This is a genomic window from Vibrio splendidus, assembly GCF_002873455.1.
Taxonomy (GTDB): domain Bacteria; phylum Pseudomonadota; class Gammaproteobacteria; order Enterobacterales; family Vibrionaceae; genus Vibrio; species Vibrio splendidus_J.
Genome location: NZ_MCUN01000035.1, coordinates 124,112 through 181,782, shown reverse-complemented (window position 1 = coordinate 181,782; position 57,671 = coordinate 124,112). Strand labels below are relative to the sequence as shown.

The 57,671-nt window shown below is 41.7% G+C and carries 55 protein-coding genes, 5 pseudogenes and 1 riboswitch; of the genes and pseudogenes, 21 read left to right on the top strand and 39 right to left on the bottom strand.

The features are described from left to right. Positions 1 to 157: 157 nt before the first annotated feature. Positions 158 to 292, top strand: a riboswitch (glycine riboswitch). Positions 293 to 420: 128 nt separating this feature from the next. From BCU75_RS19450 to BCU75_RS19435, 4 genes are all read left to right on the top strand, one after another. Continuing rightward, on the top strand, positions 421 to 1,791 hold the full coding sequence (locus BCU75_RS19450) for an alanine/glycine:cation symporter family protein (RefSeq protein WP_076678295.1): 1,371 nt from the start codon (positions 421 to 423) through the stop codon (positions 1,789 to 1,791). A 380-nt stretch (positions 1,792 to 2,171) separates the two neighbouring features. Continuing rightward, entirely contained in the window at positions 2,172 to 2,957 is a 786-nt protein-coding gene (locus tag BCU75_RS19445) for a winged helix-turn-helix domain-containing protein (RefSeq protein ID WP_076678294.1), read from the top strand. After that, positions 2,954 to 3,415 (top strand): hypothetical protein, encoded by a 462-nt coding sequence (locus BCU75_RS19440; RefSeq protein WP_076678293.1) that lies wholly within the window; start codon positions 2,954 to 2,956, stop codon positions 3,413 to 3,415. The genes BCU75_RS19445 and BCU75_RS19440 overlap by 4 nt, the downstream gene beginning before the upstream one ends. Before the next feature lie 554 nt (positions 3,416 to 3,969). Then, on the top strand, positions 3,970 to 5,445 hold the full coding sequence (locus BCU75_RS19435; RefSeq protein ID WP_102474793.1) for an aerolysin family beta-barrel pore-forming toxin: 1,476 nt from the start codon (positions 3,970 to 3,972) through the stop codon (positions 5,443 to 5,445). A 154-nt stretch (positions 5,446 to 5,599) separates the two neighbouring features. Here the strand turns inward: BCU75_RS19435 and BCU75_RS19430 are convergent, their stop codons facing one another. Beyond that, positions 5,600 to 6,235 carry a LysE family translocator gene (locus tag BCU75_RS19430; RefSeq protein ID WP_076678291.1) on the bottom strand — a complete coding sequence of 212 codons (636 nt, stop codon included), beginning with the start codon at positions 6,233 to 6,235 and terminating at the stop codon, positions 5,600 to 5,602. A 297-nt stretch (positions 6,236 to 6,532) separates the two neighbouring features. On the opposite strand from BCU75_RS19430, the gene BCU75_RS19425 reads away from it, so the two are divergent. Then, positions 6,533 to 8,005 carry a carboxypeptidase M32 gene (locus BCU75_RS19425; protein ID WP_102474792.1) on the top strand — a complete coding sequence of 491 codons (1,473 nt, stop codon included), beginning with the start codon at positions 6,533 to 6,535 and terminating at the stop codon, positions 8,003 to 8,005. A gap of 266 nt (positions 8,006 to 8,271) precedes the next feature. Here BCU75_RS19425 and BCU75_RS19420 read toward each other — a convergent pair whose 3' ends face one another. Then, a complete protein-coding gene (locus tag BCU75_RS19420) occupies positions 8,272 to 8,664 on the bottom strand; it encodes a hypothetical protein (protein ID WP_133148305.1) in 393 nt (130 codons plus the stop codon). Positions 8,665 to 8,804: 140 nt separating this feature from the next. On the opposite strand from BCU75_RS19420, the gene BCU75_RS19415 reads away from it, so the two are divergent. After that, entirely contained in the window at positions 8,805 to 9,395 is a 591-nt protein-coding gene (locus BCU75_RS19415; protein WP_102474790.1) for a TetR/AcrR family transcriptional regulator, read from the top strand. 358 nt (positions 9,396 to 9,753) lie between these two features. Then, positions 9,754 to 9,893, top strand: a pseudogene (locus BCU75_RS19405) (pyrophosphatase); the annotation flags it as partial. Between the two features lie 235 nt (positions 9,894 to 10,128). On the opposite strand, the gene BCU75_RS19400 reads toward BCU75_RS19405, so the two are convergent. The 3 genes from BCU75_RS19400 to BCU75_RS19390 all read right to left on the bottom strand — a co-directional run bounded on the left by BCU75_RS19400 (position 10,129) and on the right by BCU75_RS19390 (position 12,684). Beyond that, positions 10,129 to 11,001, bottom strand: coding sequence for an NAD-dependent epimerase/dehydratase family protein (locus tag BCU75_RS19400; protein ID WP_102474822.1), 873 nt, complete (start codon positions 10,999 to 11,001; stop codon positions 10,129 to 10,131). A gap of 503 nt (positions 11,002 to 11,504) precedes the next feature. Next, complete coding sequence (locus tag BCU75_RS19395) at positions 11,505 to 11,990, bottom strand: nucleoside deaminase (protein WP_102474788.1); 486 nt, start codon at positions 11,988 to 11,990, stop codon at positions 11,505 to 11,507. Positions 11,991 to 12,021: 31 nt separating this feature from the next. Beyond that, positions 12,022 to 12,684, bottom strand: a complete 663-nt coding sequence (locus tag BCU75_RS19390; RefSeq protein WP_076646238.1) for an FMN-dependent NADH-azoreductase — start codon at positions 12,682 to 12,684, stop codon at positions 12,022 to 12,024. 119 nt (positions 12,685 to 12,803) lie between these two features. Here BCU75_RS19390 and BCU75_RS19385 point away from each other — a divergent pair, with 119 nt between their 5' ends. Both BCU75_RS19385 and BCU75_RS19380 read left to right on the top strand, forming a co-directional pair. Then, positions 12,804 to 13,697 carry a LysR substrate-binding domain-containing protein gene (locus tag BCU75_RS19385; RefSeq protein WP_076646239.1) on the top strand — a complete coding sequence of 298 codons (894 nt, stop codon included), beginning with the start codon at positions 12,804 to 12,806 and terminating at the stop codon, positions 13,695 to 13,697. Between the two features lie 156 nt (positions 13,698 to 13,853). Then, positions 13,854 to 14,418 (top strand): annotated as a pseudogene (locus BCU75_RS19380) (helix-turn-helix domain-containing protein); the annotation flags it as partial. 90 nt (positions 14,419 to 14,508) lie between these two features. Here the strand turns inward: BCU75_RS19380 and BCU75_RS19375 are convergent. Continuing rightward, complete coding sequence (locus BCU75_RS19375; protein ID WP_048664394.1) at positions 14,509 to 14,979, bottom strand: GNAT family N-acetyltransferase; 471 nt, start codon at positions 14,977 to 14,979, stop codon at positions 14,509 to 14,511. A gap of 572 nt (positions 14,980 to 15,551) precedes the next feature. Between BCU75_RS19375 and BCU75_RS19370 the strand changes: the two genes are divergently transcribed. Together BCU75_RS19370 and BCU75_RS19365 are read left to right on the top strand one after the other, a co-directional pair. Next, positions 15,552 to 16,415 carry an AraC family transcriptional regulator gene (locus tag BCU75_RS19370; RefSeq protein ID WP_102474787.1) on the top strand — a complete coding sequence of 288 codons (864 nt, stop codon included), beginning with the start codon at positions 15,552 to 15,554 and terminating at the stop codon, positions 16,413 to 16,415. 223 nt (positions 16,416 to 16,638) lie between these two features. Continuing rightward, positions 16,639 to 17,349, top strand: coding sequence for an alpha/beta hydrolase family protein (locus BCU75_RS19365; RefSeq protein WP_102474786.1), 711 nt, complete (start codon positions 16,639 to 16,641; stop codon positions 17,347 to 17,349). A 416-nt stretch (positions 17,350 to 17,765) separates the two neighbouring features. Here the strand turns inward: BCU75_RS19365 and BCU75_RS19360 are convergent, their stop codons facing one another. The 5 genes from BCU75_RS19360 to BCU75_RS19340 form a co-directional block, all read right to left on the bottom strand. Next, positions 17,766 to 18,137, bottom strand: a complete 372-nt coding sequence (locus BCU75_RS19360) for a DUF4440 domain-containing protein (protein ID WP_017097735.1) — start codon at positions 18,135 to 18,137, stop codon at positions 17,766 to 17,768. A 46-nt stretch (positions 18,138 to 18,183) separates the two neighbouring features. Beyond that, positions 18,184 to 18,549 carry a VOC family protein gene (locus BCU75_RS19355; RefSeq protein WP_017097734.1) on the bottom strand — a complete coding sequence of 122 codons (366 nt, stop codon included), beginning with the start codon at positions 18,547 to 18,549 and terminating at the stop codon, positions 18,184 to 18,186. Between the two features lie 27 nt (positions 18,550 to 18,576). Next, the gene (locus BCU75_RS19350; RefSeq protein ID WP_057623077.1) at positions 18,577 to 19,041 is read right to left on the bottom strand and encodes a cupin domain-containing protein; all 465 of its coding nucleotides are present in this window, start codon (positions 19,039 to 19,041) and stop codon (positions 18,577 to 18,579) included. Positions 19,042 to 19,456: 415 nt separating this feature from the next. After that, positions 19,457 to 20,461 (bottom strand): metal-dependent hydrolase, encoded by a 1,005-nt coding sequence (locus tag BCU75_RS19345; protein ID WP_102474785.1) that lies wholly within the window; start codon positions 20,459 to 20,461, stop codon positions 19,457 to 19,459. 221 nt (positions 20,462 to 20,682) lie between these two features. Continuing rightward, on the bottom strand, positions 20,683 to 21,492 hold the full coding sequence (locus BCU75_RS19340; RefSeq protein WP_102474821.1) for a sulfite exporter TauE/SafE family protein: 810 nt from the start codon (positions 21,490 to 21,492) through the stop codon (positions 20,683 to 20,685). Between the two features lie 343 nt (positions 21,493 to 21,835). Here BCU75_RS19340 and BCU75_RS19335 point away from each other — a divergent pair, with 343 nt between their 5' ends. After that, on the top strand, positions 21,836 to 22,813 hold the full coding sequence (locus BCU75_RS19335) for a DUF1852 domain-containing protein (RefSeq protein ID WP_102474784.1): 978 nt from the start codon (positions 21,836 to 21,838) through the stop codon (positions 22,811 to 22,813). A gap of 45 nt (positions 22,814 to 22,858) precedes the next feature. After that, positions 22,859 to 23,887 (top strand): methionine synthase, encoded by a 1,029-nt coding sequence (locus tag BCU75_RS19330; protein WP_102474783.1) that lies wholly within the window; start codon positions 22,859 to 22,861, stop codon positions 23,885 to 23,887. Positions 23,888 to 24,003: 116 nt separating this feature from the next. Here BCU75_RS19330 and BCU75_RS19325 read toward each other — a convergent pair whose 3' ends face one another. Continuing rightward, entirely contained in the window at positions 24,004 to 24,441 is a 438-nt protein-coding gene (locus BCU75_RS19325) for a MarR family winged helix-turn-helix transcriptional regulator (RefSeq protein ID WP_102474782.1), read from the bottom strand. An 84-nt stretch (positions 24,442 to 24,525) separates the two neighbouring features. Between BCU75_RS19325 and BCU75_RS19320 the strand changes: the two genes are divergently transcribed. Then, complete coding sequence (locus BCU75_RS19320; RefSeq protein WP_102464614.1) at positions 24,526 to 24,972, top strand: hypothetical protein; 447 nt, start codon at positions 24,526 to 24,528, stop codon at positions 24,970 to 24,972. A 44-nt stretch (positions 24,973 to 25,016) separates the two neighbouring features. Here BCU75_RS19320 and BCU75_RS19315 read toward each other — a convergent pair whose 3' ends face one another. From BCU75_RS19315 to BCU75_RS19260, 12 genes and pseudogenes are all read right to left on the bottom strand, one after another. After that, positions 25,017 to 25,499 carry a tetratricopeptide repeat protein gene (locus BCU75_RS19315; protein ID WP_102474781.1) on the bottom strand — a complete coding sequence of 161 codons (483 nt, stop codon included), beginning with the start codon at positions 25,497 to 25,499 and terminating at the stop codon, positions 25,017 to 25,019. A gap of 14 nt (positions 25,500 to 25,513) precedes the next feature. Further along, the gene (gene cyaB / locus BCU75_RS19310) at positions 25,514 to 26,077 is read right to left on the bottom strand and encodes a class IV adenylate cyclase (RefSeq protein ID WP_102474780.1); all 564 of its coding nucleotides are present in this window, start codon (positions 26,075 to 26,077) and stop codon (positions 25,514 to 25,516) included. A gap of 89 nt (positions 26,078 to 26,166) precedes the next feature. Continuing rightward, a complete protein-coding gene (locus tag BCU75_RS19305; protein WP_102474779.1) occupies positions 26,167 to 26,559 on the bottom strand; it encodes a hypothetical protein in 393 nt (130 codons plus the stop codon). Further along, positions 26,552 to 27,001, bottom strand: a complete 450-nt coding sequence (locus BCU75_RS19300; protein ID WP_102474778.1) for a GNAT family N-acetyltransferase — start codon at positions 26,999 to 27,001, stop codon at positions 26,552 to 26,554. Before BCU75_RS19300 ends, BCU75_RS19305 begins: the two co-directional genes overlap by 8 nt. Positions 27,002 to 27,086: 85 nt before the next feature. Further along, positions 27,087 to 27,593, bottom strand: coding sequence for a GNAT family N-acetyltransferase (locus tag BCU75_RS19295; protein ID WP_102474777.1), 507 nt, complete (start codon positions 27,591 to 27,593; stop codon positions 27,087 to 27,089). Between the two features lie 99 nt (positions 27,594 to 27,692). Next, positions 27,693 to 28,260: pseudogene (locus BCU75_RS19290) on the bottom strand (DJ-1/PfpI family protein). A 106-nt stretch (positions 28,261 to 28,366) separates the two neighbouring features. After that, on the bottom strand, positions 28,367 to 28,792 hold the full coding sequence (locus BCU75_RS19285) for a hypothetical protein (protein ID WP_102474776.1): 426 nt from the start codon (positions 28,790 to 28,792) through the stop codon (positions 28,367 to 28,369). A 185-nt stretch (positions 28,793 to 28,977) separates the two neighbouring features. Next, positions 28,978 to 29,385 carry a GFA family protein gene (locus BCU75_RS19280; protein ID WP_102474775.1) on the bottom strand — a complete coding sequence of 136 codons (408 nt, stop codon included), beginning with the start codon at positions 29,383 to 29,385 and terminating at the stop codon, positions 28,978 to 28,980. 161 nt (positions 29,386 to 29,546) lie between these two features. Further along, complete coding sequence (locus BCU75_RS19275) at positions 29,547 to 29,900, bottom strand: YkgJ family cysteine cluster protein (RefSeq protein WP_076679176.1); 354 nt, start codon at positions 29,898 to 29,900, stop codon at positions 29,547 to 29,549. A 234-nt stretch (positions 29,901 to 30,134) separates the two neighbouring features. Further along, on the bottom strand, positions 30,135 to 30,596 hold the full coding sequence (locus BCU75_RS19270) for an RDD family protein (protein ID WP_102474774.1): 462 nt from the start codon (positions 30,594 to 30,596) through the stop codon (positions 30,135 to 30,137). A gap of 146 nt (positions 30,597 to 30,742) precedes the next feature. Then, positions 30,743 to 31,369 carry a LysE family translocator gene (locus BCU75_RS19265; protein WP_102474773.1) on the bottom strand — a complete coding sequence of 209 codons (627 nt, stop codon included), beginning with the start codon at positions 31,367 to 31,369 and terminating at the stop codon, positions 30,743 to 30,745. A 339-nt stretch (positions 31,370 to 31,708) separates the two neighbouring features. Continuing rightward, positions 31,709 to 32,029 carry an NUDIX hydrolase gene (locus tag BCU75_RS19260; protein ID WP_102576966.1) on the bottom strand — a complete coding sequence of 107 codons (321 nt, stop codon included), beginning with the start codon at positions 32,027 to 32,029 and terminating at the stop codon, positions 31,709 to 31,711. Between the two features lie 9 nt (positions 32,030 to 32,038). On the opposite strand from BCU75_RS19260, the pseudogene BCU75_RS19255 reads away from it, so the two are divergent. After that, positions 32,039 to 32,344 (top strand): annotated as a pseudogene (locus BCU75_RS19255) (transposase); the annotation flags it as partial. A gap of 164 nt (positions 32,345 to 32,508) precedes the next feature. On the opposite strand, the gene BCU75_RS19250 reads toward BCU75_RS19255, so the two are convergent. The 9 genes from BCU75_RS19250 to BCU75_RS19210 all read right to left on the bottom strand — a co-directional run bounded on the left by BCU75_RS19250 (position 32,509) and on the right by BCU75_RS19210 (position 41,577). Beyond that, complete coding sequence (locus BCU75_RS19250; protein ID WP_010438444.1) at positions 32,509 to 32,982, bottom strand: response regulator; 474 nt, start codon at positions 32,980 to 32,982, stop codon at positions 32,509 to 32,511. Further along, entirely contained in the window at positions 32,969 to 34,324 is a 1,356-nt protein-coding gene (locus tag BCU75_RS19245) for an ATP-binding protein (protein WP_102474771.1), read from the bottom strand. The genes BCU75_RS19250 and BCU75_RS19245 overlap by 14 nt, the downstream gene beginning before the upstream one ends. A 6-nt stretch (positions 34,325 to 34,330) precedes the next feature. Beyond that, positions 34,331 to 35,749 (bottom strand): SLC13 family permease, encoded by a 1,419-nt coding sequence (locus BCU75_RS19240; RefSeq protein ID WP_004733551.1) that lies wholly within the window; start codon positions 35,747 to 35,749, stop codon positions 34,331 to 34,333. A gap of 414 nt (positions 35,750 to 36,163) precedes the next feature. Further along, a complete protein-coding gene (locus tag BCU75_RS19235) occupies positions 36,164 to 37,054 on the bottom strand; it encodes a hypothetical protein (protein ID WP_102474770.1) in 891 nt (296 codons plus the stop codon). 129 nt (positions 37,055 to 37,183) lie between these two features. Further along, positions 37,184 to 37,831 (bottom strand): HAD family hydrolase, encoded by a 648-nt coding sequence (locus BCU75_RS19230; RefSeq protein WP_102464627.1) that lies wholly within the window; start codon positions 37,829 to 37,831, stop codon positions 37,184 to 37,186. A 124-nt stretch (positions 37,832 to 37,955) separates the two neighbouring features. Then, positions 37,956 to 38,342: an NUDIX hydrolase gene (locus tag BCU75_RS19225; protein WP_102464628.1), complete on the bottom strand. Its 387-nt coding sequence runs from the start codon at positions 38,340 to 38,342 to the stop codon at positions 37,956 to 37,958. A gap of 98 nt (positions 38,343 to 38,440) precedes the next feature. Then, positions 38,441 to 39,757, bottom strand: a complete 1,317-nt coding sequence (locus BCU75_RS19220; protein WP_102464629.1) for an MATE family Na+-driven efflux transporter — start codon at positions 39,755 to 39,757, stop codon at positions 38,441 to 38,443. 159 nt (positions 39,758 to 39,916) lie between these two features. Beyond that, the gene (locus tag BCU75_RS19215; protein ID WP_102464630.1) at positions 39,917 to 40,453 is read right to left on the bottom strand and encodes a hypothetical protein; all 537 of its coding nucleotides are present in this window, start codon (positions 40,451 to 40,453) and stop codon (positions 39,917 to 39,919) included. A gap of 167 nt (positions 40,454 to 40,620) precedes the next feature. After that, the gene (locus BCU75_RS19210; RefSeq protein WP_102474769.1) at positions 40,621 to 41,577 is read right to left on the bottom strand and encodes a hypothetical protein; all 957 of its coding nucleotides are present in this window, start codon (positions 41,575 to 41,577) and stop codon (positions 40,621 to 40,623) included. A 616-nt stretch (positions 41,578 to 42,193) separates the two neighbouring features. On the opposite strand from BCU75_RS19210, the gene BCU75_RS19205 reads away from it, so the two are divergent. Both BCU75_RS19205 and BCU75_RS19200 read left to right on the top strand, forming a co-directional pair. Further along, positions 42,194 to 44,017 carry a M4 family metallopeptidase gene (locus BCU75_RS19205; RefSeq protein WP_102474768.1) on the top strand — a complete coding sequence of 608 codons (1,824 nt, stop codon included), beginning with the start codon at positions 42,194 to 42,196 and terminating at the stop codon, positions 44,015 to 44,017. A gap of 323 nt (positions 44,018 to 44,340) precedes the next feature. Next, on the top strand, positions 44,341 to 45,564 hold the full coding sequence (locus BCU75_RS19200) for a DUF3103 domain-containing protein (protein WP_102474767.1): 1,224 nt from the start codon (positions 44,341 to 44,343) through the stop codon (positions 45,562 to 45,564). Between the two features lie 178 nt (positions 45,565 to 45,742). Here BCU75_RS19200 and BCU75_RS19195 read toward each other — a convergent pair whose 3' ends face one another. Together BCU75_RS19195 and BCU75_RS19190 are read right to left on the bottom strand one after the other, a co-directional pair. Continuing rightward, positions 45,743 to 46,039 (bottom strand): Dabb family protein, encoded by a 297-nt coding sequence (locus BCU75_RS19195; RefSeq protein ID WP_076679164.1) that lies wholly within the window; start codon positions 46,037 to 46,039, stop codon positions 45,743 to 45,745. Between the two features lie 215 nt (positions 46,040 to 46,254). Beyond that, positions 46,255 to 46,494, bottom strand: a complete 240-nt coding sequence (locus BCU75_RS19190; RefSeq protein WP_102474766.1) for a hypothetical protein — start codon at positions 46,492 to 46,494, stop codon at positions 46,255 to 46,257. Positions 46,495 to 46,765: 271 nt separating this feature from the next. Here BCU75_RS19190 and BCU75_RS19185 point away from each other — a divergent pair, with 271 nt between their 5' ends. Continuing rightward, entirely contained in the window at positions 46,766 to 47,641 is an 876-nt protein-coding gene (locus BCU75_RS19185) for a LysR family transcriptional regulator (protein WP_102466210.1), read from the top strand. Between the two features lie 132 nt (positions 47,642 to 47,773). Here the strand turns inward: BCU75_RS19185 and tnaA are convergent, their stop codons facing one another. The 3 genes from tnaA to BCU75_RS19170 form a co-directional block, all read right to left on the bottom strand. Further along, on the bottom strand, positions 47,774 to 49,243 hold the full coding sequence (gene tnaA / locus BCU75_RS19180) for a tryptophanase (RefSeq protein WP_102474765.1): 1,470 nt from the start codon (positions 49,241 to 49,243) through the stop codon (positions 47,774 to 47,776). A 709-nt stretch (positions 49,244 to 49,952) separates the two neighbouring features. Then, on the bottom strand, positions 49,953 to 51,659 hold the full coding sequence (locus BCU75_RS19175; RefSeq protein WP_102474764.1) for a GTPase family protein: 1,707 nt from the start codon (positions 51,657 to 51,659) through the stop codon (positions 49,953 to 49,955). Then, positions 51,646 to 52,761, bottom strand: coding sequence for a YcjF family protein (locus BCU75_RS19170; protein ID WP_102474763.1), 1,116 nt, complete (start codon positions 52,759 to 52,761; stop codon positions 51,646 to 51,648). Before BCU75_RS19170 ends, BCU75_RS19175 begins: the two co-directional genes overlap by 14 nt. 256 nt (positions 52,762 to 53,017) lie before the next feature. On the opposite strand from BCU75_RS19170, the gene BCU75_RS19165 reads away from it, so the two are divergent. Further along, complete coding sequence (locus BCU75_RS19165; protein WP_102474762.1) at positions 53,018 to 53,545, top strand: peptide-methionine (S)-S-oxide reductase; 528 nt, start codon at positions 53,018 to 53,020, stop codon at positions 53,543 to 53,545. A gap of 213 nt (positions 53,546 to 53,758) precedes the next feature. Here BCU75_RS19165 and BCU75_RS19160 read toward each other — a convergent pair whose 3' ends face one another. Beyond that, on the bottom strand, positions 53,759 to 55,531 hold the full coding sequence (locus tag BCU75_RS19160) for a sodium:solute symporter family transporter (RefSeq protein WP_076679157.1): 1,773 nt from the start codon (positions 55,529 to 55,531) through the stop codon (positions 53,759 to 53,761). 511 nt (positions 55,532 to 56,042) lie between these two features. Here BCU75_RS19160 and BCU75_RS19155 point away from each other — a divergent pair. Continuing rightward, positions 56,043 to 56,651 carry a toxin-antitoxin system YwqK family antitoxin gene (locus tag BCU75_RS19155; RefSeq protein WP_076679156.1) on the top strand — a complete coding sequence of 203 codons (609 nt, stop codon included), beginning with the start codon at positions 56,043 to 56,045 and terminating at the stop codon, positions 56,649 to 56,651. 839 nt (positions 56,652 to 57,490) lie between these two features. After that, positions 57,491 to 57,671: pseudogene (locus BCU75_RS24645) on the top strand (oligogalacturonate-specific porin KdgM family protein); the annotation flags it as partial.

Here is a 57,671-nt window from a genome sequence, read left to right as displayed (position 1 = left end):
GTACAGATTACCTAATTCTTTAGGTAATTGTTCCGATGAAGACTGCAGGAGAGTGGTTTTAACTAAATATTAACATTTAGTTAGATTGACCCGCCGAAGAAGTAAATCTTTCAGGTGCTTTATGCTGGAGAAATCCAGAAAAGTGAGGACTGTCGTTGGAGGAACCTCTGGAGAGAACCGTACTACTTTATTTGTAGCAAGCGGTCGCCGAAGGAGCAAGCTTAGTGCCCGTTACTTATCTATAAGTGATTCGCTAAGTGAAACTCTCAGGCAAAAGGACAGAGGAGTGGAAAGCAACAGCCTTAATTAACAAAAGAATTCTATCTAGAAATCCGTCTGTATTAAGTAGTGCTATCGATCCCTGTGATCTGCACTGCCTTCCCTCTTCTCCTTAAATTTTATATTTATTAAGGGGAACCTATGAACCACCTACAAGCTACACTACAAACCATCAACCAATTCGTTTGGGGACCACCACTGCTTATTCTGCTAGTGGGAACGGGTATCTACTTTACTTTTCGCTTAGGCTTACTCCAGTTTAGACACCTTCCAACTGCGCTAAAAATGGTGTTCACCAAAGATAAATCCGGCACAGGTGACGTATCAAGCTTCGCCGCTTTGTGTACAGCGCTTTCTGCAACGATTGGTACCGGTAATATCGTAGGTGTAGCGACCGCAATCAAGATTGGTGGCCCTGGTGCCCTATTCTGGATGTGGCTTGCCGCTGTCTTTGGTATGGCGACCAAATATGCAGAATGTCTACTTGCCGTTAAATACCGCAGAACCGATAGCAATGGCGAAATGGTTGGCGGTCCAATGTACTACCTGCAATACGGTGTCGGTTCACGAATCTTAGCGGTAATGTTCGCTATCTTCGCGTTAGGTGTTGCCTGCTTCGGTATTGGTACCTTCCCACAAGTCAACGCTATCTTAGACGCAACTCAAATTTCATTCGGTGCTTCTCGTGAGATGTCTGCTGTCGTTCTTACGATATTGGTGGCAGTGGTAACCCTGGGTGGTATTCAATCTATCGCGAAGGTTGCAGGAAAAGTAGTGCCTACCATGGCCATTATGTACATCGTCGCGTGTTTAAGCGTTCTGGTTTCAAATGCAGACCAACTACTCAATGCCATCACCCTTGTTGTGACCTCTGCGTTTACCAACACAGCAGCAACAGGTGGTTTCTTTGGTGCGAGCATCATGCTTGCTATCCAATCAGGTATCGCTCGTGGTGTATTCTCGAACGAATCAGGCCTAGGTAGCGCTCCAATGGCGGCGGCGGCGGCAAAAACGGACTCATGTGTGAAACAAGGACTTGTCTCTATGACTGGTACTTTCTTTGACACCATCATCATCTGTACGATGACGGGCTTGGCACTTATCTTAACGGGTGCTTGGCAAACCGACCTCTCTGGTGCTGCGATGACCACTCATGCATTCGCTGTGGGTTTAAACGCCGATACTTTAGGTCCAATGTTGGTTTCGATTGGTTTAATCTTCTTTGCGTTTACAACGATTTTAGGCTGGAATTACTACGGTGAGCGCTGTGTTGTTTTCTTGTTAGGTACTAAAGCAGTACTGCCTTACAAAATTATCTTTATTGCCTTGGTTGCTTCTGGTGCATTCCTAAAACTCGACATGATCTGGTTGATGGCTGATATCGTGAACGGCCTAATGGCAATTCCTAACCTAATCGGCCTTATCTTGCTACGCCACGTTGTAATCGAAGAAACAAAGCTATTCTTCAAACCGTTAACGTCTTCCAATGATTGCGAAGCCGTTAAAGCATAACTTGAATTGATTGAATACCAAGCCCGCAATAAAATGCGGGCTTTTTTATATTAATTCAATCGTTAAACTGAACAAATCATTACTAACACTTATACCCCTACATATAGCAGGACATTAATTAGACCGTTGTGCGAATTAATATCCCAGATAGAAAGCTAATAAAAGAGCCACTAATAAAACCAACACTTAATTAGATATTACTTATATTTAGCTGGTCATGTATAATGGCAATTTTTTAGTCATAAACGAATAAATAACATTTTGTTTCAACCACACAAAAAAACACCAGATTGAAAAATGTGACTTTAATTCATATATTAGTAAGCTTATAGTCATCTACATTGTTGAGAGAATTATAATAAAAATAAAACGTTGGTTATATGATCAGATTCGACCCAATTAAAAACCGTATTTATAACGATGAACGTTCTATTAAAATAGGATATCGTGAGACTCGCGTTTTAGAGTTATTACTTAAAAATTCGCCCGAAATTGTTAGCAAACAAGATATTATTAATTTTGCATGGGGAAGCGAATTCATAGGGGATACTTCACTTGCGAAAAGCATAAGTTTAGTTCGCCAAGGGTTTGTTAGACTAGGTATCAAAGAGACGCCAATTGTAACTGTGCCAAAGATCGGTTACCGCCTTATCGATGAATGCGTATTTATCGACTCGCAAGTAACTAGCGTAACCTATATACCTCTCGTCACCGTAAGCGACCATGTACCAATCGATACTCACGAGATTGACGCTCTTAGTGTTGAGCAGACTTTATCTGACCACCAGCAATCCGTATCCAACCGAAATAGACTGTGCTACTTCACAACGGGTTGTTTACTGCTAGCATCGGCACTGCTGGCTTTTGCTAAAATTAACGATAGAAGCCTCGGTGATATCTATCCCGTCAACCGACTCAATGAACAGTGGATTGGTCAGATGCAGGTTTTCCAAGAACACGATATGGTGCTAAGCCCTGAACTAGAAGCCATTCTCTATAAGTATCAATGCGATTGTGTGGCTTATATTAGCGAAGAACCGGGGCATTCTGAACTTTCCTTACTCGATAAAGCTACACGTCAATCCGTCAATATTTTTTACACACCTGCGCAATCGGACAGAGTCAGTGCTGAAATAGCATTATTCCTAAAGAGAGGCCAATTATGAAACCATTCGTTGCGCTATCTTCAGCGTTACTTTTATTCGTTGGCATATGGCTTATCCCTTCAGCTCAACCACAGAAAGAGCACCGCTATCAGCATAGTGTGGTAGACCTTATGCTAGAGGGAAACGTATTACGTACCGATGGATTAACAAAGATAAGCAATAATACTGTCTTACATCTTGTATCAGTTCAAGACGACCACATGCCCGATCCCATCGTTTTTCGATTCAAAGGTAGAGCAAGGCCTTCTCAATCATTATATTTTTCTATTTTAGGCACCATCGACTTAGTCTCTGTACAAAAAATAGAGAAAGTGATGAATGACACTCAATTCTCGCCTTACCTCCTGCTTAATGATGATCCATTAACGTTGAATATTGATGTTTTAAGTTCAAATGATTTATTTGCCATAATAAAAACGTGTAATACAGGCCGAACACAACTTCTAGCTAAGCGATAATTAGGCATAGTTTAGCCTCCAGTAACAGCTATTTCATTACCAAAATGACGAACCTCGTCGATATTGTACATAGAAAAAGAATGGTTATTTTATGATTCTATCAGTAATACAATTACACTTTATCCTTACTTAATGTGTTCCATGTTGAAAAACTGGTAGCACATCAAAATATCCAATCTATATTTAGACTCCTTGTGGCTAAATACCTACCTTAAAGCTACGAACATTGTGAATGGTTATATCTCTCTTTCTAATTAACCATTCATGTCAATCGTCACAAAATAACGTCAAAGATTTTGATATCTAATCCAAATAATAACGCTCCATTTTCTAAAAACGGTTTGAACCCCATCAAATATTTTCCTTTCCGTTTCATGAAATTTCATCACATTGACAATTCTAGTAACGCAACCAATTGAATTTAAAAGGTAAATTAATTCAACCCTTTTCAGTATCTATCTATTTATCAACATGAAAAAGTGAACTTGTCTTGTTCACTACACGGCACACAAAACATTATCAAAATAGAAAAATTACAATAGAGGGAATTGTTAATGATTAGTATAAACAGAAGTCTCTTAGCAACCGCAGTGTTGTCTGTTCTATCAACCGGTGTAAACGCAAAGGTTTACCCAGACCAAATAGTGTTTGACCAACTTGGTGAAGATGTATGTCGCTCTGGTTATCGCCCTTTAGACCGTTATGAGGCTGAAGAACAAAAGAGTGCTTTGGTCGCTCGTATGGGCACTTGGCAGATCACAGGGCTGAAAGGAAACTGGGTGATCATGGGGCCTGGCTATCATGGTGAAATTAAACAATCAAACAGCAGTTCAACGTTCTGCTATCCGAACAATGACCAATCTGAAATTCCAAACTACTCTGCTAAAGCCGTCACAGAAGGCAGCGAGATAGATGTTGAATATGACTTAGTAAACAACCGCAATGATTTTGTACGCCCTCTTAGCTACCTGGCTCACAACCTAGGTTATGCGTGGGTTGGCGGGAATAACAGTAAGTATGTTGGTGAGGACATGACGATCAACCGCTCAGGCGACTCTTGGGTAATACAAGGCAACAACAGTGGTTCTTGTGATGGTTATCGCTGCAACGAAAAGACTAAGATCACCGTCGACAACTTCACCTACACCGTTAACGACAATAACTTTTGGCACGGCGATATAGTAGAGTCCGATCGTGAACTGGTTAAGACCGTTTATGCAACGGCCAGAAACAGAAGTAACATCGCGCAACAAGTCGTTGTCGACCTTAAAGTTGATGAGTCAACAAACTGGTCTAAAACCAACAGCTATGGGTTCTCCGAAAGTGTTCAAACAGAGAATACATTCAAATGGCCTTTAGTTGGCGAGACTAAGCTAACGATTAAGTTAGAAGCGAACCAAAGCTTCGCTGAAACCAATGGCAACTCCACTAGCGAGCAAGTAACACTTCAAGCTCGTCCTATGGTTCCTGCGAATTCAGAGCTTCCGATTCGAGTTGAGCTGTATCGCTCAACCATCTCTTATCCTTACCGATTCAACGCCGACATCAGTTACGATGTTGAATTTAACGGCTTCCTTCGTTGGGGTGGTAACGCATGGCACACTCACCCAGACAACCGCCCGTACAAAGCTCACACCTTCACGATGGGCCGTAGTAGCAATGAATCAGCCGATATTCGCTACCAATGGGATCACCGATACATCCCAGGCGAAACGAAATGGTGGGACTGGGGCTGGGCGATCAAAGAAGCCGGTTTATCAAGCATGCAGTACGCGACTGGAGGAAGCTTACGCCCATTCCACTCTTACGTATCCGGCGATTTTAACGCTGAATCTCAATTTGCAGGCACCATTGAAATTGGCCAAGCAACACCAATTACCAACAGTGTTCGTAGCAAAAGAAGTCTTGATTCAGTCAACGAGACCACTGAGCGCATTGGTGATATCGAAGTTACCACCAACTTTGATGCAGATGAGTTGAGTGACTTAGGTTTCGAAGGCGCTGAGATGAACATTAGCGTTGTTGAATAACGCAGTGGCTCACATCTAACACTCGGTTTACCAGTAACAAAAAAGCCCACGGCAGTGTTTATATACAAACCTAACGTGGGCTTTCTTCTTTTTAATTCAATTGTGTAGAGCCTTTAGGACGACTCTCAATAACCTATACCCAAAACGGTTCAGGTTATACTGGCTCTTCCAGCAGAAGCTTCACGCCCAGCCCCACTAATACCATGCCAGTCACACCTTCCATCCATTTCATGAAACTCGCATTCTTGAGCAAATTTTTAGCGGAGTTCAATGCACCTGCTAGGCTACATTGCCACACCATCGCTATCATAAAGTGCACCGAAGCCATCACCATGGATTGCAATAAAGGTGAGCCTTCTGGGTTTACAAATTGAGGCAAAAAAGCCAAATAGAAAACCGCCGTTTTAGGGTTCAGCACATTAGATAAGAAACCTTCACGCAAAGACCGTTTGGCACTGTATGCTTGCTTGGCCTGCTCCCCGACCTTCATCCCGCCGCCATTTTTCATCAAAGCGCGTAAACTGCTTAAGCCAAGCCAAATCAGATAAACCGCACCCACCATTTTCACGGCTTGAAAGAGCTCAGCTGATTGAGCAAGAATCGCGGAGATTCCGACAGCAGAGAAAAAAGCATGCACATAAAGGCCGCCACAAATACCAAAGCTGGTCATAACACCGTCAGCTAAGCCAGAGCGGCTAGTATTGCGAATCACCAACGCAGTATCTAAACCCGGCGTTAGCGTTAAAATAGTGATGGCAATTAGAAATGCCTCAAAGTTCAAAATATCCATATCATTGTCATTCCTGTTCAGCGATCTGTCATCAATACCGTGTATCTGAACAATTCGCAAGCAACAATTGCCATCGGCTATACAAGTCACTGATTTTGTGCACAATAGAACAGTTTAATTTGTTAAGAAATAGTAAATTCAAGGCATCGTACCGCCTTCGGCTTTTATCGCTATATCTTCGACTACGAAGGTCAGCATCATTAAAAGCAGAGCCGTAATCAAAGTACACGAGAGATGAACCTTAAAGCTGACGCTGTCCTAAGGATCATTTAAAGAAACCAAATTAAGAGTAGTCAAATGAGCGCATTCAAAAAACTAGTCGAGCACTCTCAAAAATGTTCACGCTTTCAACACCTAGCCTCTATTTGCGGTTGGGACCAGGCTTCAATGATGCCTGCCGGTGGTAACCAAGCTCGTAGTGAAGCGATGGCCGAGCTTTCGGTTCATATTCACGGGTTGATGACGCAACCACAGCTTGGCGATTGGATTTCAGACGCTGAAAACGAAGCGCTAAATGGCGAGCAACAATCGTCTCTGCTTGAAATTAAACGCCAATGGCAACAAGCTAACCTACTTCCAGAAAAACTGGTTGAAGCGAAATCTCTAGCGGGTTCAAAATGTGAACATGCGTGGCGCAGCCAACGTGGTAACAACGACTGGATTGGATTCGAAAAGAACTGGCGTGAAGTGGTTGAGTTATCTCGTGAAGAAGCGCAGATCCGTGCCGACGCGGCTAACCTAACACCTTATGATGCCATGCTTGATATCTATGAGCCTGGTACAAGTTCGGCTTCACTTGATATCTTGTTTGCGGACGTTAAGACATGGCTACCAAACCTGATAGATGAAGTCATTGAAAAACAGTCAAGTGAGCACTTTAACGCGCCCTCTGGTATCTACACGGCAGAGAAACAGAAAGCACTGGGTTTAGAAGTCATGAAGCTGCTTCAGTTCGATTTTGAACACGGACGATTGGATGAAAGTGTTCACCCCTTCTGTGGCGGTGTTCCTTCAGACGTGCGTATCACAACGCGCTACGACGAAGCGGAATTCGTTCAAAGCTTAATGGGCATAGTCCATGAAACAGGGCACGCACGTTATGAGCAAGGTTTACCAAAGCACTTAGCAGGCCAACCAGCCGGTGAAGCGCGCTCTATGGGTATACATGAATCTCAATCTTTGTTCTTCGAGATGCAAGTTGGCCGCAGCGACCCATTCATAGGGCACTTAGCAAACTTAGCGGGACAGCAGTTCTCTGGTTCTGAGTTTGAGCAGAAGAACTTCCAGAAGATTTACACTCGCGTGAAGAAAGACTTCATCCGTGTGGACGCTGATGAGCTAACTTACCCTGCGCACGTTATCTTGCGCTACGAAATCGAGCGCGACTTGATCAACGGCAAGATCAAACACACCGATGTTCCAGAACTGTGGAATACTAAGATGCAGTCATACCTCGGTTTAAGCACTCAAGGCAACTTCACTAATGGCTGTATGCAAGATATCCACTGGACAGACGGCGCATTTGGCTACTTCCCAAGCTACACATTAGGCGCAATGTACGCGGCACAGTTCATGGCTTCAATGAAGAAAACGGTCGATGTGAACTCTGTGATTGAAAGTGGCGATCTATCCTCTATCTTCACTTGGTTAGAATCGAATATTTGGAGCAAAGGCAGCCTGCTGAGCACCAATGATTTGGTGAAAGGCGCAACCGGTGAAACCTTGAATGCTCAGTACTTCAAAGACCACCTAAGAAGCCGTTACCTTTAATGGAATAAATCGATAGAGGCTGATCAGTTTATTGATTCAGCCTTTTTAATCACATTTTCAAAACATACTTAGGTTGATTTGAAGGCTTTATCCCTTCATCGAACTTAACAATCACAGAATATCCTGATACCGGCTAGCACGGAGTTGGACATAAATGAGCTACAGCTTTCACTAATATTAGCAATTAACGGATTAGCCGAGGTATTTCAAATGCCTCTAATGTAGTGGCCAAGTTCATTCAACCACTACATTTCCTCAATACGCTTTTAGTGATAGCGCGCGTATAAGCGTTCAGCTATTTTAGCTGCGATCAACATCTCTACCCAGGCGATCGGAATCAAGACAAAAGCCATGTCCCAAGTTCCCAAACCTGAATTAACAGAACCAACCCAAAACACGCCTATAGTCGCTAACGTTGTTACCGTTGCTGAAATGAAGATAGATTTCAAATTCCGACCGAAAACTTGAGCACACAGCCAGTATATGAACACTAGTGTACTCGCTATCATGGTGTCCCATACCCCCCAAATAATTGCGTTACTGACTCCCATTGGCCCGATATCGATCTTACCTGCGTAGAACTCTTCCATCATTGGAAAAGCAACCAGCATCGCTCTTGCCACCTCTGCAGCATGTATCCAGATGCTTGTTAGTAACATTACGATTATAAAATTTTTCAGATTGAAGTTTGAGTTCACGACTTGTCCTATTCTAAAGTGATCGTTACATAATTGACATTCTGAAGTGATCACTTCAGAATGTCAATTATCCAAATCTGTCGTTGTTTTAGGAGACACAAATGAGCGCGGGTAGAAAAAGAGCATTCGACAAAGAACTAGCACTAAAAACAGCAATGTATGTTTTCTGGAGCCGAGGGTATGGAGGGACGTCTGTTGCTCAGCTCTCAACAGCACTGAACATTAATACCTCAAGCCTTTATGCTGCATTCGGAAGTAAAGATAAGCTTTATAAATCCTGTCTTGAATACTATTTAGAGCACTACATTTTACCTGTTTATGCGGAAATTCAGTCCCCTAACGATGCGACTGGAATAAAAGGGCTTAAACGTTATTTTGAGTCTCTAATCGATTTGTTTATGAACTTAGAGACCCCAAAGGGCTGCTTGCTAATTAAAAGTACAGGTGAAACTGAAAACCCTTTGTTTCCATCTGATGTGAAAGAGTTTTTGAAAATACAAAGTGAGAGGATATATCAAATAACGTTGTCATTTGTGCAAGTATCCTTTGCTGGACAAGATAGCGAATACCAAGCATCGCTCGCTAATTTGGTCACAATAGTAAGCAATGGAATTGCTGTTCAAGCAGCCGCAGGGCAGCCTAAAGAGACGTTGAATAAATGTGCTGATCAGTTCACTAGAATTTTACAATAGACACAACATGGCTGTAGCAATGCACGTTAGGACTGAAGTGATTTAGAGTTGGAGCACCACAACCAATCTCTGAGTTTTATGATAATGGTTGAGCGCTATCAGTGAAGAGGTCGAAAATCGATTTACCTATTTCGACTATTGCCAGATTGCGCTGTTCCATTGAAACATCAGTATGACTAACATAATGTTAACAATGAAATCACGAATTAGCATAAGTATGGAAAGTCACTAAGATTGATGGTGCACATCACTGTCTTGCTTTTACACAAATCTGACATTGATGAATACCATAATCTATCGATATAGACATCAATATATTGTATTATTACATTTGTATTTATACTTATTAGGATTTTCTATGTTGATTCACGAATTTTCGAATAAGGACGTTACCGCTGAGCATGTAATTTTAGCTCAAGCAATACTAGCAGGGACTGCTCAAGGTGATAAAAGTAAAGCACAGCGCTTTATGATTTTTGTAAATGAGATTCCCGATGCNNACCTGATTCCACGCTTTAGTCAATTTATGAAGCGCTTTAAAGTCAGCTGACATTCAGAATACTTTACACAGGGATGTGTAATTAAGATCACCAACTCCCCTCTAACCACTACCTACTTTTAAACTCTATCTGACCCTATGCTCACTCTATATCTAGCCATTGTTGTCAGAGGACAATAGAGTTTGATCAATTTTAAAAACGTTTCTGGACAGAAGCGCGTTAGAGTATTGGTTCTAACATGCGAGATTGGGATTAGACAAAGTATCTTGAAACCTTAAACGCTTGTATGTGTAATTTTCTATGTACTTCCTTAAGGACTCTTTCGGTTCAAACAAAGGGCTAACTGGAAGTTTAAGATTCAGTTTTTCTATTTCTACTGCCGAAAAGCCAAAGATATTTTCAAACTCACGCCAATTACTTTTGCTGACTTTTTTTATGATTCGAGAGTCCAGCAACAACTGGGAAAACTCTTCAGGGCTATACCCCTTAGTCTCGGCAATAAAATGTTGTGCTGAGGAAATTCGACCTTGCACCAACGATAAATAAAACCTTGCGATGTCATTGACGTGGATGTATTGGTTATGATCTTGAGATGGTATAGCTACTTGAATCGTTTGGTCAGATAAAGAGTCGACAATTCGCTTTAGCTGACAGTTTTCACCGCCATAAACCAAACTAGGACAATAAACTACATGCCACTTCTTTTTAATAGCACGACCTATTGTAACTGCGTCCAGTTTCACCACATCTAAAGGCTTCAACCTAAACACTTTGAGGTCGTTGTGAGACGCATTACCGAATAGCCAAACGCCCGAAGTGTGAATTTTGGTCGCACCTTCAGCCGCTAGCCTATCCAACTGCGTTAGCAGCTTGGACTCTATATCAACTATTTCCTCTGGCGAAAATTCTGACCAATGTGGACGAGCACAATTTACAACAATATCAAAGTAACCAGATAAATCTGCGGGCACTTTAGTGAGCTTTCTAGCATCAGGTAGGATACCGCTAGCCCTGCTGTATGTCGAAACTTCAAAACCACTTTCAACAAACATCTTCGTCACGTGGCTACCAATATATCCATTGGCTCCTGCAATAAGTACTTTCATTCTTTCCCTGAACTTTGGATTACACATAACGCTTTTTATACTCCTATCATGCAGCCTTTTTAATCATTGATCAATTTACAATCAATGGGTTAATGATAGATATTGTGTATTAGATTGCAAAATGACGCATAATTTTTAAAAAGCTTACTTCGACACTCCCTCGGATAACTACAGGTAAGGCAAACGTACAATCACAGATTGTGAGTAAACTTTCGCGCTGAAAAGGAATGGGGCATTTTCGAGCTAGAAAATGCCACGCGTGAAAATTCAGGTTGTGATGTTTTTGGACAAAAATGAGTTTTGGCATATCGAACATTAGCAATTAATGAATAACTATAAGTATGGCAAATCACTGGGTTTAGTGGCCAGTATTGATGTTACAGGCCACGTCTATTTCTTGGTATTTATTCTGGTGAATATGTATCTAAAGTAATTCTTGCAATTCTTAGACCCTGTAGATCGCTTTGTGTATTCGATTCACGAACGATCACTTGTGTCTCATTCTATCTGTATGTTAATTCCGCCCAACGCCCGAAGGGAAAGCTAGACCCTACGTCTTGCAATTTCTCTACACTAATGGAATTTGAAGGCTGATCAGTATTAAAAAAGTCATAAGTCCAACGATAATCAAAACCCAATTTCGCTACCTCATGGCGATCTGACGCGATGTATATTCTGTTTATTCCTGCCCATTTCGCGGCCAAGTAGCAAAGACCACAAGGCTCACCTGACGCATACAAAATGGCTTCTGATAGGTCAACACCGTTAGTTAGCTTGCACGCATCTCTTATGGCTAGAATCTCTGCGTGTGCAGTAGGGTCGTTCAATTCCTTTACCCTATTTACACCTTGTCCCAATACTTTTCCCTGTTTATCAACCACAAGTGCAGAAAATGGAATTCCTCCTTTGTGAACGTGATCAAGAGAAAGCTCTACGGTTCTTTTCATGAGCAATAATTCAGACACATTCGTGATTATTTTTGTTTTCATGGTTGCTTCTCTTCATTTTTGTCCGAGCTTTTTAAACCGAAAGATGTGTTACTAGCGTATCAATAGAGCTATAAGCTTCAATTAGAGATTGCTTGTGCCTCTCGTCAGAAAACTCTTGGTATTCAGAGGCGATTTCATGGAATTCGTCGACGCCAAGGTATTTGCTTAAGGTCTTAACGTGGGGAGCAAGGTGATTCATTGCTTCTCGAACTCCACCCACTTCAAAGCCAAATTCACCGCTCGATGATATTAGAACAAGTGTTTTCCCTGACATAATTGGTTCGATCGGAAAGTCACCTCGTTTCAAATCGAAGGTAAACGTTTTATTGATTCTGACCACTTGATCAAACCACGCCTTCAGTACTGCGGGCATTCCGTAATTATACATCGGTGATGAGATTACAATGATATCAGCTCGCTTTAACTCATCAATCAACGTATCAGACAGAAACAATAAAGCCTTCTGCTCGAGTGTTCTCTTTTCTTCTGGTGTGAAAACCGCCGCGATCCAATCTTGGCTAATAAAGTCAGGTGGATTTAGCCCTAGATCTCTATAGATGACTTTATCTTTACTGTTAATTGTTATCCATTTATCGATGAATGAAGTAGATAGTGTTTTGGATATTGAATTATACCCCTCAATCTCGTTGTCCGTTCTTCTAGCACTTGTGTCGATTTTCAATATTGTTCTCATTGTTGCCTCTCTTGTTTAACGTTCAGCTTAGAAAACATTTTGTGCACTTTTTCTGATGTTGACAATTGATAAAAACTACCTTATAGATGAATTTATCTCATCTATAAGGTAGTTTTTATATGCACATTCATCTTCCACCACTCAATACACTAAATGTGTTCAATTCCGCAGCCAGTTTGAAAAGTTTTAAACAAACTGCGGAAGAGTTACATGTCACCCCAACGGCTGTTTCTCATCAAATAAAGTCGTTGGAAGAAGCCTTGAAAACATCACTGTTTGAAAGAAAAACACGAGCAATTGAGTTAACGGTAGAGGGGGAGAAACTGGCAGAAGTAACGCACATGATTTTTCAACAACTCACGAATGTGGTGAACGAAATTTCGAACAACAAAAATGTGGTTACGGTCAGTACAACATCATCCTTTGCCTCTATGTGGTTGATACCAAAGTTAGAAAAGTTCTATGCGCAGCACCCAAATATTGAAGTGGCCGTTAAAACAGGAGAGGAATTAGTTAATCTTGAAAAAGACAAAAGAATAGATTTAGCGATTCGATACGGTGTCTACGACGAGTCGGAAAAAGACACCATTCCACTGGTCACAGAAGAGGCAGGAACATACGCAACACCTTCTTACCTTTCAAAAGTCGACATATCAAAAGAAATAAACCTGTTAGAAACAAAGTGGCAAAATAAAAGTTTACCCTCAATTTCGTGGCGCACTTTACTTAATGGTACTAATTCAAATATTAAGACAAATATACGACAGTTTGATCAGGAAAATCATGTCATTCAAGCCGCATTGGCTGATCAGGGTGTTGCACTGGTGAGTTCACTCCTTGTTGACAATGCACTGAAACAAGGGTGGCTTGAACACTATGAATTCGCGAGTATGAGTAAAGAAATCAAAGGGCTAAGTTATTACTTGGTAATACCAGAACACAATGCAAGAAATAAGAGTCTCGAAAAGTTTAAACGATGGATTATAGAAGAAATGAATAATCAATTTTATTAAATTTATGGGCGCTAAAGTCACACATAAAAAAGAACTATTGCTGGTAACTATAAGCCTATGGGCTCTTCTCCGCTTAGATGAGTCTATAAATTAACAATAAAACCAGTAATACGTTGATTTATAATCACTTCCCCTTTTATATCTTAGTGTTGTAGTTTGTCGTTATTATCTTCCGCTCTATTTAATTTTAAAGGTCAATCCGTACAGTCTGTAACGCTCGAAGAGTGCACTCATTCAGTACTCGTCAAATGCAAGCGAGACAGACGCTGTAAAGTCGTTGACCCTGAGACTGGAGCACCGCGTACCGTCGACCACTATGTTCAACGTCGCCTGTCAGATTTTCCTGTAAGTGGTCACCCTTGCGTAATAGAAATTGAACTAGCTCTGACGAGAGATAAGCTCGGCCGAAGATTGATTGAAGCCACTGATTTTGTTGATAAGGGTGGTCGCTATACCAAGAGATTCTGTCACTTTATTAGTGGACTATGCCGCTATATGAGCATCCATGCAGTGTCTAAGCATTTAGACATACGCTGGGAAAACGTGAAAAATATCGATAAAGCATTTCTGTTATCTACCTTGCCCGCTTTAGAGCCTAAGAAGTTGACCAACCTTGTTCATATTGGCGTTGATGAAGTCTCTAGGGCTAAAGGCCATGACTATATGATCGTCGTTTTATGATCTCGTTTCAGGACAACTTATTTGGGTTGACCATGGGCGGAATGGGGCAGATCTGAGTTGGCTGGCACTTTTGATAAAAGTGCCGCGAGTAAAACTTCAGGTCTATGAAGCCTCTGGGCAAAAACGCTTGTTAGTACGCAAGATCTAACAGCATTGGAATATCAATCATTCCTTGCCGATTTCTGATGCCCTCAGTGCGTTTAAAACCAAACCGTGAGTATACGCTTTCTGCATTTACCGCCGAGTTAACCGTAAAGATACCGCTGTTCCCATTTTTTATTGATTCTTCTTTAACCGCTTCCCATAATTGGCGGGAAAGCCCATTGCCCTGAAAATTATCATCGACAAAAAGGTGATATAAATGAGAGTTGTCTCGAACTCCAGCCACGCCAACCACTTCATCATTCGCAGTCACGGCAATAACATAGTTGTAATTGGTGGATAAATACTTTCCTACATTTTCCTCTGACATTGAATTGAGCAAAATATCGTGTGCAGACGCATCACAAGTAGGACAAACATATTTTTTTGCTAAAGGTAAGATTAATTCACTGATTGCCTTCGAATCACTGATTTCTGCACTTCTGATATTTACACTCATTGTTTCTCCTGATTACTAAGCGGCGTTTGTATTCTATGATCACATAATGCAGCCTTTCTTTTTACGCTTCAACAATAAATCAATAGGTTAGTGATAAAGATAATGGGGGCGGTTTTCTGTGTGGCATAACTTTGACAGCTACCGAATTTGGATAACTTTTCGTAGGGTAAAACGCACGCCCCTAAATTGTGTGGAGCATTTGCTCTAACGAACTTTGGGGCACAGACGTGCTAGAAAATGCCACGGGTAAAAATTCAGCCTACGAAGGTTCTGGACAAAATCTTGTTAGAGTAGCCACTTAAATTAGAAAACTACGGATAAGTTTTAGTACTGCAAAATGCTGTATTACACTCTTTGCTGAGGTGCTAACCGTCAACGAAAACAAACAGAAGTAAACACTGAGTGCTACGCAGTTAAGATGACGTTATTACTTGTTGATATGGCAGTTAAGCATACCTATTAGCCCTCCATAAACTGTCTACTACCCGTCATCTAGCAATTTCAATCAGGCATAATAAAATCTTCTTGGGTATTATCATTTCTAAGATTTTTAAGTTGGAGTATAAAAAGCAGTGAGCGTGATTAAACATCATGAACGACAAATAAAAAAAGTGTGCGATTTTATAGATGGTAACCTAGATGGCGAGTTCTCACTTGAGCAGCTAAGTTCTGTAGCTGCCAGTTCAAAGTACCACTTTCATCGTATCTTTAAAGCGTTTATGGGGATTAGCGCTATGCAATATGTGTTGCTGGCACGAATGAAACGCGCTTCTTTCAGGTTAGCATTCGAGTCAGAGTACAGTGTTACTGATATTGCCTTTGAAGCTCACTTCACAAGCCTAGAAGCCTTTAGCCGTGCTTTTTCTAGGATATTTGGACAATCACCTTCCCAATTTAGAAATCAGCCTGAGTGGCGTACTTGGCACTCAAGGTATGAATATCATCCACCGATAACAGGAGAAAGTGTAAAGGACGTTCAAGTCGTAGACTTCGAAAAAAGAGAAGTTGCATTAATTGAACATAAAGGTAACCCAAGACTGGTATACGAGACAGTAGCCAAGTTCATAAATTGGCGAAAATCAACAGGTTTATCTCCAATAAAAACCAGCGAAACATTTGGTATTCCTCACTCTGACCCAAACGATACGCCTGATGATGAGTTTCAGTTTGATATCTGTGGCTTGCACAGAGGAGAGGTTCTAGCAAACGTCTATGGAATAAAATCTGGAACAATACCAAGTGGCAGATGCGCCATGGCTCTCCATGAAGGAAGCCATGATAGTATTAGTAACACCGTGTATCACTTGTACCATAAATGGCTGCCAGATAGTGGCAAAGAATTAAGAGACTCCCCTTGTTTCTTCCGTTACTTAAATTTTGCTCATGAAGTTAATGAGTGTGGGTTGTTAACAGAGATCTACCTACCAATTAAATAGTAAATGCAATTATGGTAAATCAACCACCTACGCACAACGAGCGTTACGTAAAATCTACACTCAATTAAGGAAGAGTCATATTACCATCTAAATAGACTAAACCGTCTTTTAAGCCCTTAAATTTATATTGACTGTCCAAAAATAGCTCAAAACGAAAGAACGGCTCATCGCCGAATATAAAGAGCTAAGTGTATCCACAATAGCAAAGCCTAGGAGAAATTTTATGCAAACCAAGATAATACAAGATGGCGGTGAACCATTTAAAGTTTTGGTACACGAGTCTGGTGAACAAAACAGTCCAGTTATACTGTTTTCTGTCGGCTCAGGTGGAATGCCTGGACGATATTCAACTCTTTTGGATACACTAAAAAAATCAGGGTGTACAATAATTGCTCCATGTTTTGAGATGCTTACAAATCATTTTCCTAATAAAATTGAATTATCTCTTAGAGCAAGACGACTGTCCCTCTCTCTAAAAGCATGTACACAACCTAATTCAAAAGTGATAGGAATAGGGCACTCGATTGGTGCTGCTACACTTATCGCTTTAGCTGGCGCAGAGATGCAAACGAGATCAAGAGAAATAGTTGATATTTTACCGGACAACAGACTTGTGTCTTTGGTAATTTTGGCTGCGCCAACTAAGTTTTTTTATGCTCCAGGTTCGCTTGACACAGTTAATATTCCCATTTTTGCGTGGGTTGGCTCAGAAGATGAGATTACACCGAGCGCCCAAACGGAATGGTTGGCTCAAACCATTCCTAATCCGCAAATGGTGGAAATGAGAGTTGTTGAAGGTGGCGATCATTTCTCATTTATGGATCAAGTACCACCACATATCGCCGAGCCTCAGATCGATAAGAATAAATTTTTGCAGGAATATTCTGAAGAAATTAGTAAGTTTGCTTTAAGTCAAAAATATGTTTTGGATTAATCACCGTGAAAATACGGCTAACAACGTTTAAGACGGATTCGTAATTTCGGCATAATATTTAAACCAAATTCTAAATTCAGTGTTCATTATTCCTATTATGACAAATGTGCGATTTTGCTATCCAAAACAACCCTCAGACCGCCTAAAACGCTCTAAGCGGATATTTGGGACGCTTTCAGTGCGATTTTCAGGGCAAAAATCAGCAAATTCATTTGAGCTAAGAACAACACTATGACGGCCACTTTTCGGACTTTGTGAGTTTTGGGTGTCAGATTAGTTATATGTGGTCAAAACCCACCCGACCGAGAACGTAGGCTTTTTGGCGAAACTAAAAATGGGGCAGAGGCGTGTTACAAACTTTAAGCTCCCCCGTAATGACAAACTTCAGTAGATAGTTAGATTTCGGATAATCACTACTAACTGAGTTTGAAAGGTTTACATTGCGTACCTTGATGATATCTGAGCTTCCAACAAGTGCCCGTAAATGTCCAAATTGAACAGCGTTTGGCATAGTCACTAACTTCTCCAGATTCACTTACAAGAGCAGACTCATACTTTAAAAGCTGTATAGAAGGCTCAAGTTGAATACATTCATACTTTTGAGAATGAACGCGGATATCTGAAGGCTCTTCCAAATCCATCATTTGAATAATGGATGTAAAGTCGTAGCTATCTCCTGACTTACCAACTTCAGTAAAACTAGGGTGTATTAAACGATCAAGGTCAGCTTTGTTCTGACGAGTTTGGTATTGATGGAGTTCTATTTCTTGTTCGATCAAAATGTCCATTTTACCTCCTAAACTGATATGGCATATAAGGCCTTTTATAATCCATTTAAACCACTTGCAACGTCGTCGCCCCACGCAAGCCAATTAAGTTGCCAAACGGATCTTCGATTTGACACATAAAAAGCCCATTTTCAATTGCCATTGGGCCTCTATACAGTTTTGCACCAAGTTCTTCAAAATGATCCAGTGCTTTATCCAAGTTGTTTACCGACCAATATAAAACTGTCCCGCATTTACCCGAGCCTACTTTTTCGTCTGCTTGCACTATCTCAAGAGAAAAACCGTTTAAATTGAGCACGGTAAAGTCGAAACTAGGATGATAAACAGATTCAGCTGTAGGAAAGGCTTTTTGATACCACTCGATGCCTAATGCGACATTTTGAACATGAATAAGAATCGCTGTTGGAATCATAGTCTCCCTCCTACTACTTAACAGTCACTAGTATGGTGTGCCGTTTTTTCTAGAGGGAGTCCATTCACCAGAACTTTCAACAACCCATTTGAAATCATCATCTGGATAATGGGCTTCGTCTTTTGCAACTCGGCTCCCTATAACTATAAATTTACTTTGTTCGCTACTACGGTTTATTAAATGATGACCATTTTCGACCCTAGCAGGGAAGCCAATACACATTCCTGCAAACAATGTCTGCTCACCGTCATCACTGACTAAACATAGCTCACCACCGAGTACATAAAGAAACTCATCTGACCTTGTGTGCCAATGGCGAAGAGCCGACTGCGCATTCGGTTCTAATACTTCCAGATTCACACCGAACTGAGTGAGCCCAAAAGAATCACCTAAACTTCTGCATTCAGATTGACCAAGGCGAGATTTAAATGGCTCTGGAAATGGGTTAAACGTATCACCTTTTATGCTTAACGCTTGTTTCGCTTTCGTCATTAATTGCCCCTATGCATAACGCTTTTCAGTCGGGATATAGTCATTTGCTTCTGGCCATCTTGCTCAACCTTTTTAAGCAACTCAAGCCATATATGGTGGTTATGTGATTTTTGTACGCACACGAGTGATGGGTTACGAAAAAAACACCTGCACTCTAGGGTTGTTAGTTAGCATATGTATTACAAAATCAACTCACCATTAATTAGTCAGTCATCGGTCGTGACACACTTTGGGGCATAAATGAGCTACAACTTCCCCTAAATTAACAATTAAGAGATAACTAAAGGTATGGAAAGTCGCTTAACGTAGCGTCCAGTATTGATGGTACAGATCAATGCAACATCGACCTGTTAAATAAACGAATAGAAAAGGCTGAGCAGATTATCTGACTCAGCCTTTTACTCTTCATAACGAGTCATTTATCGCCAATGAGCATATCGAAGAAGATCTGTCTCGACTCTGGTGTATTGTCTCTGTGCGTTTCGTATTTCACGTGTGTACCTGCATCGACGGATGGCGATAGCTTAATACTCCAGAGCGCTTTCAGTTGGTTCGGTACAATTGAATACCTAACATCAATAATCCGCAGATCATCTGATGGGTCCTGTGCAATATAACCATTTGAAAACCAGCGGAAGCGCTCAATGTCTTTGGCTTGTTGAGAATCAGGGTCAAGCCAAGGTAAATCACTGTTAACGTTCAGCTTAGCGATCGACTCTCCTGGATATACGTTTACCGATGTGCCAGCCCGCACTGCGTCTACATGGTAATGAGCCTCTGTTTCGTACACCACTTTCCAAACCAAGATATTAGCAAAGCTCGGTTTTGCCTCTAATCGAATCGGCGTATGTTGTCTTTGTTCCGCTAATTGCCACCCTATCGCCTCTGCCCTGTCTCTTTGTATCATTCCTAATGTTGGATAAATTAGAACCCAAGCAAACGCAACACGCGCTAACCAAGGTGCTCGCTTCAATGTTGCAACCACCAGCAATATTAAGATGGGAAGCGTATAGACAGGGTCGATGATTGATATGGTATTCCAAGCAAAACGCGCATTGGTGAAAGGCCAAAGTAACTGCGTGCCATAAGTAGTACAAGCGTCTAACAATGCATGAGTGCCATAACCCAGAGCACAAAAAAACCAGCTTTGTTTGAAAGAGAGCCCACGCCTTTTTGCAATGAGCAGATGCAGAACCAAAGCGCAGATCAAACTGCCAATTGGGATAAAGAAGAGTGAATGGGTAAATTGTCGATGAAATTCCAAAGCCAACAAAGGATCACTTTGAGACTTAATCAGTGCATCTAGATCTGGTGCCAATCCAGAGAGCAGCCCTAATACCCCAGCAACAACCAAATGTTGTTTTTTGCTTGCCGACTGTGCCAAAGAAGCGCCTAACACGCCTTGCGTTAAAGGATCCATAAATCACTCATTGATAGCATTCCGTTGAATCAAAAAAGATACATTCAGCTATAGCAGTGAATTGGGGGAAATAACAATGTTTTACCGAGATACTCATGCACATAAACGTATAAAAGTCGGCTGACAGATATAAAAAGAGCAGCCAAATGACTGCTCTTTTTCATTCGTTAGTACTAAATCGATCTGTTCATACCCAACACATCGTATCGAACAACAAAAAATTAACGAGCAACCATGCTTGCTGCGATAACAACCAACAGTACTGAGAAAATCTTCTTAATCGTTGGGACAGGTAAATGGTTGGTGGCTTTTGCACCCATTGGAGCCGTAAACCAAGAAGTGCACACAATACCAAGCAACGCAGGTAGATAAACAAAGCCAGCAAAACCGTCGGTTAGCGCAAAGTGGCTGCTGCCTGAGCTGATGTAACCTATCGAACCAAATAGCGCGATGACAATGCCACAAGTAGACGCACAACCGATGGCCTTTTTCATATCGACAGAGAAAAACGTTAATAGCGGAACCAGTAATGCACCGCCACCAATACCTATCATGGCAGACAAGCCACCCGTAATGGTTGTCAGCACAGTTAGCACGCCCTTGTTCGGCAGTTTACGTTCTTTAGGTGAATCATTTTTGCTGCTCAAGAACATCTTGATCGCAATGAGAACCACGCTCACAGCAAACACAATGCGAACGACTTTTTCCGGCAACAGAGCCGCCATAAAGCCACTAACTAATGCGCCAAGAGCAACACCGAGCATGATCCAAGGCGCCAGATCCCAAGGCACGTTGCCATTCTTGTGGTGAGCAAGTGCAGAAGAAGTTGAGGTGAACAGTATCGATGCCAACGAGGTAGCGATGGCCGCAACAACCACTTGATCCGCAGGTAGAATCTCTAAGTGAAGTAAAATACTGCTTAGCACCGGAACAATGATCAGCCCCCCGCCAATCCCCAAAAGCCCGGCAAGAAAACCAACACCACAGCCTAATAATGCACAGTATAAAATCAACAACAGCAACTCACTCATTTCATCCATCTCTTAATTAAATTAATTGTCTTAAATAACGCACTATTAATGTGGTTATATTTCCATCAAGCTAATTAATATAACTGACACCGACTTAAATATTCAAACAGAATAGATCATGAATATTCCTCATGTTCAATGTGAAGTAATACCATTGTTAATGGTGAACCTATCCACGTATAAAAACCTTAAGCGATTAACTTTATACGACAGTAATGCTACTAAGCATTAATTTCAGACAGCATAGCTTTCGATTCTTAATCTGGTCACAAGCAAAAAATAAAAGCCGTTTTAATACTAAAGACCGAGAGAATCAGAAAAAAAATTGGGATACCAAATTAGCATGAATAAAGAATTTAATTTTACGATTAAGAGCATTAGTCTCGACGAAAACTACCAGCCTGCAGACAGCACGCGTATCACAACCAACTTTGCTAACCTGGCTAGAGGCGACAGCCGTCAAGCGAACTTGCGTAATGCACTACAAATGATCGATAACAGTTTCAACGCGTTAGCGCACTGGGACAACCCTAAGGGCGACCGTTACTCTGTTGAGCTTGAAATCATTTCTGTTGATATGGACATTGAAAGCAACGGTGAAGCATTCCCTTCAATTGAAGTACTGAAAACCAATATCCTGGACCGAAACACCAACGAGCGTATTGAAGGCATTATCGGAAATAACTTCTCTTCTTATGTTCGAGATTATGACTTTAGCGTACTTCTGTTGGATCATAATAAAGGCCAAGATAAATTCAGCATTCCAGAAGATTTTGGTGATTTACACGGCAAGCTATTTAAATATTTCGTTAATTCTGACGCTTACAAAAAGAACTTTAATAAGCCACCTGTTATTTGCTTAAGCGTGTCAGATAATAAAACCTATTACCGCACTGAAAACCAACACCCAGTATTAGGTTTTGAATACCAACCGAATGAGTCTTCTTTAACTGAGCAATATTTCAAGAAGATGGGCTTACAGGTTCGTTATTTCATGCCGCCAAACAGTGTTGCACCTTTGGCTTTCTATTTCTTTGGTGATCTGCTGAACGATTACTCTAACCTAGAGCTTATCAGCACCATCAGCACCATGGGTACGTTCCAGAAGATCTACCGACCTGAGATTTACAACGCGAACGCGGTTGCGGGCAACTGTTACCAACCAAATTTGAAAAACTTGGATCACTCGCTAACTCAAATCGTGTACGACCGTGAAGAGCGAGGCCAGCTAGCAGTTGAGCAAGGTAAGTTCGCAGAAGAGAATTTCATTAAGCCATACCAATCGGTTCTCGATAACTGGTCGGCAAATTACGCACTTTAATCGTCTATTGCGCTCTCAAACCACCCAAGGATAGGCAGTATTATTATGAAAACACTTTTACCGACTTCAACAGCGGGCAGTTTGCCGAAACCGTCTTGGCTTGCACAACCAGAGACGCTTTGGTCGCCATGGAAACTGCAAGGCGATGAACTCACAGACGGCAAACAAGATGCGCTGCGTGTGTCTCTACATGAACAGCAGCAAGCAGGCATTGATATTGTAAGTGACGGCGAACAAACACGTCAGCACTTTGTAACGACCTTCATTGAACACCTGAATGGCGTTGATTTTGAAAAGCGTGAAACCGTTAAAATCCGTGACCGTTACGATGCAAGTGTACCGACAGTCGTTGGCCCTGTTTCTCGTCAGAAATCCGTTTTTGTCGAAGATGCTAAGTTTTTACGTCAACAAACGGATCAACCTATTAAATGGGCTCTACCGGGGCCTATGACCATGATTGATACACTTTACGATGCGCATTACCAAAGCCGTGAAAAGCTCGCGTGGGAATTTGCAAAGATCCTTAACGAAGAAGCGAAAGAGCTAGAAGCTGCAGGCGTTGATATTATTCAGTTCGATGAACCTGCATTTAACGTGTTCTTTGATGAAGTAAATGATTGGGGCATTGCTTGCTTGGAAAGAGCCATTGAAGGGCTTAAGTGCGAAACAGCTGTGCATATTTGCTATGGCTACGGTATCAAAGCGAATACGGATTGGAAAAAGACGTTAGGCACAGAGTGGCGCCAATACGAAGAGGTATTTCCTAAGCTGCAGCAATCGAATATCGATATTATCTCTTTAGAGTGCCACAACTCTCATGTACCACTTGAGTTACTTGACCTGGTTCGAGGCAAGAAAGTGATGGTCGGCGCGATCGATGTTGCAACCGATTCCATTGAAACACCAGAAGAGGTAGCTAACACTCTGAGAGAAACACTTAAGTATGTTGATGCAGATAAGCTCTACCCTTGCACCAATTGTGGCATGGCCCCCCTACCTCGCGAAATTGCCTCAGCTAAGCTTAATGCGCTAAGTGCTGGCGCAGAGATCGTTCGTAAAGAGATTTCAGCGTAACGTTTTCTCAAAAGGATCTACAAAGTTAAGATCTTAAAGCCTAAGTGTCACATTGATGCTTAGGCTTCTGTACTCTTCTCAACTTCCACTCTCTATTTATCTATTTATCTATTTATCTATTTATCTAAGAAGATAGCCATCTTCTTCAGAGTGCTTAGCGCCTTATCAAGCTCGTCTCTTTCAATGCCTTCAGCGCCACTTTCTGCCCATACTTCCTGTTTTTGATCTAATCGGTTATATGCATCCCTACCCTTTTCAGTCATGTTAACCAATTTTGCTTTTTTGTGATTTGGGTTATCAAGCCAAGTTAGTAAACCATCTTTCACCATGATGTCGGTAACACGCTGAGTCGCTTGTCTGCTTTGCCCCATAATACGGGCAATTTGAGAAACCGTGACCAGATCATCGGACTTTTCGATCGCACCCATCACCTTCCATCTGGCACTGCTTAACCCTAACTCTTCGGTTAATTTGTCACCCTCTGCATTCAATAGACCACTGACCTTAAAGATCTCTAGTGCGATCTTTGTGAAAACTTCTCCATTCGTATCCATAACACTCACTTTGACAACATGCTGTCATTAAATTAGACTTAAACTAAATTGACAACATGTTACCAAATTAAAGGCGCAAATGATATGAAACCAATAATCCACAAAACAGCGGCATTAACAGCAACACTGTGTGTCGCGACATTCTTTACCAGTACATTGTTTGTAGAACTGTTTGGCACTTTGGAATCAGTGAAGCTAGTCAAGTCGATGATCGTTTTTCCGGGCTTGTTTATTCTTGTCCCAGCCATTGCTATCACTGGTGCAACCGGTGCAGCTATGGCAAAACAACGTAAAGGGAAAATAGTTGAACGTAAAAGTAAACGCATGCCAATTATCGCGTTCAACGGGATCGTTATTTTGATTCCGGCCGCTTACTTTTTAAATCAGTGGGCAAGTTTAGGAGAGTTCGACTCAGTGTTTTATGGCGTTCAGGTTTTAGAACTGATAGCAGGCGCGACCAACCTAACACTGATGTCTTTGAATATCATGGACGGCAGAAAGTTTCGCCCTAAGAAGGTAAAACAAGGCTAAGCTCATCGTGTTTAAGCAAACCGATGAGCTTTATACGCGGCTGTTTACCAGGTTTTATCTAGGTCTTGGGCATATAAAGAGATCGCTCGTTGGTACTCTTTGATCGCCTCGTTATTCGTCGTGGAAACTAAAAGCTCAAGTAACAGCGACGTCGCCTCTTTATGGCGGCCTAAATTGTACAGGCACATTGCATAAAAAGGCTTCACTTCTATCGAGTCAGGATATTCAACCATCGCCTGCTCGAAATAGTCTAAAGCTTTTGTATAAAGGCCAAGGCTTCGATAAGTACTCGCCAAGCCGAACAGCGCATCAAAACGTTCTACTGAAGAAAGCACACCAGACAGAGACAATACATAGTGCTCAATCGCCTGTTGCTCTTTGCCTTGGTTGTCGTAAGACCACGCAATCTGTAAATGTGCTTTCGCTGCATAACTTTTATCGCTTAGCAGCGTCGCCAATAAGTCACGAGACTCTTGATACTTTTCTTCTTTTCGCAATTCGATTGCTTGTTTGATAACGGTGTCCATAATTCTCCCTGACGCTAAGCGCTGTGCTTTGCGTTCATTTCCTCGAACATCTGTTTATAAGACTGAGTTTGCAGTGCCGATTGAGTCAACCCGAACTTACTGGCTAACAACTCAAGCTCACTTTTATACACAGACAACTTAGATTCATCGTCCGTCATGATTGCAAATTCGGCAAAATCACCAATACCCGCAAGAGAATCGACCGTGATATGGAACTCTCCAACAAAGTAAATACTGCGAGTTTTCTGCGCTTTAAGAATCACTTCGTATCCCAAGTTCTCTAGCATGCTCTTGGCGTTCGTCGCATCGGTGATATCTGTCGCTTCGCATCGATCAGGCTCAGGGCCTTTTACAATCCATAACTTGATACCCGACGGATCCATAGTGCGAATACACAAGCTTTTGTTGTGAGCCTGTAAGCTTCTATCAGGGCTATCGAAATACCAATCACATTCTAGGTTGTCTTGCAGCATGACTTCATGAGGAATTAGGTTTAAAGTTTTCAAGAACTCAGACTTAGAGCCAAGTCGATACTTGAGCTCAACCTCATATTTGCCTTTGAAATGCTCGTTAGTCATAGATTAGCTCGATGCAAAAAAGGCGATACTAGCACACGAACCGCATCCGAAATACAAACTGACGCACAACACAAACTAAAGCCGTAAAACTATGTCCGACATGCTAGAACACGCTTCCATTCTTCTTGGTTCATAGCACCTTTCGGAAGGTAAATGTTGCGTTTTTGCATCGTACCTTTCGTGTATGAAAGCTTGATAACTGACCCGATGTCAAAAGGAAGAATATTTCCCTGTAACTTGATATCGCAAGCGTAACCATCGAAACAGACATGATTGTTCGATATTTCAAAAGAGCTATTGCGAAACTTCCACCATAGCGTCACGACTTTTAATACCGCAACAGAACTGAGCATCAACTCAATAGTTGGCAGTGATTGAGGGTTACCATCAAATAGCCAATAAACAGACAACAATAAGAACGCAGCGAGTGCGAACTCAAGCAGTGTATATTTAACTAAATTTAACTGGATACGGTTATCCATGACACCCTCTCAATGATGATCCTAAAAGCAGTTCCATTTCAACGAGCCCTTCCACTTCATACAACTTAGTAAAACCTTTTGATTGATAAAGCTTAATGACGGGACTCTCACTGAACACACGCAGCACTAATTGAGCCGATGCTTGATTGTTCGCATGTTCAATAGCTAGATCGAGACACTTAGAGCCAAAGCCTCTACCTTGATATTCAGCTAATATCTGCAAGTCCCTAAGAAACGTTGTATCACTGGTGTAACTGAAGCGGATAACACCAATACGGCTATCCCCTACATAAATTTCATAGTTATCCAGTTCATCCCAGCTACGTAAAAACTGACTATGACCCCAAACGATGCCACGAGCTTGGTAGTAACTCGCCATATTCGTTTTGGTGATCGATTCTGCGAACTTAGGATCGGAACCTTTGACTAACCTTACTTCCATATTGTGTCCTTTGTTTCTAAATCAAACATTGAGCAATACGTAATTAAAGTACCAAGAGTATTGCATAGTGTTTGAACCATCCTAATCAATCTGATTCCTTGTTTAACGCCTTCTCTAACCACATTGAACTGATGTATTGACCGTTTTTCTTCGCATATTCATTGAACACTCCGACTTCTCGAAATCCAAAACGTTTATGAAGTGCTATTGAAGCCTCATTAGGTAAAGCAACACCTGAGAGTACGCGGTGAACACCATAATCACTAATCGATGCAAATAGCTGAGAATAAAGCTTAGAGCCTAAACCTTTACCTTGAGCTTCTGCCGCAAGATAAATAGTGACCTCTGCAGTGTCTTCAAATGCCGACATAGCCCGGTATTGCTGAGAACACGCGAAACCTAATAACACACCATTTTCTATCGCTCCATAAAGTTGATGTTTGCTGTTGTTTGAAAACTGAGCGAACCACTGCTGGCGATTTTCCAACGAAAATTTCTCTTCTTCAAAACGCGCGTTGGTGTGTTGAATATAGAAGTTAAAGATACCGGTGATGCCCGCAACATCAGGTAATGCCCCTACTCTTATTTCCATGTAATGTCCTTTTTAATTGTTGCGCTAAACACTAAAACCAATACATAGATAAATGCCACATATATTGAATCATCTTTGGAATGTTAGTTTTGTGTATTCCTACCAGTTGTACTCCATTTGCCGAGCGACTACCGTGGCAAATTCTAAACCATAGCGCTCAGACATCAGATGTAAGCTCATATCTATACCAGCAGAAATACCTCCTGAAGTTGTGAACTTCTCCGATGTTACCCATCGTTTATCACTAACCACATTTAAATCAGGGAACTGGTAATGCTAAGTCGGAAATATCTTCCCAATGGGTAGTGACTGTTACCCCCTTAAGTAAGCCAGCTTTAGCCAATAAAAACACGCCAGTACAAACTGACACAACTTGTTCAGCATTTGGCTCAACGGATACCAACCAATCCAGTACATTCGGCTTGTTCATCTCGTCAGTATGCACACCGCCAACTACCATTAACAAATCTATCTCTGGATGATTTTGTAACGAGTAGTCAGTCAGAACCTTAAACCCACCACGGGCGGCAACTGGCTCGGCGTGCTCAGAAACCATGAATACATTTAGATCTTCAGCACCTAAGCGCTTTGCCGTACTAAAAACCTCAAATGGACCAGAGAAATCGAGAACTTCTGCTTGATTATAAATATATATACCGATGTTCATTGTACCTCCATGTACAAAATGATGAATATTTTGGCCTACCTTCGCATCTTATTTAGCTAATTAACACACCTATTTAAAAACTCGAACATGTAGATAATTGACTTGTTTACAGCTGTCTATTTTCAACTGCGATAGAAAGAAGATGTGCCTGTATAACAGAGATCGTGAACACGATTAACGGCACGACTATTGAAAATAACGAGACGAAAATTATAAAGCCAGACATAAACAACTTCTCAATGTAACCAGTGCTATGAGCCCAATCCGCAACGTGGCCGTCTGCAAAAAGACCGAATGCACCATAATAATAAAATGCATAAATCACAGCAGACTTATGCCATGAACCTCGTTGAAGGTCATCTATTGTATAAATAGATGCGAAGCCCGCTAAAGCAACGCCCAACCATAAGAACACAAAGTCGATCGGGTAAACTGACGCTGTGGCTAAATAGTCTCCTCGAGAAATTAGCCATACAATTCCAAATCCTATAGTAAGCGTAATGAACGCATTTTTAATTATTAACCATCTCATACTTTCCTCCTGGATTCAGTATGGATAGATGCCAATATAGGATTGTATGAAAACCCGATCTTTTCGAGCTGCCTCAATGAATTTTGGGGGAGAAGTCAACGTGCGTTAAGAATTGGGCAACACCAAGCACGTTAACCATAATCACTGTGCATTCAATATTTGCGATTCAAAGAATCGAAGATCGATTAACTTGTTCGCCCTTCTGAATGCGTAGGTAAGTCTGGCTGTAATTCACACCAGCTCGCTTTGTAGTTGGTGTAAATTTGAGCATCAATTTTGACTGGAATTTCCACGTCGAATGTCGATATTGCTAGTTCGATGTTTTCTAAAGGTTCACCTTGTACTCTGAAGCCTAAACTTGAACCACAGTTGGAACAGAATGTTCGTGTTGTGCCGTTTGATGCCACAAACTCTTTGAGTCGATCTTTACCTGAAAGCCAGCTCAACCCTTGAACACCAACTAACGTACCAAAAGCTGCACCGTGAAATTTTCGGCACATTGAACAATGACAGTTGGCTACCTTTTCACTGAATCCATCAACCGAAAAGCGAACACTTCCACACAAACACGAACCTTTAAAACCTGTACTCATCCTGAGTCTCATTCCCTTTCATATACTGTGTTAACCCACTGGTTAAATTGGACTTCTAACCATTTAACGCATTACGCCAATATTGCACTATTTTATCTGAGACAAGTGAGCTGTTTTTAATGCTTATGTGATTGTGGGTATTCTGTTGGCTATTGAGCCAACTACACTAAAACTTGGCGAGTGTTCCTGATGAAGTAATGCACCTGACGTTCAATTTTTAGATCGACCATTTCTACTGGACGGCATCCGTTTGGACATGCCATACGAGGTGTTGTACCAAACAATCGACAGATTAATGGTCGCTCTTCATATACCTCACAACCATTCGGGCCTAAATGCACACAGTTGTATTCATCTAAGGCCGCTTCATGCTCAGCGTCAGATTTCCTTGGTAATCGCGACATTTCTTCCGAAGAAGTCGTTACTGGCCCACAACAATCATGACAGCCCTTAACGCATTCAAACGCAGGAATACTCTCGCGGAGGTATGCAATTATCTCTCTATTATCGTTCATCAATATCTTCTTCTCATGTAATACACGACTATTATAGAGCAATACATAATTCGCTAGAAGTTTAGAACTAACCTAAATCTAAAGCACCGCCGTATGGCGAAGTCATCAGGACCACTCCGTATGCAAATCGTCGATACGTAGGCAGAGTGCAGAACGATAGTTGTACCAATTACACCAAACCAAGTTAGAACAACAAACATTATGCATGAACTGTCAGCCTGAGTTTTCTTAAGTTCACTTTCCAAATTTTACGGGTTCAATGCCCTTATTTGTTGGTCTAACAACGACTGTATTGGCAATTAAATCATGCCAACCTTGTTTCTTTCCGCTAAACGCAATCCAAACAAAGCCAAAACACAGAGGAAGAATACTTATGTAATACGCAAGGTACCTTAAAATTGATTTACCTGTAGAAAGCGCCTCTCCGGTCTCCGCATTCACAACTTGAAGCTTCAAAGCAATTTTGCCTGGAGTGCCAGATCGATAAACCCAAAAGATGACTGTTGCGATAAAAGGGAGCACCCAGTTTAACAACACATCCCAGCCGCCTAAGATGAACTCATCTGAATCAAAATAATAGTCACCATATACCCAATACAATAAAGGCATGGTTACCAGTAAGAACAGGAATGTATCAATTAACGCAGCCCCTAATCGCACCCAAAAGCCTGCATACTCTAATTGCTCATTGTCCATAAAATATCCTATCTGTTTTGTTTAAATCACATTACAGCCGAGCGCTCTGTTGAATTGTGATGACGACTACCAACTAAAACGATTAGCACCCAAAGTAAAAGTGCCAAACGTTGTGAATCTTACCAAATCAATGCCTAGCACACCGATTATCGCTGCTTCATAAACGCCACAGCTAACCCAGAAGAAACGAATGTAATACCTGCACCAATATTCAACCCTGACACTAACTTAGGTTTGTTCCTGAACCACTCTGATAATTGAGACGAGAAGACACCCATTAAACTAAAACCAATTGCTGTTAATAGAGCAAACCAAACGCCATAACCGATCATTTGAGTTGTCACTGACCCTAAGTTTGGGTTTACAAATTGAGGTACAAAAGCAAGAACAAACATACCTGGCTTTGGATTAAGCGCGGCAGATAGAAAACCCGTAGAAAAGATAACTTTTAGAGACTGTTTTTTCGCTGGTTCCAATGTGAACAAATTTCTCGTACGAAGCACTTTCACACCCAACCAAATTAGGTAAGCTGCACCAACGAGTTTGACAACATAAAACGCTACTTCAGAAGTTTGAATGAGAAGGGTAAGCCCAAACGTCGCGGCAACGACATGAAATAGAATGCCCACTCCAGAAGACATACCTGACATTATTGCTGCCAATCGGCCTTGGCTTAAACCTCGACCTATAGCGAGCAAATTATCCGGCCCAGGCGAGATAACTAACAGTAAACAAGCCAGCGTGTAAGTAACAAATACCTCTAATGGAAACATAAAACCTCCTTGTAGTATGGCTCTTAGTGCTAACGTCGCGTTAATGAGTGAGTGAGCGACACATCCACATAAACTATTTCATCGTAAACACAAAACTCGACTGGGACGTGAGGCCACATTACGCAAGCATGAGTTAGCCTATTATGAATCCCACTTCACTTCAAAGCATATATATCGGCGTTAATGTGGTAAGCCATCGAAAGAAATTCACATCCGTCCACCAGACTTATTTTTACTCGATAGAACAAGTACAAACTTCGAATTGCTCGCGTCAACCGAAGGTCGCTTGTCATGTTTCCTTTGTGAAACCGATGCGAAATAAATGTGGTTGTTATGTAATTAGCATCTTTGATAGGCATATTGGCTTAAATGGTTCTCTATAAACTCGATATCTGCACGATAAAAATCATCAAGAGGAATAGCTGAGAGCTCTAGCCAATAGAAAGCTTGCTGTCTTTCTGCGTCGACCATTTTCGGTTCATCATTCTGAACCGCACGCAAAACTACATAATGAATCTCACCGCTGAAGTTATTCAAAGCTTGATGAGTGCCGAGAAGCTGTAAATCTTTAAGGCCTGTTTCTTCCCACAATTCTCTAATTGCGGCTTGGCTACCCGACTCACCGGAATCAACGGAACCTCCAGGGAATTCAAAAACCATACCTTGACCATGCCTAAACCTCGTAACAAAACGACCAACTGGAAGCAATACAACCAATCACTCATTAACCGCGGATCTCTGACCGTTTGGATTATTGAAGAAGCGATAAGCGGGTGGGCGAAAAGCAAACATAATATGCACGGGAGGCCACGTCGGTTCAGTGATTTAGCTATCACGACGGCGCTCATGGTGAAGCGAGTTTTTTCTATGCCACTGAGAGCGCTGAAAGGATTTATCGACTCGATACTTAGACTTGCCAATGTTCCATTAAGTTGTCCACATTACACCAGCATCAGTCTTAGAACCAAGCAGGTTTAGGTCTCATTTAAGACTAAAACGAGAGGAGCAATATATGCACCGAAAGATTACGCCTTGCAAAGACAAACTCCTTCAGAAAGCGTCCTTCGGTGCATATAATTTCAAGCGACTGACAGAAATGACTATCGCTAGAGACTAACCTAAATGGCTAACGCAAGAGACTAGCGTAAGCGTCTCAACACAACTTGTTGGTCGAGCTCATTCTGATAGTCCGTGTAATCAAGCCCTTGATCAAATATGTACTCAGTGACAAGAGTGCGAATGCATTCAACTAATGTGCTTGCTTGCCAAGGCTTCTCAAAGTAACGGTCGATGCCTGCTGCATTAATCGCATTGATGGTATCAGTATGAGTGGCCTGCCCCGTAAGAAGAATTTTCTTTGTATTCGGAAAGCGGCTGTCATGGAACACGTCAGTGAGTAACTCCACACCCGTTTTCCCTGGCATCACATGATCAGACACGATGACGGTAATGTGTTCGCCTTCTGCGTCAAGTTCATCAATGAGATCAAGCACTTCTTGTGCTGATTCACAATCTTCAATATTCAGCCAACTCGCCAGCGGCTCTAAATCTTGTACCACTGCGCTCAGTACTTCTCTCTGGTCATCGACACAGATTAAATTAAGCTTCTCCATGTTCACCCTCTACTGGTAACTTGATTCTAAATACAGTTTTAGAAGCATCGCTTTTCACAATAACACTTCCGCCATAACCCGCCACAATCCGCTTAACTATTGATAAGCCCAAGCCCAATCCAAACGATAAACCACCTTTTTTAGTGGTGAAGTTGGGCTGAAATACCTTTCTACGAGTCCCCTCGTCTATCTCAGGGCCGTTATTCGTGATCGTAACTAATATTCTTTTCTTACTTAATCTGGTTTGAATTTCTATTGCGGCATCATCTGAATTCAACATCGCATCGCAAGCATTCTTTACAATGTTGACCCAGATTTGAACGAGCTCTGTTTTCGAGCCTTTAAAAGGCGGCAAATCTGCAGGGCTCAGTCGCACAGAAACTCTACGCAACTCACTTTGTAACAACGATAAGGCATGATTAATGGAGTCATTAATATCCACCGCTTCTTCGGTGTCAATATCAACTCTGCCAAGTTGTTTAACCGATTTTACGATGCCAACGGTGTGTCTAGACGCCAAACGTAAATCATGTAAATCACAGCCCATCTGCCAAAAGCGAATCGCTTCTTCTGGGTTTTTCAGCCAATGTTTTGAAATAACGTCTGTTGTATATGAAGCGTCAATTGGAATCGCCTTTGCAAGAGAGCGTGCAATGTTTTTGTCTAAACCATATTTTCTTTCAAATTGTCGCCCACGTGTTCGTGCTTCTGACGACGACGTTTTCTGACCATGCATTAACCCAAAATCGAAAAATTGACTGGCTTCTGGATGCACTTCTTCAAGTAGTTCCATTATGACCGTTTCAAGTCGGCCAGATTTACTATTTACTACACCAATAGCGTTGTTAAGCTCATGGGCAATCCCTGCAGCCAATTGACCCAAGGTCGTCATTTGCTCAGCAGTATGTAACTTCTCTAGCGCTTTTTGTTTCGCTATCGCTTCTTGTGTTGCACGGCGTTGACGACGCGACAACTCATTGACAATCACAGGTGTGAACTGTGCGGTAAGAGGGCCAAATTTACGTTCATCTTCTGCCGGCGTGTCTTTATCGATCCACGCTAACTCAACATCGGTTTTGGCAACAACCGTTGAAGATGCTGTCCAATTACCTGAAAAGAAGCTATGAACACCTATAAAAGCCCCACTACCCGCGCTAAACACTCGCACTTGCGGTGTATTCGCTTCGGAATAAAACCCTTCCAGTTCTCCACTAAACACATAATATAAACGAGTGTTTAACGCTGATTGTTCAATAATGGTGTTACCGGCACGGCACGTCACCCGACGTTCTGTCTGATTAAAATAACGATCGATAAGTGCTTCTAGCTTTTGTTGATACACGTATCGTTATCCTATGTGACCAATTGAATGTAGCACCCACACCATAACAAAACTCAGTAGCACACCAACCACACCCAAAATAATACCGATTCTGGCCATTTGATTACTTTGCACATGACCAGTAGCATGAGCCAACGCATTTGGTGGCGTACTGATTGGCAGCGACATACCTAATGAAGCGGCAAAAGTCACAACCAGAATTAACGTTAATTCACCGCCTAGCGGCGTGAGTGAAGCCATAGACGAACCTAATGCAGCCATAATTGGCATCAACAAGTTAGCCGTTGCGGTATGTGACATAAAGTTTGCCATTACCAAACACAAGAACGCTGCTCCAAACAACACCACATATGGTGAGTAAGCATCAAACGGAATGCTGTGTACCACGAGCCTTGCTAAGCCAGTTTTATCAAGAGCTAAACCAAGCGCAATACCACCTGATACAAGCCACAGTACGTCCCAAGAAATCTTTTTCAGGTCTTCTTTATTGATGATCCCTGTGAGTGAGAACACAGCGACAGGAATCAGAGCGACGGTATAAGAGTTCATGCCATGGCTTGAGCCCATTAACCAAAGAATGATGGTCAGCGCAAAAGTGACGTATACCGCAATAGCTTTGGGCGTTTTAAGGAATTTACCTTTGATGCTTAGCTCGATTTTCTTTTGGTCAGCTTTGTACATAAAGCCTATTAAAAACCACGCTAACGCCATCATAATAACGACAAACGGCACACCAAATGCCATCCATTCGCCGAACGTAATGAGGTTGTCACCAACTAAATATTTAAGTGCAATAGCGTTCGGCGGGGTGCCGATTGGGGTACCAATTCCGCCGATGTTTGCTGCAACAGGGATACAAAGCGCAAACGCTATACGACCGGGGTCTTTCGGGCCAAACACAGCCAGTACCGGCGTTAAAATAGAGAGCATCATTGCCGTTGTTGCCGTGTTAGACATAAACATTGAAAAGATACCAGTGATCAACATTAAGCCGAGCATCACAAATTTTGGGTCTTGTCCAAATGGCTTCAATAATACACGGGCTAAGTTTACGTCTAATCGATATTTAGTGGCGGCCATCGCTAAGAAAAAACCGCCCAAAAACAGCATGATGATTGGGCTGGCGAATGTCGCCATGATGTCGCTGTATTTTAACAACTCACCAAAATGTTCTTGCCCATGCTCAAACCTTAAAAAGATCAGCCCTTTATCCGACAACATCAACAATTGCAGAACGATAATAACAACAGACGTCGCGTAAATCGGGATAGGCTCGAACACCCAGCACAATGCCGCTAATAAAAAGATCGCGATAACGCGTTGTTGAATAATCGTAAGGCCTTCAAATGGAAACGCTGATAGCGGCATTACGAGGATAATGAAAGGAATTAAAATAGGGATAATGTATTTAATATAGGGGCGCATAGCACAAAAACTCTTCCTGAGATAACAACTACTTAGAAATTAGATTTAAAGTTCTAATTCAGATCCGACAACGAATTATCGACCTCTTATCACTATTTCACTATCGGCTAGATCAATGATTACGTAATCGCGATATCCCCTTTTTCGATTCTGTGCGCTACCTCTACGTTTGTATGTCATTTACTGTTGCAATTAAATTCCGAGAAACAAAAGGCAAACGTTCGCCTTTGCGTGGGAGATCCGTAATATGCGAGCCATCTTTGACACCTAACTGGTTTTCAGAAGTAAAGAGCACAGCTGCATTATCGAGTAGCTCTTTTTTTCGATTTGAGATCTGATTAGCGTGTAAGTTGTACTTCTGCGCTAACTAGACTGATAACGTTGCATAAGTTAAATGCAACGTCCTAATTAAACTCACTTTTCTAACAGACGACACTGATACTCTGCAATGTGTTTTAGCTCCGATGTATGCGCAGGGAATCGTTCGTGAAGAAAGCACAATGCATCCGCTAGGGTTATCTGGTGTAGATTCGACGTATACCCAAAAACCAATCGGTGGACATTGTCATAGAACTCATCTGAATTATCCGAGCTTTGACACTGCGCCAAAATAGCTTGATCAATCTCATCGTCAGGATCTTCTAAAGGGCTATTGGCCTGTCGATAAAGATTAGAAAGCATTGCGTCATATTGCTCTTTCGACAGCTCTTCCTTGCAACGCAATATCCACGTCAGCGTAATGAGGTTATGCCCAAAGAAACCAAACTGTTTGAAGCACGCATGTAATACACGATTGAGATCTACGGCTTCGCTTGTGTCAGGGCTTCGTTCACCATCAGAACGGGTCGATGTGACAAATTCAGTGAAGCGGTTAAGGAATGCGGGAACTTGAGACGGCTCTAACTCACGGTAAACAAGGTTCAGCGCCAATAAGATTGTTACATTGTGGGAAAGGTATTCGCTGGTTTGAGAAGCCTGCGAAACGTAATACGCGAAGATGTCTTGAAAGCCCTTGTTCTCATGCCACTGCATTAAAGCAGCATACGCCGCTGGGTATACCCCGTTATCCAATATCCTTTGAATACGAAAATCTGAGAACTTTGGCGCTTGTAGCGTTGCAGAGTACTCACCTAAAACTTCAATCTCAGTTTGGTCTATCAGCTCACTCGTTTTAAGCCACACATTGTCTGTTTTAGCGAAATAGTTATTAAGGTGATTCGCAGCCAAATAAGCTTTTAAAGAATGAGGTTGATGGATGCTGGCACTGCTATAAAGTGCCTTTTCCAATAGTTGGTCGCTTGTCATGTTTCCTCCGTGAAACTGATGCTGAATAGAAGTGAATAAAACGCTCATGTCTGAAAATTGTACCCAAAGCAATGAACCCAACCTTTAATTCAAAATGTAAGGTTTTGAGAATCACAACAGATAACTTTGTTACACCAACACTTCATCGTAAGTACTGATTGATTTTAGTGCGCCACTTAAATCATTTCTCGTATTAAACTCATGCTTAACAGCAATAACGTCGCAACCACTAGATCTACCAGCACAAATACCAGCAGTTGAATCTTCAAACACGACTGCATGTTCAGCTGATACGTTTAGATTTTGGAGTGCAAGGTTATACGCTTCAGGGTCTGGCTTGTGCTTAGTTACGTGCTCTTGAGTGATTACAAGATCAAAAACATGGTCCAGTTGTAACGAAGTCAAAATATTATCGACCATCCATGTCGCAGCCGAGCTTACGACACCACATCTCTTACCTTCTTTTTTAAGATGTTCAATATACGATTTAGCGCCAATATTTAGCTCTAGCTCTTCACCTAACATCCGTTCGTAGTGGGTTCGAAAACAACGGCTAAATTCAGCTAGGTTTGGGGAAATCCCCGCATGGTCGAAAAAGTGCCCAGTCACTACCTGCCAATTTTCTCCCATGACATCTTTGTATATGTTGTAGTCCACTTGAACGTCATAATCTGCACAAGCTAGTGCCAATGCTTTGCCCTTTAACGGCTCTGAATTTACTAATGTTCCATCCATATCGAACAGATAAACTTCATAATCTTTCAATTTATTCTCCATGTTAACTTGTACAAAATCGCTATACGTGAAAGTCCCATTTAAAGCATCTAGAGGAACTTAAATAACAGCTCATGCAGTAATATGTCTACTACATAGTAAATTAAATATTCAAACCAAATTTGAACTATGCATATCTACTCAAATAGTTATCTATAAACTCAATATCTGCACGATAAAAGTCACCAATAGGAATCGCTGAGGGCTCTAGCCAATAAAAAGTTTGCTGTCTTTCTGCGTCGACCATTTTAGGCTCATCATTGTGATCCGCACGCAAAACTACATAATGAATCTCACCACCGAAGTTATTCAAAGCTTGATGAGTGCCGAGAAGTTGTAGCTCTTTAAGACCTGTTTCTTCCCACAACTCTCTAATTGCGGCTTGGTTCCCCGACTCACCGGGATCAACTGAACCTCCAGGAAACTCAAATACCATACCTTGGCTATGTCTAAAACGCTTTTGGATTAAGACTTTCCCTTCTCTTACAACCACGGCCATAGCAATATTTTTCATGTGAGCTTTCCTTGTACTTTAAAAAGCACTTTAAACAAAATGAACCAAGAATAAGGAGTTTGCTTTAGGTGTGCCGTTGTATTTGCACCAACGATTACTTAGCTTAAAAGAGACTCGCACTGGCTTAGCGATTGCTGCCTCCTGAGCATTAGGTATAAAACCCATGTAATCATTGCATCTAGAGTTATACCCAAGCCGAACATCAAACCGATAGTTTGAAGGGTAGGAACAAATATACTGGCTTGATAACACACAAAAGCACCGCCATAAAACACACTATTAACCACCAAAGATTGATAGAGCATGAGGTCTGTTCGACCAATACCATAGAAGTAACTGTCTATGACATTGTTGAAGCTAAACACAACATAAAATCCGACTAACAACCATACTAAATCGATAATTGGACCTGAGTTCTTAACCCCCATTACACTTGATATAAAGCCATCCCACATCGGTATTGTGATAGCCCAGGTGACAATGACCCCCACAGTTAGCCAAAAGTAACCATTGATTCGTTCAATCGATAACCCTTTGTTGGTTGCAGCGTCTTGCTTCACTAACTGACCTAAAGCTAATACAGGAAGTAACAACCATCCCCAAATAAATTGATTCGCAACCCAAAACGTTCCAGCTTGTTGTACTTGGTTCACTAATTGCAAAATCATGATGATAAAAGCTGTATTACGAACAAATGACTCTAGGCCTGACTTCCAACCAATAGCTACCCACTCCTTTAGCCATTTCTTTTGGCTGCAAAAACTATTTTCAAACTTGAGAGATACTCCTAATCTTATAAGATAAGTAATAGCGGCGGCTGCAAGTGTTAAATTGACGATAATATTGCTAAAAGCGATACCATGAACGCCCAGTTCAAAGGAAATTGGCAACTGGCTAACAAGTAGAATGTCACACAAAATAGTTAATATCATTTGTACGACTAACAATTTGTACAGAGTCTTCTTCTGATTTTTCAACACTAAAACTAACGATAAAAAGGCATAAACACTAGAAAGTAATATAGCTAATGATTCCAACCGGATATACTGTATCGTCGTAATAAATAGTTCTTTTTGTTGTAGCATTGCAGCGACAAAGGTTGGTGTAAACCACAGGACAACTACAGTGACTAAAAGATAACTCAATACTGTAATTTTTAGTCCAAGACTAACCCTCTCTTGAAATTTCCTATCATCACTTACAACCTTACCAAAGATAAATGCTAGCGGAATGAATAACGCTTCATGGAGTACCTCATAACCAACATTTAACCAAGCTACTTGCGCCGCGATGCTATATGTCCAAGGGCTTTCAATACTTCCTAACAAATGAATTCTAGTTGTCGCATAAATCAAGGGAATAAAGCTAGTAAGCATCAACACTAACCAGAGTTGATAATTAATATTTTTATTCATGTTCACTCTCTTGAAGTTAATTTGATACGACAACATTTCGGATTTCAGTCAAAACATAGCAACAAATTAAGAAATGTAAGGCACACGGCTGTTGAAGTTTGAATACTCTTCGCAGGCATGGAAATACCATGCCTCGTAAATTGCACTCAAACAGTTTTATTAGTTGATAAATGAACTATTCTTTTCATACTGCGATATCATTTTGGTTGAGTACGACTTTAGTTCTAATAAATATTGAGAGATATTCTTAGATTCTGGTGAGTCTGAATCATGAGTTATAGTTGTTTCATCAATTGTAAGAACAAACTTTGGGTGAAACTCTGAATGATACGTTACTTTTGTGATCAGGCTAATTGTGACATCTTTAGTCCAAGACACACTGTCAATTTCTAACGGCTCTTCCTTATCTGCTACCCTGTTTTTATTAATTTTATCTAACATCTCACGTAGATCTTCACGAGCAGAAGAATAAAGATCTTTTGTATTCGCATGGACAGAAGTGGAAGCACGTTTATCACCGTCAAAAGTAACTTCATATGTAGAACTAAGCGTCTCTCGATAGACTTCGCCGAGCCTAATTTTTCCAGATGTAAGTTCTAAGACATTCCCAAATTGCCTGAAACTATTGAGTTGTTCTATACCAAGAATACCCGAAGCAACTACAATAGAAGCACCCAATACCAACATACGTTTCATATTTTTCACCTTATATACAAATTTCAATCCAAATAACTAATTCTGCGTGAATGGCAGATAACTCCACCACCTTACCTAGACCACCGAATATTTAATACAAAACTCCACCTTTAACCGAGAGTGCCACGGGTTAGTTGTCAGCTTAAAGTGCTTGTTAGAGGCTTGATTTAGCTTGCGAACAGATCTCCTTGCCCTTTTTGTAAAGTCCTTTTATGCCTATAAACTAACCCTTGAGAGGTCTGGTTGATTTCCCGCCCATTAATATTGTCGAGTACAGTCTCAACTGAATACCCAGTTGTTACGACTTCACCCACTTCATCCAATTTACTATGGATGTTCAAAGCACACTTTATAGATGAACCATGTTGGAAGCTAATTCGCTCATCATGTACGTCTTGTTTAAAAGTTTGGTCTTTCATTGAAAAACTAATGGCTTCACCATCAAAAATACCTTTCCATTTGTAATTACCTCGCTTCAGGACAGGCGAAACAATTTCAATGATAGCCTCATCAACGGTTTCAACTGGTAGCACATTTGAACTTAATATGAAGCGTCTAAAGTTGCCGCGAGCAATTTCAGACTCTGGATTCGTCTCCTGCCCATTAGGTAATAAACTATTAACACCTAATTTAGTAACCTTATTATAAGTACTTAAGTGTTTAAATAAATTGGAACGTCGAGTGATAACCTTATAGTTTTCATTTACTACTTCAGCGACCTCAGCAACTGTTTCAGTCTGAACACTATCAGCTTTGATCTCAGCCTTAAGCTTCTGAACCCTTAACTTGCGCTCTTCGATACTTAAGCGCAAATCTTCTTTTTGCAGCCTTTCTAATTCGGAGTCGGATTTAGGGAGCAATGGGACAGCAATAGCGGCAATACCGACAATGACAGAAAGTACTCCAGCATTAGCATTAGCTAATTTCCATATATCACGCAGTCCGCCTTCTCTATGTGCTTCACATTCAATGAGGATTTTTTCATCTAATGTTTTAGCAATTTCCGTAAGTATTGCGATGATTTCAGCTTCACAACGATTACGGACTAAAGCATCCATGGTGTGTGAGTCATCACCGAAGTAATAGTGCATTTGAAACTTGTTAGCCAATAGCGATTTCTTCATATTCTGCATCCCGAAAACCCCTAACTGCTATTAAAAAAATTCTGTATTTAAATGTAGAGTTTTTCTGTCTAGCTCTTATGCAGCCTATCTTAAGCGACTTACTTTATTCATAACAATGACTTATCGTTCTTAGTTTGTGATTGAACATGAAAATGTAGATGTTTTCCTATCTAACGAGACTAAGTGTTAAAAAAGGTGAGATATGTACTTAGTGGTATTGTTAAAACAACTTTACTATTGATAATAAAGACAATATCCCCACTTCCAAAACCCTCTTATTTACTACTTTGTAGTTAAGATAAAAAGCGGAAAATGTCGGAGTTAACTTAGATACTTTCATTCTATAAATTAAAACAAAGCGTATTTTAATAACTCCCGCCCCTTCATACGATTACGATAAATAATAAAATTAGATTTTATAAAAACAATTTTATTAATAAGAGCTTTTGTAAACTTTGAATTACATACTCTAAAAATAAATCTCCCTGACAAACTTGTCATAAATCTAAATGCTCTTCCAATCTTGATTCGCAACACATGGCATAGTCGTGTTGCATATAGACTTCCTATAAAGCCGTTGGGAAGAAGGAGTTTATATTAAAATCAGGAACGAATAATGAACCAACAACGTCAACTAAGCTGGAAAATAGCCGCTATTCTAGGTACATCTTTTGGCTTTAATGCACACGCTGCAGAAATAGTCAGAGTCGATAATGATGCATTACTACAACAAAGCCTCGTCGCTCAGTCGAAGAGTGTTGCCCCACTTGAATTAGGTTTTTCTGAAGTTAAACGGGTGGTATTGCCCAATGGAAAAACGAAAGTCCGCTACCAACAAACTCACTTAGGTTTACCCGTCTTTGATACTTCGGTCGTGGCCACTATCTCTAAGAACCACCCCACTCAAGTGTTCGGTTCCATGGCACAGGGGATCAGTGGTGACCTATCCAGCATCGCACCAAAACTGAATCAGGAACAAGCGATAGAAGCCGCACTGTCCGTTCATCGCACGTTTACCGTCGGCAAAAAGTCGATTGAAAATAAAAACGCGAAACTGATGGTGAGATTGGATGAAAACCAAGTCGCCCAAGTGGTGTATCTGGTCGATTTCTTTATCGCGTCATCTATGCCAGAGCGCCCTTTTTACTTTATTGATGCCACGACTGGCAATGTCCTCCAAAAATGGAATGGGCTAAACCACGCCAAAGCATTAGGTACTGGCCCCGGTGGCAACCTCAAAACCACTCGATATGAATATGGCAGTGACCTCCCTAGCTTTCCCATCGATAAGACAGGTACAACTTGTACGTTAGAAAATGACTCGGTTAAAACTGTAGACTTGAACAACGGAACCTCTGGCAGTTCAGCTTACAGTTACGATTGTAGCGACAACACCAATTATACTGACCACAAATACGTTAATGGCTCCTACTCGCCTCTTAACGATGCGCACTACTTTGGTAATGTCGTGTTTGATATGTACAAAGAGTGGATGAACACCTCGCCGTTAACTTTCCAGCTGACGATGCGTGTTCATTACAGCACGGATTATGAAAATGCTTTCTGGAATGGTACATCCATGACTTTTGGAGATGGCAAAAATACCTTTTACCCATTGGTCGATATCAACGTGAGTGCTCACGAAGTCAGCCACGGGTTCACTGAGCAAAACTCCGGCCTTGTTTACCGAAATATGTCGGGTGGTATGAATGAAGCCTTCTCCGACATTGCGGGCGAAGCGGCTGAATACTACTTGCGTGGCAATGTGGATTGGGTGGTCGGTAGCGATATCTTCAAGTCTGAAGGTGGCTTGCGTTACTTTGATCAACCTTCAAAAGATGGTCGCTCGATTGATCACGCCTCTCAATACTACGATGGTTTGAACGTTCACTTATCTAGCGGTGTTTATAACCGCGCCTTTTACCTTTTAGCGAACAAGTCTGGCTGGGATGTGCGTAAGGGTTTTGAGATCTTCACGGTCGCCAACCAACTGTATTGGACGGCAAACAGTACCTTTGACGCTGGAGCTTGTGGCGTAGCTAAAGCCGCAGCAGACATGGGTTATGTGGTTGCCGATGTTGAAGATGCCTTTAACACGGTAGGCGTGAATGCGAGTTGTGGTTCAACGCCGCCAACTGGCAATGTGCTGACGAAAGGAACGCCAATTTCGAACTTAAGCGGGAATCAATCCTCAGAGAGCTTCTACACGTTCACTGTTGATTCTGCATCTAGCGTGACGGTTTCAATGTCTGGTGGTTCAGGCGATGCCGATCTTTACGTGAAATCAGGCAGCAAGCCAACGACATCGAGTTACGATTGCCGCCCTTATCGTGCAGGAAACAACGAGCAGTGCAGTGTGAGCGCTCAACCGGGTGTGACCTATCATGTGTTACTGCGCGGATACTCGAACTACTCAGGGCTAACGTTACGTTTAGATTGAGTTAGAGCGAGCCTCTCAAACAAGTTGTAAATCGAGAACTAGCGGTTAACCGCGAAATAAAAACCTACTCACTTTGAGTAGGTTTTTTATGGCACATCGTAATAGCTAATAATATTGTAAGTTATTTACTGATACGTTTATTAATTTATAAACATCAAGGTTACTTAGGTGTTATTTTATAAAAACAGTTTAAATTGAGATCCTGTGCTGCACAACGAAAAAAAAACAACTGACTAACTTTTGAACACATTCACGTTACTGATAGGTTAATCCTTATAGGGCAAATGCTCTATTAATGATAAAAATTAAAATAAGGATTATTTATGAGACCATCTTTTCCTATCAGCATGGTGCTTGCAACGACAGTGGTTGGCTTCCAGTCTTTTGCGCAAAATATTGAGACAACTGATTCATTAGGTATTGCAGAAAGTAGCGCAGCGCAAAAGCAATCTCTGGCGTTGCAAATCAGCGAGCGTTATTCCGATCTTGAGCTTTCATTGAGGGCTCAGATCTCAAAAAAGAACTTATCCGCGCCTGTAGATAAATTGAGCTCTACTCAGCCCTACTCTGCATTTTCAAGCAGAATGCAGAAAGCTGACCTTGGTTATCGCAAGATGAAAGGGATCAACGACTTCAGCGACTCTGTGTTAGAGGTTCGCATGGCCGATGAAACGATGATTGAAGCCTGGAAAAACGGCGAAAGCCCATTATTCGCATTTGAACCGTCAGGTGATGATTCGAATTGGCAATACATTGAAGCGTATGACGTGTACGGACAGGTTCATGAACTAGATGTGTACCAAATGCCAGACGTCCCAGTGTTTGTGGTTGATAGCAATGGTGCAGAAGAACTCAAAGCCGGCTTAATGGCTATGCAAGCTGAGATGCAGAAACTGGGTACAACAACGCAGATCAATGCAGACAGTGATGGTAGTAAAATCAGCAACAGCAAAAACAAAAAGGCTCAAAAACAAACCTTTGCGACTAGAGCAAGTCGCTCGATGGCCTTGTCTGAGACTCAACCATTAAACACTACTCAATTGACGAAAATCCGTTTAGCTGTTGACCAAGAACCTTGGATCTCCGGTAAAGCGGAAATCTACGCCATTGTGACCGGTGTCGATTCAAGTCGTTTAGAGCCCCAAATAGACCTCGTTGAGATGCCATATCTGGATTACGACAAACAGACGTACTACCCAAATCAAACCGTCATCTTCTGGCCTCGCTACCGCTGGGGTGCTGCAGATATGATCTTGATGGAACACGATGATGGCACAGACTATAAAGCGCTAGCAAAACTCTTGGTTCAAGCTGCTGAAGAGATACTTAAGATGATTCCTGATCCAGAAGTTCAGGGTTATGCGATCATCCCGCAGATTACTGGCAAGATTATCGATGTGATTCCTGATGGCGTATTAGTCAATGATGATGACTTCGTGGATGTGTACTACACCTTAATGCAAAACACGCCATATGTTGATCGCCCAGGCGCAGGCGGAAATGCTGTAGCCTCGTTTGCACCATTAACGATTTCACCTACAGAATAATAGGTTTGCACTGGATAGGGCTTCTCTATCTTCATCCCTAGCCTGCTCTTTATTACTCGAGATAGCTAAGCGTATATGCTTTAAGTACATCTACTTTCGGTATATACGCTTTATCAAGTTGACCTTTAGGCATTTGGCATAATGCTTTGCCCTTTAAGATCAGACATAGCCAAGCTGATTACAATGAATAATCAAACACGATAATGTCATCTAGCAACGGACGAAACACATCTTTCAGCGCATCATGCTCTGGGTGCGGAAGGTAGTTCTGACGCCCCTTTTCATCCGTAAACGTCATTAAAACTGAATGGGTATAACCTTGATTCTTGTTTTCAGGGCTGTCGTTTAATCCCCATTCGACTGAAGTTACTCCTTCAACTTTACTTGGCATCGCTTCAAACAGCATCTTTAATTTTTGAACCTCTGAAGTGTCAGCGTTTTCTTTAAACTTAATCAGTAAAATATGACGAATCATTCCCGTTCCTTTTCGAATCTTCGCTTAAGTACGTGTAACAACTAGCCAACAGTTAATGGCAAGCTAAAACTAATAGAAAAACAAAATGCCACACGTGACACAGCATGCCAAGGTTAGATTGTTACAGTTTATAAAATAATTCAAACCTCAAAACGAAAAATGCTGCACCCGAGGGCACAGCATTTCTCATGACAATGGTAAGCACTGATTAAGCGTTAGTCACGACGACCTGTTAACTGAATAGCTTGGTCTTGTGGCGTATTCGTTTGGAATTTCAAACCACCGTAAGCCGCTTCATTTCTTCCTTCAAGAGTAAGGTCAGACTCGACACGCTCTACGTTTACCTGATTGCCTTGGCTCGTTGTCATGTCGATAGTACCTGTATACGTACCGTCGGCAGCAAAAGCGGTATTCATTGAGAAAGCCATTAAGCCTAGTGCGATTAGTTTTTTCATACATCACCTCGTATTATTTTTAATTATTTGTTCGTTTGGTATCTGTGTTTCTTTGTTGAAATAACTTTAACAACCGAATACCCGTGATTCGAGGAAAACCAATATTTACTAAATGGAAACTCGTTGATAAATAGAAGAAATAGTTCGCATCTTGACGTTGTGCTGTCTTAAAAACTGGCAGTGATGACTATGATATTGGAGTCAGATGGTCTTTAGGCTTTTACTGCGCCAAAGATTAGCATCGTTATCATCTAAACAATTCGGAGTGCTTGTGGACATCAATCTCGATATTCAGAATATCTTGGTCATCAAACGTATGTATGAGCTTCGTAATGTTGGCTTAGTTGCAGAATCGCTAGGAAAAACCCCAGGGGCGATCAGCAAGAACCTTTCAAAGTTAAAAGTACAACTTAACGATCCACTGTTCATCCAAACCAAACATGGATTCGAACCAACGACATTTATTGAAAACAATATTGATAATTTTGAGCAGATACTAAGCAGTGTCGAAGCGATAAAGCATCAAGAGTTCTGCCCTGAATCTTATCAGGGAGATGTAAAAATCTACGCTAATACACTTTTTTGGGAACGCTTTGGTTCTAAGCTGTACCTCACTCTGAGTAAAGAAGCTCCGCATGCTCGCTTCTCACTGGAGAGATGGGGAACCAATGTAAAAAACAGAATCATCGAAGGTGAAGACGCAATCGCCGTTCACTACTTTGATGAAAGCCTGCCTCAGTCCATTTCACAAAAAGAGATTGGAAAAGGAAAAGTCGTATTCTTTGTGAGAGAGGATCATAAAGCACAAAGCTTTAAATCGCTCGTCAACTATCCAATCATCCTTTTTAGAACCCCGGGTTGGAATGACAATAAATACCCTATTCTCGATCGCCTTCGAAATATCGGATTTAATGTCGATCCAAAAGTGGAATCCGATCACCCAGCAATGATCCACGATATTGTGCTGAAGTCAGATTATTTCGGAATCACCCTAGATGGCAGTGTGCCAGAGGGTTGTCGTAGTATTGATTTGCCAGAAAAACTCACTATTGATGTGAGTTATGTGATGAGTTGCCGTCGCTCTCAGAAAGATGCACCATTGAATAAATGGCTTTTTGATACGCTGAGCTCAGTATTAAGACAATAGTAATCCTAGGACTTTAGTTCTGTTTGCTCAAAAAACAAAGGCTCTAACAAGAGCCTTTGTGTTAATAGCTGTTTAGATTTCACTGAAAATCAGTTCGAAAATTCAACCAGCCTTACTGTATATTCTTGGACTTTAAGCTTCTTCTAGCTCTGGTTTACTCTTTTTTATAGGTTGTTTAATACTGGTTTCAACCTCTTTCAAGCGTGCAGTAAAGTGCCTCAACACTGGCGGTTCATAGGTAAAATCGAGCCCTTTCACTTGCCCAGCATTCTCTTTCACTTTTTCGAATGCTTCGATGATGAAGTCCATGTGTGTTTGTGTGTAGGTCGCGCGAGGAATGGTAAGGCGCAATAACTCTGCAGGACACGGGTGTTGCTCGCCTGTTGCCGGGTCGCGACCTTGCAACAATGAACCAATCTCAACCGCTCTGATACCCGCAACCTTATAAAGTTCGCACGCTAAAGCATGAGCAGGAAACTGACCCGCCGGAATATGAGGAAGCATTTTACCTGCATCCACAAACGCAGCGTGACCACCGGCTTGTTGGCACACCACACCTATCGACTCCAAACCATCAACTAAATACTGCACTTGACCAATACGATACTCTAACCAATCTTGGCGCATACCGTCATAGAGGCCAACCGCTAAACGCTCCATCGCGCCACCTTCTAAGCCACCATAGGTTGGGAAGCCCTCTTGCACCACACACAAGGTGCGACACTCTGTATACACATCCATGAAAGAGTCGTCTTTAAAGCACAACAACCCGCCCATTTGTACCATCGCGTCTTTCTTGGCTGACATGGCTAAGCCATCCGCGTATTTGTAAGACTCACGCGTGATTTGCTCGATTGTCCAATCTTGATAACCCGTTTCACGCTGTTGAATGAAGAACGCATTTTCAGCGTAGCGCGCAGAATCCATGATCACTGGAATATCGTACTTCTGAGCGATTTCATATACAGCTTTCAGGTTGGCAATAGACACTGGCTGCCCACCAGCAGAGTTACAAGTAATGGTGCTCACAATATAAGGAACGTTTGCAGCGCCCGCTTCCAAGATCGCTTCTTCCAATTTCACAACATCGAAGTTACCTTTGAAGTCTGCATTCACTGACGTGTCGAATGCTTCTTTGGTGTAAACATTCTTCGCCACACAACAGTTCACTTGTGTGTGGCCTTGAGTGGTGTCGAAAAAATAATTAGATAAGGCAACCATTTTACTGCGATCGAGTCCCTTCTCCATTTCACGCTTCTTAATAAGAACAGGAATGTAGATCTGCTCTGCGCCGCGCCCTTGGTGTGTTGGAATCGTCAATTTGTAACCGAAGATGTCCTTAACCGCATTCGACAATGCATAGTAACTTCGGCTACCACTGTAAGCTTCATCCCCCATTAGCATCGCGGCTTGCATGCGTTGAGTAATAGAACCCGTACCGCTGTCTGTCAGCAAATCAATGAACACATCGTCACTATCAAGTAAGAATGGGTTCATACCCGCTTCAACGATCGCTTGTTCACGATAGGCACGAGTTGTTCTTTTTACAGGCTCTACAACGCGAATACGAAATGGTTCTGGTAGATGTTTGAAGTTTTCCATAATAATACCTTTCAATACATTCCGATCAGGTCAGAATATATTTTCTTTAGATGTCACGAATTCCCACCATTAAATTATTTTTTCCGTACAAATACACACAGAAAAATTAACAGTAAAAATAAAAAAGTTAAATAATGACTTATTAATCAAACCTAAACAGAGGCTAAGATAAATAACAAGAACGATGAAACAACGAATACTCAGCACGGAATAATAAGTGCGACATTCATGCGTTCAAAGGTCATCAAAGCTGCTGATAGGTAAACAAAGCACGCTGCTTTGTTGGCGCGTGACGCCTAGAAGGTACTACTCTGAAGAAAGACGGAACGAGAGCTGGTGGTCTAACGTATACCAAGCTAACAAGGTTAGCCATGTTGTTGATTGCCATTTCAGATACATGTTCACAATATATCCCTACGTTGAAATCAAGATGATCCGAAATTTAAATATAGTGCAATTGTTTTATAAATAAAGCTTAGACAAGTATAAATGTGATCAACATTTAGAATGAAAATTAAATACGATAGCATGTTATATAAACTGTGAATCACAGCAGTTTATATACTATTAAACTAGTTCAGCGAGATATTTAATAATAGCGGCGATCTTTTAAATTCAATGCATCTCTAATATAGAACGAAGAACTAGAACACTACGTTCTGATGAGAATCAAACCTCACCAGAACGGCATTATAGAAACTGTCGTGGATTACTTTTTCTTAACGACTTGTTTAATGGCCATTTCAGCGATCTTCGGTGTCGCTGCTTTCAATGCACTAGGGGCAACCTTCTTACCCGCCTTGACCGCTTTATTCAGTTGGCCTTTAACCGACGTCCCTCTTTTCATGGCTTCTAAACGTTGGCGATTTCTCTGCACGTTATTTGCGTCAGCGATACGCTCAATCAACGTCTGCCTTAAAGTATCTAAACCAAACTGTACCTTTTCTGGCGCAATCGCCAGCGGTAACACGATATCGGTTTTCAGCAATATATGATTGTATTCGAGCGCTTGAACAATGATCTTTGCTTTGGCCGATGTTGGATTCTCTAAGTCATACGGCGGTTGCCAATCGTCTACAGGCTTTAATCGGTCTACCTGATTCACAACCGACACCACTATCTGCTTCTTGCGTGAGATGTTCTTAGGATCGTCATAGAAAGCATCAAATCTATCTTTCAGCTGCTTATCCAAATCACGCGCAGATTGATTGGCTTTAAGCACCCATAGCACCACATCGGCTTGGGTCATCTCTTTCAGCATTAAGGCTTCGGTTTTAGGATTGCCATCAAGCCCCTGAAGATCAACAACTCGAACATCATTGTCGTCGACAAACGCGTTGTAAACCGTTGAAGTGTCCGTTGATGGCAGTACATCCACTTCAGCTACCAACTCTTGCTTAAGAGCATTGATAAGCGAAGATTTACCAGAGCTGGTTTGCCCCACCAGCACGATTCGCACAGGCTCTAATTCAGGAGCAAAGCGTTGTTCGTCGAGTTCAGATACGTCCGACGCTTTCAATGCTTCATCTTCAATGCTGAAACGTCCGCTATAGAGGTCAATCGCCACCGCCGCGACTTCATCTAATAAGGCTTGTTTAGCGGCGTACTGCATGTCGTCAACCACACCTTTTGTCATTGAAGATGTCGCTTGCTCTCGACCTAAATCAGAAACAACTTTTAACGGGTTCAAATACAGGTCTTTGAGGTGATTCCCCCAAATAGCGGCCTTAACGATCTTCTGCCCTAGCTCGCCATATTTGTCATAGGCTTCGTAGCCCGCCTTAATGTAAGAAACCTTGAGATACTCAATGCCCGGTATATGCTCTCGCACTACCAGTTTGTAACGTCGGCTTACCTCTTCGAACAGCTTTAGCCCTTCAGGAATCGAGAAATCGAGCGATTTCTTATCAAACTTTTTCGCCACAAACTCAAGTACTTCTAAACCGGTTTGGTCTAGGTTGCCCCACTCTATATCGTCCATTAATTGTTGGCGTACATAGTGTTTTGATTCATTCCAGATCGACAGTTCTTTTTGAGACCAATCAGTCGAAGCCTTAACCAATGCATCGTTGATATCAGCTTTTTTATGGTGTGATTCAGAACCTCCCTCGCCAATGTCTTCACTTTCTTTATTTGAGAAAGACTCGTTATTTGAAGAGTTGCGTGAAGAACGCTGAGAGGATTGACGAGAAGATGGATGCGAAGAACGGCTAGACACATACAAAGGAATGGTGAACACCAAAGTACTCACCGCAATGGCAATCGACATTTCCAGTAGGTAACCGTATTTTACCGCTAAGAAAACACCAAAGCCCATCATGATAACGCTTGGGAAGATGGCCGAAATAAGAGCAATACCCCAACGTCCGCCCGATAGCACCGCCAGTAATCGAAATAGGTTTCTAATTTTCTTCATAGCCCGATGCCGCCTTTCCTTTTTTCAGGGATTCTTTGTAGATCTTCTGCATCTCTTGTTCAGACACTTCTTCGCCTTTGTTCTTATGATAGAAGTAAAAACAAGCCGCACGACCTAAACCATAAGAGGTTCCGAAGCTCATGGCGGCTGCAGCAACTGCCCCTACCGTTTGACCATAAACCGGTATCAGCTTTATCAACTGTCGAGTGCCTAACTTCATTCCGTATTGCAAAGCAAAACTGCTTCCCAAAGTACCTATCAGCTCACTGAAGACTCTCTTGTTCCACTCGACCCCATATTGATTCGCCAAACTATGAAGCATTTTCGCTTGAATCGCAGGTACAGACACCAAGCCAACACCCGGAATCAGGTCGCTTGCCGCAGCGCTTCCTGCATACCAAAGCACTTCGTTTTCTACTTGATCAAAGTTGACTTCTTCTTGTGTGGAATGCTCTTTGTCTTGCACCATCATCCCTATAACAGGAAGAATACTGGTCAGCTTTTCTAACAAGCTGTCATAGTTGTAAACCGCTTTGCTGTTAGACATAGCGCTGTCATCGACTTCAAAATCGACCGTTACCGATTCAAACCCTTTACCCCAAACCTTTTCTACTTGGTTGGTGTTGAACTGAACCTGCCTTGCTCGGTCTGTTTCACTGGAGGACAAGACCGCAGTATGAACTAGCAACAAGTGTTTAATCTTCTTCTGTTTCTTAATCTGTTTTAGAGCTGCAAGCACGGCGGATTGTTCAGGTTCGTCTGCTTTCATTACAACGACTAACGCATTACCTGCCTGGCCAATCTCTTCTAGATCCTCTTTCGCATCGTAATTCGCTTCGCTTAGTCCTCTGGTATCGAGAAAACGCATCACAGGTTTGTCTTGAGGAAACTCATACGACATCGCCGTCATGGTACACGGAGCGAAGCCATTCCCTACTTCAACAGAAGAATCACCCGTAACCGCTTGAATAAATGATGACTTACCCGCGCCCGTTTTACCTAGCAGCCACAAGGTAGGCAGGTGCTTGCGTTGATATTCATGGGCCTGAGTAAGATCGGGGTTCTTGCTCGGATTAATGAAGTCTTTTATTTGATCAAACATGGTTAGAGTAACGCTCACTTGATGTTGAGATTCGGGTGATGACAAAGCAATACTGACTTATATAATCACAAATCATATTTAACTAATGTTTGTTCAGTCGTACAGGTTTACAATGCCTAAACGCTTGTTTTTATATGGGTGCTGATTTTTATGTGCACGCTTATTTTTATAGGTGCTTTTTCATACATGCTTGTATCACTATATTGATTCATGCACCGAACGAACATCAACAAACACTGAAGGCTCAAAGAGAAGTATGGAACAAATTTATTTAGCTGGCGGGTGTTTATGGGGCGTACAAGAATTTATTAAGTACGTTCCTGGTGTTATCAGCACAGAAGCAGGCCGAGCCAATGGAAGCGCCCAGCTAACAGAAAACGGGTCGACGCAATGCGATAGCACGCAATGCAATGGCACACAAAGCGATTACGATGGCTATGCAGAGTGCGTCCAAATTGAATTTGATCCAAGCATTACTTCAGTAACGATTCTGATCGAACACCTGTTTGAGATTATCGACCCTTACAGTGTCAATAAACAGGGCGTCGATGTGGGTGAGAAGTACCGTACTGGCGTATACAGCACCAACACAAAACACTTAACAGAAGCCAAGCATTATGTTGCATCTCGTGACGACGCAGACCGTATCGCACTCGAGCTATTGCCGTTAACTCACTATGTTGCGAGTGATGATATTCATCAGCATCACTTAAGTCAGTTTCCTGAAGACCATCACTTATGCAATATCCCTTGGGATCTACTGCATAAATATAAAGCACGGTAATCACGGCGTAAGATCGAGATAGTCACGACGTAAGATCGATAAAGCCTCAACAGACATTAACCGTTGAGGCTTTTTAGGTGCTAATGACCAAGACAGCTATCGTGAACTTATTTGATAGCTCAAACCATTAAGTAGTACACATTAAATATTGGCTTTAAAAATTGACGGCCACCCATTTGGGTGGCCGTGATGTTATTTAGGATACCTACTAAATTAGCCTTCGGCTGGCGTCACTTCGTCTTGTTGCTCGACTTTGTCATCAACCGCTTTTACAAGTAATAGACCAACAGAGAACACAATCAAGCCACACAGAACGAATACCATGCGTCCCCACATTGGGTTTGGCAGCACGAACATGGTCATTACGCCCACACCCGCAACCGCGATAAGTGAACCCAACATACGACGTTGCTTGTTATCCAGTTTCTTCTGTTCACTACTTTCAGCAACTAGTGGTGTCGCTAAGTTGTTGAAGAACTTGTCTACGTCTTTCTCACGGTGTTCTGGTAATGGCTTGTAGAACAATGTTGAAAGAACAAAGAAACCAGCAGTAAATACGATGTGACCGATAAGGCCGATAGCCACTTTCAGGTCAGCCCACTCACGGCCCGTTAATTCGTTTAGACCGAACCAGTTTTGAATCATATCCGCTGTGATAACGAAACCAACGAAGTAAGAAACCACACCACCCACAACTAGCGTGCCCCAGCCAGCCCAATCCGGTGTTTTACGGATAAAGAAGCCACAGAATGCTGGAATCGTCATTGGGAAGCCGATCAACGCACCGACATACATCATGGTGTCGAACAGGCTCAAACCTTTCAGAGAGTTGATGAACAAAGCAACCAAGATGATTGCGATACCGAAGAAGGTAGACGTTAGCTTAGAAACAACCATTAGCTCTTTCTCTGTCGCTTCAGGGCGAAGAATCGGCTCGTAGAAGTTCTTAACAAAAATACCTGAGTTACGGTTTAGACCCGAGTCCATTGAAGACATTGTTGCCGCAAACATCGCTGCAATCAGAAGGCCAACCATACCAACCGGCATGTACTCTTGAACGAAGTATAGGTAAGCGAAATCAGCCGCTTTGCTGCCTGCTTCTGGATAAGCGGCAGCTAAGTCAACACCTTGACCCGCCATGAACCATGAAGGCATGAACCAAATGATTGGACCCAGTGTCATCAGTACACAGGCAAGCAATGCCGCTTTACGCGCGTTGTTTGAATCTTTCGCTGCAAGGTAGCGGTAAGAGTTCAGCATGTTATTGGTAATACTGAATTGCTTTAAGAAGATGAACACAGCCCAGATGCTGAAGATGCTTAGGTAATTAAGGTTATCACCTGTGATAAATGAATCGGTTGGGAAATCACTGATAATTTGTGTAACGCCGCCACCGTGGTAAACCGCTACCACTGCACACGTTACGGTCACTGCCATAATGATAACCATCTGCATAAAGTCAGAGGCGATTACAGCCCAAGAGCCGCCCGTTACCGACATTACCAGTACTACAAGGCCTGTTAGGATGATCGTGGTTGTCATGTCGAAACCAAAGATCCCTGATGCGATGATCGCAAGGCCGTTCAACCAAATACCCGCGGAGATAACACTGTTTGGCATGCCAGACCAAGTAAACACTTGCTCGTTCACCTTACCAAAACGCATACGAATCGCTTCAATCACCGTCACAACACGCAACTGGCGGAACTTCGGAGCAAAATAGAGGTAGTTCATTAGATAACCGAATGCGTTAGCGATGAAGATAATCGCTACGGCAAATCCATCGGTAAAGGCTTTACCTGCTGCACCAGTAAATGTCCACGCACTGAACTGGGTCATAAATGCCGTAGCACCTACCATCCACCACAGCATGTTACCTCCCCCACGGAAATAATCACTTGTCGTGCTTGTAAACGTTCGGAACATCCACCCTATTGCAATTAAGAATAGGAAGTAGATGCCAACTATCAGGGTATTGAGTTCCATCTTGAGACCTTTTATTTATGTTTTTTTGTTGGGGTCACTATAAATAGATGGCAAGCATATTTGTACTACAATAATCCAAATGCGTGACGGCGATCTTACACTCTCACACCCAATTAATCATACAAGTGATCGAGTTCAAAGTTGCACCACCTACGAGCATAATTCCTCAAGTGAGTGCAGTCATCCGTACCAAATCTCGACAAAAACCTCAGAAAACATGAACAAAGTCTCCAAAAAACGAAAATTTATCGACAAAAACCATCATTCGTCACGATCAAAGCTCGAAGGGAGGCAACAGAAATATCGCTAAATATAATTTATAAAAATGAATAACACTGACATATTTGTAATACAAATATAAATTAAAATTTGCTCTGAAAAGTTCCCTATATGAGTCCGTCATTAATGCAAACTTGAAAACCATTATTAGATACTGACAGTGGTTCTCGGAAGTGAAATGCTTTTAACACACCAGTTACACTTTCCCCTCGTCCATTAAAAAGGTGTCATTATGAAGAAATACGTTCCAATCTTAATTGCTCTTAGTACGGTATCTTCTATGAGCTATGCAGCCACCAGCGATGATGCTGTTGACTACTTACAAATGCGCAAAGGTGTGGCTTATCAAGTAAACCACTCAAAACCCTTTACTGGTCAATTTGAAGAGAAGTTCGATAACGGCCAAGTCGCGACCCAAGCTCAATTTGCCGATGGCCTAGAACTTGGGTTAGAAACCAACTGGTACCCAAATGGCCAAGTTGCTTCTAAGGTGAATTACGTTAAAGGTGAGCTGCAAGGCAAAGCCGAGACCTGGTATCCAAACGGACAGAAAAAAGCAGAGCTCAACTATAAAGACAATGAGCTGTCGGGTGTTGCCTCGCGCTGGTATCCGAATGGCGAACAAAGCCTAACAGCCGAATTCAGTGACGGGCAAAAAGACGGATTAGTGACGGACTACTACCCTAATGGTAATAAGGCCAGCCAAGCGAAATTTGATGAAGGCGAAGTAGCAAACGGGAAACTCACTCGCTGGAATAGTAACGGTGACAAGGTTGAAGAACTGACCTTTAAAGACCACAAAGTCACGTCAAAACAAGTTTGGATGCCGACAGAAAGCTAATACTAACGTAAGTAGAGCCTCAAACTGGCTCTTATACACAAATTTCAGATAAAAAAAACGCTCATGTTGCCTGTATCAACATGAGCGCAAGGGTAGTTCTTCACTACCGTCTCCTACCTTTCTAAACGAAAGCAGAAGTTATAATTAGAATAGTTGGGAGCAATAATCAAAATGCTTTCGCAAGCACTTCAACGATTTCTTTGTAGCCGATTGGAACAAATGGGAAACTATTCGAACCCTGTTCACTCCTATCAAGTTCATACTTACATAGCAGGCGATGTCACTGCCTTGTCTACTACATTTCAAACCTTCTCTGATTGAGCTTTAAATCACCTCAAGCAAATGCCTCATGTTCTTAAAGCAGTTGGTTTTAATCCACTTAGCTTCAAGACCATTCTTACTTATGCGGCTTCACACCGTCAGTTCATGCAATCAACACAGCAAAGTTATGTGTTACTACAGAAAGCTAGTAAATAATAATGTATTACAAATAAAAATAACATCTAAAGATTCAATTTTTTGCTGTAGCGCACATTTATTGATGAACAAAAGTCTTAATAACCATAACTAAAAAAGAAACAAATCACTATAAAACAGCCACTTATTTGAATTCATTTACTTTGTAACCCTTTGTTAATAGTGATTTCGTCCCTACAACACGATCCAATTCACAGAACCTACTCCTTCAAATCGTTAGCATATTTGTATTATTTAAATGCAAAACAAAGTTGAAATAACGAAACAATAATTTCAAAGACAAAATGCATTGAAGACAACAACGACTCTATTTGGCTTGCAATTATGGCCAATACTCAACCTATAAATATGGAACGAATACCATGAATAAAACGAAAATCCTGATTGCTGTGGCATCTGTACTCGCTGCTGGCTCTGTATCTGCGGCGTCTTTCGATATGAGACACGAATACAAGAGTCATACAGATCAACACGCTACTCGTGTAAAACTAGGCGATAGCATTGGCAACTTCCTTGTAGATATTGAAGCGAAATTCAAGGGAG

Coding starts and splice junctions, on each gene's coding strand:
- BCU75_RS19250 (WP_010438444.1), bottom strand. CDS start 32,982: ATGGAGAAGCTTAATTTAATCTGTGTCGATGACCAGAGAGAAGTACTG.
- BCU75_RS19315 (WP_102474781.1), bottom strand. CDS start 25,499: ATGGACACCGTTATCAAACAAGCAATCGAATTGCGAAAAGAAGAAAAG.
- BCU75_RS19335 (WP_102474784.1), top strand. CDS start 21,836: ATGAATAAAGAATTTAATTTTACGATTAAGAGCATTAGTCTCGACGAA.
- BCU75_RS19390 (WP_076646238.1), bottom strand. CDS start 12,684: ATGAGAACAATATTGAAAATCGACACAAGTGCTAGAAGAACGGACAAC.
- BCU75_RS19430 (WP_076678291.1), bottom strand. CDS start 6,235: ATGGATATTTTGAACTTTGAGGCATTTCTAATTGCCATCACTATTTTA.
- BCU75_RS19295 (WP_102474777.1), bottom strand. CDS start 27,593: ATGGAAATAAGAGTAGGGGCATTACCTGATGTTGCGGGCATCACCGGT.
- BCU75_RS19280 (WP_102474775.1), bottom strand. CDS start 29,385: ATGAGTACAGGTTTTAAAGGTTCGTGTTTGTGTGGAAGTGTTCGCTTT.
- BCU75_RS19190 (WP_102474766.1), bottom strand. CDS start 46,494: ATGAAAAAACTAATCGCACTAGGCTTAATGGCTTTCTCAATGAATACC.
- BCU75_RS19240 (WP_004733551.1), bottom strand. CDS start 35,749: ATGCGCCCCTATATTAAATACATTATCCCTATTTTAATTCCTTTCATT.
- BCU75_RS19445 (WP_076678294.1), top strand. CDS start 2,172: ATGATCAGATTCGACCCAATTAAAAACCGTATTTATAACGATGAACGT.
- BCU75_RS19170 (WP_102474763.1), bottom strand. CDS start 52,761: ATGTTTGATCAAATAAAAGACTTCATTAATCCGAGCAAGAACCCCGAT.
- BCU75_RS19205 (WP_102474768.1), top strand. CDS start 42,194: ATGAACCAACAACGTCAACTAAGCTGGAAAATAGCCGCTATTCTAGGT.
- BCU75_RS19260 (WP_102576966.1), bottom strand. CDS start 32,029: ATGGTTTTTGAATTCCCTGGAGGTTCCGTTGATTCCGGTGAGTCGGGT.
- BCU75_RS19420 (WP_133148305.1), bottom strand. CDS start 8,664: ATGTTACTAACAAGCATCTGGATACATGCTGCAGAGGTGGCAAGAGCG.
- BCU75_RS19300 (WP_102474778.1), bottom strand. CDS start 27,001: ATGGAAGTAAGGTTAGTCAAAGGTTCCGATCCTAAGTTCGCAGAATCG.
- BCU75_RS19350 (WP_057623077.1), bottom strand. CDS start 19,041: ATGACGAAAGCGAAACAAGCGTTAAGCATAAAAGGTGATACGTTTAAC.
- BCU75_RS19235 (WP_102474770.1), bottom strand. CDS start 37,054: ATGACAAGCGACCAACTATTGGAAAAGGCACTTTATAGCAGTGCCAGC.
- BCU75_RS19325 (WP_102474782.1), bottom strand. CDS start 24,441: ATGGATACGAATGGAGAAGTTTTCACAAAGATCGCACTAGAGATCTTT.
- BCU75_RS19340 (WP_102474821.1), bottom strand. CDS start 21,492: ATGAGTGAGTTGCTGTTGTTGATTTTATACTGTGCATTATTAGGCTGT.
- BCU75_RS19400 (WP_102474822.1), bottom strand. CDS start 11,001: ATGAAAGTACTTATTGCAGGAGCCAATGGATATATTGGTAGCCACGTG.
- BCU75_RS19355 (WP_017097734.1), bottom strand. CDS start 18,549: ATGATTCCAACAGCGATTCTTATTCATGTTCAAAATGTCGCATTAGGC.
- BCU75_RS19330 (WP_102474783.1), top strand. CDS start 22,859: ATGAAAACACTTTTACCGACTTCAACAGCGGGCAGTTTGCCGAAACCG.
- BCU75_RS19395 (WP_102474788.1), bottom strand. CDS start 11,990: ATGAAAACAAAAATAATCACGAATGTGTCTGAATTATTGCTCATGAAA.
- BCU75_RS19345 (WP_102474785.1), bottom strand. CDS start 20,461: ATGGATCCTTTAACGCAAGGCGTGTTAGGCGCTTCTTTGGCACAGTCG.
- BCU75_RS19360 (WP_017097735.1), bottom strand. CDS start 18,137: ATGGACATTTTGATCGAACAAGAAATAGAACTCCATCAATACCAAACT.
- BCU75_RS19215 (WP_102464630.1), bottom strand. CDS start 40,453: ATGAAACGTATGTTGGTATTGGGTGCTTCTATTGTAGTTGCTTCGGGT.
- BCU75_RS19165 (WP_102474762.1), top strand. CDS start 53,018: ATGGAACAAATTTATTTAGCTGGCGGGTGTTTATGGGGCGTACAAGAA.
- BCU75_RS19210 (WP_102474769.1), bottom strand. CDS start 41,577: ATGAAGAAATCGCTATTGGCTAACAAGTTTCAAATGCACTATTACTTC.
- BCU75_RS19385 (WP_076646239.1), top strand. CDS start 12,804: ATGCACATTCATCTTCCACCACTCAATACACTAAATGTGTTCAATTCC.
- BCU75_RS19375 (WP_048664394.1), bottom strand. CDS start 14,979: ATGAGTGTAAATATCAGAAGTGCAGAAATCAGTGATTCGAAGGCAATC.
- BCU75_RS19195 (WP_076679164.1), bottom strand. CDS start 46,039: ATGATTCGTCATATTTTACTGATTAAGTTTAAAGAAAACGCTGACACT.
- BCU75_RS19415 (WP_102474790.1), top strand. CDS start 8,805: ATGAGCGCGGGTAGAAAAAGAGCATTCGACAAAGAACTAGCACTAAAA.
- BCU75_RS19440 (WP_076678293.1), top strand. CDS start 2,954: ATGAAACCATTCGTTGCGCTATCTTCAGCGTTACTTTTATTCGTTGGC.
- tnaA (WP_102474765.1), bottom strand. CDS start 49,243: ATGGAAAACTTCAAACATCTACCAGAACCATTTCGTATTCGCGTTGTA.
- BCU75_RS19230 (WP_102464627.1), bottom strand. CDS start 37,831: ATGGAGAATAAATTGAAAGATTATGAAGTTTATCTGTTCGATATGGAT.
- BCU75_RS19320 (WP_102464614.1), top strand. CDS start 24,526: ATGAAACCAATAATCCACAAAACAGCGGCATTAACAGCAACACTGTGT.
- BCU75_RS19175 (WP_102474764.1), bottom strand. CDS start 51,659: ATGAAGAAAATTAGAAACCTATTTCGATTACTGGCGGTGCTATCGGGC.
- BCU75_RS19155 (WP_076679156.1), top strand. CDS start 56,043: ATGAAGAAATACGTTCCAATCTTAATTGCTCTTAGTACGGTATCTTCT.
- BCU75_RS19275 (WP_076679176.1), bottom strand. CDS start 29,900: ATGAACGATAATAGAGAGATAATTGCATACCTCCGCGAGAGTATTCCT.
- BCU75_RS19225 (WP_102464628.1), bottom strand. CDS start 38,342: ATGAAAAATATTGCTATGGCCGTGGTTGTAAGAGAAGGGAAAGTCTTA.
- BCU75_RS19305 (WP_102474779.1), bottom strand. CDS start 26,559: ATGGATAACCGTATCCAGTTAAATTTAGTTAAATATACACTGCTTGAG.
- BCU75_RS19450 (WP_076678295.1), top strand. CDS start 421: ATGAACCACCTACAAGCTACACTACAAACCATCAACCAATTCGTTTGG.
- BCU75_RS19270 (WP_102474774.1), bottom strand. CDS start 30,596: ATGGACAATGAGCAATTAGAGTATGCAGGCTTTTGGGTGCGATTAGGG.
- BCU75_RS19435 (WP_102474793.1), top strand. CDS start 3,970: ATGATTAGTATAAACAGAAGTCTCTTAGCAACCGCAGTGTTGTCTGTT.
- cyaB (WP_102474780.1), bottom strand. CDS start 26,077: ATGACTAACGAGCATTTCAAAGGCAAATATGAGGTTGAGCTCAAGTAT.
- BCU75_RS19365 (WP_102474786.1), top strand. CDS start 16,639: ATGCAAACCAAGATAATACAAGATGGCGGTGAACCATTTAAAGTTTTG.
- BCU75_RS19160 (WP_076679157.1), bottom strand. CDS start 55,531: ATGGAACTCAATACCCTGATAGTTGGCATCTACTTCCTATTCTTAATT.
- BCU75_RS19200 (WP_102474767.1), top strand. CDS start 44,341: ATGAGACCATCTTTTCCTATCAGCATGGTGCTTGCAACGACAGTGGTT.
- BCU75_RS19285 (WP_102474776.1), bottom strand. CDS start 28,792: ATGAGATGGTTAATAATTAAAAATGCGTTCATTACGCTTACTATAGGA.
- BCU75_RS19425 (WP_102474792.1), top strand. CDS start 6,533: ATGAGCGCATTCAAAAAACTAGTCGAGCACTCTCAAAAATGTTCACGC.
- BCU75_RS19265 (WP_102474773.1), bottom strand. CDS start 31,369: ATGTTTCCATTAGAGGTATTTGTTACTTACACGCTGGCTTGTTTACTG.
- BCU75_RS19220 (WP_102464629.1), bottom strand. CDS start 39,757: ATGAATAAAAATATTAATTATCAACTCTGGTTAGTGTTGATGCTTACT.